Annotated in this window: 40 protein-coding genes and 3 tRNA genes (1 of these 43 running past the window's edge); 32 read left to right on the top strand and 11 right to left on the bottom strand. The window is 42.4% G+C overall.

The annotated features are described in order from the left end of the window. The 3 genes from BLR42_RS00215 to BLR42_RS00205 all read left to right on the top strand — a co-directional run. On the top strand, nucleotides 1-1,143 hold the 3' portion of the coding sequence (locus BLR42_RS00215; protein ID WP_091865508.1) for a hypothetical protein. Its footprint begins 21 nt before the window's first position; only the last 1,143 of its 1,164 coding nucleotides appear in the window; its start codon lies off the left edge, out of view; the stop codon is at nucleotides 1,141-1,143. A gap of 147 nt (nucleotides 1,144-1,290) precedes the next feature. After that, a complete protein-coding gene (locus tag BLR42_RS00210) occupies nucleotides 1,291-4,329 on the top strand; it encodes a hypothetical protein (RefSeq protein ID WP_091865505.1) in 3,039 nt (1,012 codons plus the stop codon). Between the two features lie 64 nt (nucleotides 4,330-4,393). Continuing rightward, on the top strand, nucleotides 4,394-5,665 hold the full coding sequence (locus tag BLR42_RS00205; RefSeq protein WP_091865501.1) for an NADase-type glycan-binding domain-containing protein: 1,272 nt from the start codon (nucleotides 4,394-4,396) through the stop codon (nucleotides 5,663-5,665). A 2-nt stretch (nucleotides 5,666-5,667) separates the two neighbouring features. On the opposite strand, the gene BLR42_RS00200 is transcribed toward BLR42_RS00205, so the two are convergent. After that, nucleotides 5,668-5,738 (bottom strand) — tRNA-Gly (locus tag BLR42_RS00200). 80 nt (nucleotides 5,739-5,818) lie between these two features. On the opposite strand from BLR42_RS00200, the gene mscL reads away from it, so the two are divergent. Next, on the top strand, nucleotides 5,819-6,301 hold the full coding sequence (mscL, locus tag BLR42_RS00195; RefSeq protein WP_091865498.1) for a large conductance mechanosensitive channel protein MscL: 483 nt from the start codon (nucleotides 5,819-5,821) through the stop codon (nucleotides 6,299-6,301). A 74-nt stretch (nucleotides 6,302-6,375) separates the two neighbouring features. Here the strand turns inward: mscL and BLR42_RS00190 are convergent, their stop codons facing one another. After that, on the bottom strand, nucleotides 6,376-7,404 hold the full coding sequence (locus tag BLR42_RS00190) for a 3-deoxy-7-phosphoheptulonate synthase (protein ID WP_091821446.1): 1,029 nt from the start codon (nucleotides 7,402-7,404) through the stop codon (nucleotides 6,376-6,378). A gap of 300 nt (nucleotides 7,405-7,704) precedes the next feature. On the opposite strand from BLR42_RS00190, the gene BLR42_RS00185 reads away from it, so the two are divergent. The 5 genes from BLR42_RS00185 (at nucleotide 7,705) to BLR42_RS00165 (ending at nucleotide 14,093) form a co-directional block, all read left to right on the top strand. After that, nucleotides 7,705-9,771, top strand: coding sequence for a methyl-accepting chemotaxis protein (locus BLR42_RS00185; protein WP_170832576.1), 2,067 nt, complete (start codon nucleotides 7,705-7,707; stop codon nucleotides 9,769-9,771). Between the two features lie 101 nt (nucleotides 9,772-9,872). After that, the gene (locus BLR42_RS00180; RefSeq protein ID WP_091865492.1) at nucleotides 9,873-10,958 is read left to right on the top strand and encodes an acyltransferase; all 1,086 of its coding nucleotides are present in this window, start codon (nucleotides 9,873-9,875) and stop codon (nucleotides 10,956-10,958) included. Between the two features lie 57 nt (nucleotides 10,959-11,015). Beyond that, nucleotides 11,016-11,561: an NUDIX domain-containing protein gene (locus tag BLR42_RS00175; protein WP_091865489.1), complete on the top strand. Its 546-nt coding sequence runs from the start codon at nucleotides 11,016-11,018 to the stop codon at nucleotides 11,559-11,561. Beyond that, the gene (locus BLR42_RS00170) at nucleotides 11,558-13,423 is read left to right on the top strand and encodes a C1 family peptidase (protein WP_091865486.1); all 1,866 of its coding nucleotides are present in this window, start codon (nucleotides 11,558-11,560) and stop codon (nucleotides 13,421-13,423) included. Before BLR42_RS00175 ends, BLR42_RS00170 begins: the two co-directional genes overlap by 4 nt. A 370-nt stretch (nucleotides 13,424-13,793) precedes the next feature. Beyond that, nucleotides 13,794-14,093, top strand: a complete 300-nt coding sequence (locus BLR42_RS00165) for a hypothetical protein (RefSeq protein ID WP_026497721.1) — start codon at nucleotides 13,794-13,796, stop codon at nucleotides 14,091-14,093. Between the two features lie 59 nt (nucleotides 14,094-14,152). On the opposite strand, the gene BLR42_RS00160 is transcribed toward BLR42_RS00165, so the two are convergent. Next, nucleotides 14,153-14,845, bottom strand: a complete 693-nt coding sequence (locus BLR42_RS00160; RefSeq protein ID WP_091865483.1) for a PilZ domain-containing protein — start codon at nucleotides 14,843-14,845, stop codon at nucleotides 14,153-14,155. Between the two features lie 127 nt (nucleotides 14,846-14,972). Here BLR42_RS00160 and BLR42_RS00155 point away from each other — a divergent pair, with 127 nt between their 5' ends. The 4 genes from BLR42_RS00155 (at nucleotide 14,973) to BLR42_RS00140 (ending at nucleotide 23,070) form a co-directional block, all read left to right on the top strand. Further along, on the top strand, nucleotides 14,973-17,534 hold the full coding sequence (locus tag BLR42_RS00155; RefSeq protein WP_242879144.1) for an ABC transporter ATP-binding protein: 2,562 nt from the start codon (nucleotides 14,973-14,975) through the stop codon (nucleotides 17,532-17,534). Next, a complete protein-coding gene (locus BLR42_RS00150; protein ID WP_242879143.1) occupies nucleotides 17,527-19,353 on the top strand; it encodes an ABC transporter ATP-binding protein in 1,827 nt (608 codons plus the stop codon). Before BLR42_RS00155 ends, BLR42_RS00150 begins: the two co-directional genes overlap by 8 nt. Nucleotides 19,354-19,452: 99 nt before the next feature. After that, nucleotides 19,453-22,425 carry a glycosyl hydrolase 115 family protein gene (locus tag BLR42_RS00145; RefSeq protein ID WP_091865479.1) on the top strand — a complete coding sequence of 991 codons (2,973 nt, stop codon included), beginning with the start codon at nucleotides 19,453-19,455 and terminating at the stop codon, nucleotides 22,423-22,425. Nucleotides 22,426-22,500: 75 nt separating this feature from the next. Continuing rightward, nucleotides 22,501-23,070, top strand: coding sequence for a hypothetical protein (locus BLR42_RS00140; protein WP_091865476.1), 570 nt, complete (start codon nucleotides 22,501-22,503; stop codon nucleotides 23,068-23,070). Between the two features lie 100 nt (nucleotides 23,071-23,170). Here BLR42_RS00140 and BLR42_RS00135 read toward each other — a convergent pair. From BLR42_RS00135 to BLR42_RS00125, 3 genes are all read right to left on the bottom strand, one after another. Then, nucleotides 23,171-23,242, bottom strand: a tRNA-Trp gene (locus tag BLR42_RS00135). A 123-nt stretch (nucleotides 23,243-23,365) separates the two neighbouring features. Next, the gene (locus BLR42_RS00130; protein WP_091865473.1) at nucleotides 23,366-24,985 is read right to left on the bottom strand and encodes an alpha-amylase family glycosyl hydrolase; all 1,620 of its coding nucleotides are present in this window, start codon (nucleotides 24,983-24,985) and stop codon (nucleotides 23,366-23,368) included. 23 nt (nucleotides 24,986-25,008) lie between these two features. Continuing rightward, a complete protein-coding gene (locus BLR42_RS00125; RefSeq protein WP_022760585.1) occupies nucleotides 25,009-25,551 on the bottom strand; it encodes a VanZ family protein in 543 nt (180 codons plus the stop codon). A gap of 157 nt (nucleotides 25,552-25,708) precedes the next feature. Between BLR42_RS00125 and BLR42_RS00120 the strand changes: the two genes are divergently transcribed. The 6 genes from BLR42_RS00120 (at nucleotide 25,709) to BLR42_RS00095 (ending at nucleotide 36,455) form a co-directional block, all read left to right on the top strand. Next, nucleotides 25,709-26,176 (top strand): hypothetical protein, encoded by a 468-nt coding sequence (locus BLR42_RS00120; protein WP_026497717.1) that lies wholly within the window; start codon nucleotides 25,709-25,711, stop codon nucleotides 26,174-26,176. Between the two features lie 40 nt (nucleotides 26,177-26,216). Further along, complete coding sequence (locus BLR42_RS00115) at nucleotides 26,217-26,807, top strand: TetR/AcrR family transcriptional regulator (protein WP_022760587.1); 591 nt, start codon at nucleotides 26,217-26,219, stop codon at nucleotides 26,805-26,807. A gap of 130 nt (nucleotides 26,808-26,937) precedes the next feature. After that, entirely contained in the window at nucleotides 26,938-30,813 is a 3,876-nt protein-coding gene (locus BLR42_RS00110) for a phosphoribosylformylglycinamidine synthase (protein WP_091865469.1), read from the top strand. Between the two features lie 20 nt (nucleotides 30,814-30,833). After that, the gene (locus BLR42_RS00105) at nucleotides 30,834-32,036 is read left to right on the top strand and encodes a carbamoyl phosphate synthase small subunit (RefSeq protein WP_091865467.1); all 1,203 of its coding nucleotides are present in this window, start codon (nucleotides 30,834-30,836) and stop codon (nucleotides 32,034-32,036) included. Between the two features lie 70 nt (nucleotides 32,037-32,106). Continuing rightward, on the top strand, nucleotides 32,107-35,391 hold the full coding sequence (gene carB / locus BLR42_RS00100) for a carbamoyl-phosphate synthase large subunit (protein ID WP_091865464.1): 3,285 nt from the start codon (nucleotides 32,107-32,109) through the stop codon (nucleotides 35,389-35,391). Between the two features lie 107 nt (nucleotides 35,392-35,498). Beyond that, a complete protein-coding gene (locus BLR42_RS00095) occupies nucleotides 35,499-36,455 on the top strand; it encodes an alpha/beta hydrolase (RefSeq protein WP_091865460.1) in 957 nt (318 codons plus the stop codon). An 85-nt stretch (nucleotides 36,456-36,540) separates the two neighbouring features. On the opposite strand, the gene BLR42_RS00090 is transcribed toward BLR42_RS00095, so the two are convergent. Next, entirely contained in the window at nucleotides 36,541-37,503 is a 963-nt protein-coding gene (locus tag BLR42_RS00090) for a GTP-binding protein (protein WP_091865457.1), read from the bottom strand. Nucleotides 37,504-37,684: 181 nt separating this feature from the next. Here BLR42_RS00090 and BLR42_RS00085 point away from each other — a divergent pair, with 181 nt between their 5' ends. From BLR42_RS00085 to BLR42_RS00060, 6 genes are all read left to right on the top strand, one after another. Further along, nucleotides 37,685-38,653 carry a hypothetical protein gene (locus BLR42_RS00085; protein WP_139165073.1) on the top strand — a complete coding sequence of 323 codons (969 nt, stop codon included), beginning with the start codon at nucleotides 37,685-37,687 and terminating at the stop codon, nucleotides 38,651-38,653. A 192-nt stretch (nucleotides 38,654-38,845) separates the two neighbouring features. Beyond that, a complete protein-coding gene (locus BLR42_RS00080) occupies nucleotides 38,846-40,942 on the top strand; it encodes a leucine-rich repeat domain-containing protein (protein WP_091865451.1) in 2,097 nt (698 codons plus the stop codon). 14 nt (nucleotides 40,943-40,956) lie between these two features. Further along, entirely contained in the window at nucleotides 40,957-42,390 is a 1,434-nt protein-coding gene (locus BLR42_RS00075) for an Ig-like domain-containing protein (protein ID WP_091865448.1), read from the top strand. 205 nt (nucleotides 42,391-42,595) lie between these two features. Further along, nucleotides 42,596-44,338 carry a vWA domain-containing protein gene (locus BLR42_RS00070; protein ID WP_091865444.1) on the top strand — a complete coding sequence of 581 codons (1,743 nt, stop codon included), beginning with the start codon at nucleotides 42,596-42,598 and terminating at the stop codon, nucleotides 44,336-44,338. A gap of 223 nt (nucleotides 44,339-44,561) precedes the next feature. After that, the gene (locus BLR42_RS00065; protein ID WP_242879142.1) at nucleotides 44,562-45,257 is read left to right on the top strand and encodes an RNA polymerase sigma factor; all 696 of its coding nucleotides are present in this window, start codon (nucleotides 44,562-44,564) and stop codon (nucleotides 45,255-45,257) included. Continuing rightward, nucleotides 45,250-46,155 (top strand): hypothetical protein, encoded by a 906-nt coding sequence (locus BLR42_RS00060; RefSeq protein ID WP_091865441.1) that lies wholly within the window; start codon nucleotides 45,250-45,252, stop codon nucleotides 46,153-46,155. The genes BLR42_RS00065 and BLR42_RS00060 overlap by 8 nt, the downstream gene beginning before the upstream one ends. 57 nt (nucleotides 46,156-46,212) lie before the next feature. Here BLR42_RS00060 and BLR42_RS00055 read toward each other — a convergent pair whose 3' ends face one another. Then, nucleotides 46,213-46,776 carry a TIGR01440 family protein gene (locus BLR42_RS00055; protein WP_091865438.1) on the bottom strand — a complete coding sequence of 188 codons (564 nt, stop codon included), beginning with the start codon at nucleotides 46,774-46,776 and terminating at the stop codon, nucleotides 46,213-46,215. 177 nt (nucleotides 46,777-46,953) lie between these two features. Between BLR42_RS00055 and BLR42_RS00050 the strand changes: the two genes are divergently transcribed. Both BLR42_RS00050 and BLR42_RS00045 read left to right on the top strand, forming a co-directional pair. Beyond that, on the top strand, nucleotides 46,954-48,078 hold the full coding sequence (locus BLR42_RS00050; protein WP_091865435.1) for an SLC13 family permease: 1,125 nt from the start codon (nucleotides 46,954-46,956) through the stop codon (nucleotides 48,076-48,078). A gap of 108 nt (nucleotides 48,079-48,186) precedes the next feature. Next, on the top strand, nucleotides 48,187-48,711 hold the full coding sequence (locus tag BLR42_RS00045) for an NUDIX hydrolase (protein WP_091865432.1): 525 nt from the start codon (nucleotides 48,187-48,189) through the stop codon (nucleotides 48,709-48,711). 59 nt (nucleotides 48,712-48,770) lie between these two features. On the opposite strand, the gene BLR42_RS00040 is transcribed toward BLR42_RS00045, so the two are convergent. Next, on the bottom strand, nucleotides 48,771-49,238 hold the full coding sequence (locus BLR42_RS00040; protein ID WP_091865429.1) for a GNAT family N-acetyltransferase: 468 nt from the start codon (nucleotides 49,236-49,238) through the stop codon (nucleotides 48,771-48,773). A gap of 102 nt (nucleotides 49,239-49,340) precedes the next feature. Between BLR42_RS00040 and BLR42_RS00035 the strand changes: the two genes are divergently transcribed. The 5 genes from BLR42_RS00035 to BLR42_RS00015 all read left to right on the top strand — a co-directional run bounded on the left by BLR42_RS00035 (nucleotide 49,341) and on the right by BLR42_RS00015 (nucleotide 56,058). Next, on the top strand, nucleotides 49,341-50,054 hold the full coding sequence (locus tag BLR42_RS00035) for an epoxyqueuosine reductase QueH (protein ID WP_242879150.1): 714 nt from the start codon (nucleotides 49,341-49,343) through the stop codon (nucleotides 50,052-50,054). Further along, nucleotides 50,035-50,361, top strand: coding sequence for an MGMT family protein (locus BLR42_RS00030; protein WP_091865421.1), 327 nt, complete (start codon nucleotides 50,035-50,037; stop codon nucleotides 50,359-50,361). Before BLR42_RS00035 ends, BLR42_RS00030 begins: the two co-directional genes overlap by 20 nt. Nucleotides 50,362-50,425: 64 nt before the next feature. Continuing rightward, nucleotides 50,426-52,195, top strand: coding sequence for an arginine--tRNA ligase (gene argS / locus BLR42_RS00025; protein WP_091865418.1), 1,770 nt, complete (start codon nucleotides 50,426-50,428; stop codon nucleotides 52,193-52,195). Between the two features lie 8 nt (nucleotides 52,196-52,203). Then, nucleotides 52,204-53,337 carry a Coenzyme F420 hydrogenase/dehydrogenase, beta subunit C-terminal domain gene (locus BLR42_RS00020; RefSeq protein ID WP_091865415.1) on the top strand — a complete coding sequence of 378 codons (1,134 nt, stop codon included), beginning with the start codon at nucleotides 52,204-52,206 and terminating at the stop codon, nucleotides 53,335-53,337. A gap of 258 nt (nucleotides 53,338-53,595) precedes the next feature. Continuing rightward, nucleotides 53,596-56,058, top strand: coding sequence for a leucine-rich repeat protein (locus BLR42_RS00015; RefSeq protein ID WP_091865412.1), 2,463 nt, complete (start codon nucleotides 53,596-53,598; stop codon nucleotides 56,056-56,058). 132 nt (nucleotides 56,059-56,190) lie between these two features. On the opposite strand, the gene BLR42_RS00010 is transcribed toward BLR42_RS00015, so the two are convergent. Both BLR42_RS00010 and BLR42_RS00005 read right to left on the bottom strand, forming a co-directional pair. After that, nucleotides 56,191-57,228, bottom strand: a complete 1,038-nt coding sequence (locus tag BLR42_RS00010; RefSeq protein WP_170832574.1) for a M42 family metallopeptidase — start codon at nucleotides 57,226-57,228, stop codon at nucleotides 56,191-56,193. 103 nt (nucleotides 57,229-57,331) lie between these two features. After that, nucleotides 57,332-57,405, bottom strand: a tRNA-Met gene (locus BLR42_RS00005). Between the last annotated feature and the right edge of the window lie 266 nt (nucleotides 57,406-57,671).

Genomic DNA, 57,671 nt, shown 5'->3' with positions numbered 1-57,671 from the left:
AAAGAGCAAAACGGAATATATACCTATAGTTATAATGTTACGCTGGATAAAGTATCATCAAACTCTAATTCTGCACAGATAGAAACCAATAAAATACAGCAATCAAAGCAAACATCACAGATAAATACGGCCAATACCCAAAGCTTTGCAGACTGCTACAATAATGCGGCAGATACAATTCAGAAAACCTCAAAGTCAGATTACTCAAAGGCAGAGTGGGATGCGCAGAGAACAAAGAATACTACAATAGGAAAGCTTCAAAAGCTGGATGCGGATGTTGCTGCGCTTGAGAGAGTTGCGCCTAATGCACCGCAGGAAGTCAAAAGTGCGTGGATTGATGCTTCCAGGGAGACAGGTTTTAATGGCATGGGATACGGGGAAAGCGGTGCAACAAAGCTTTTTGCGGAAGTATCTGCCAGTGCAAGAATGACAGACAACAGTATCGCAGGAGTCCAGGATCTTTTTGGCGGGACTGTGGATTCAGCAATAGATGCTGTGTCAGCGGCCAGATATGACACCATAAACAACAGTGCAAACGGAAATAGTAAGGAACTTGAATTTTACGACAATCTCTTGGGGAAACTGAACGGCCTCAAGGATGGAAGTTATACGCCGTCAGATGTCAGTACTTTTGAGAAAATGAATAAGAATAATCTTGATGTATATCCCGGAGAAGAATCAAAAGTAGTAGAAAAACTGGAACTTCCGGATAACTACAGTCAGGGTTATTTCTTCCATAGGACGGCAGCGTCTGATGCGGAAGGAAATAGCTTTGAACTTAGTGCTAAGTATCCCGCAGACTATGATAAAACAAATCCGTCGGTTGAAGTCTATGTGAAACAAGGTAATCAGGAAGGCCTATACAAAGTTGAGGTGAATAAGGTAAATATCGAAACTGCCGGTCAGGTCGAACTGTACGGCCTCTTTGCTTATGTTGAAGACGATAAAAACATTCCAAGGAATATAGATCCGGACTCATCAGATCTTTACTATTCAGAACTTGATAAAAAACTGGAGAAGCTTAAGAGCGATAATTTCACGCAGATAGACACGCAGGAGATGGTAAACACCTTCAAGAGTATGGATACACTTTCCTATTGGGATAAGATAGACCTTAGAAAAAGTCTGATGGAGATAATGTAAATATGATGTTAAAAGGCGGTGTGCGATTGCATACCGCCTTTTGAAATATTGTAAATAATATAGCTTTGATTTAAACTTAAACGAGGAAACTCAACTAATTCAATAAATAATGATTTTTATCCATTTAGGTCAATAGGGGGAAACCAAATGAGAAGTAAACCATTATCTCTATTACTTATGTCTACGATAGTATGCTGTCTGTTTTCCGGATGTGGCAAAAATGGAAATGATGCTGCAACAGCTCCTGAAAATAATGGTTCGACTGAAGCAGCCCAGAACAGCTCGTCCGATTCTGCCGGGGATAAATCTGCAGAAAACTCTGAAGCTGTTTCTCTTTATGATGGAGTGCCGACGCTTGTTCTCCATAAGGCAAGTAAATATGAATGGAATGAGGATAATAAGCCATATATCAAACATTACTACAGTTATCTTTCTCTTGACAAAGAATATGCTGCTTCTCACACTGAGCTTGCGAAGAACATAAATGATGTCAGAGATGATATTGAAGCACACGAGTATGACTATTATACGTTATCCATGGAAGAAGCGAAGGAATATGATGATCTTACCTTCGAGTGCAGCTGGTATACGTATCTTAGGAGGGCTGACAGCAAGTACATCAGCTTTGTCAATGAATGTGAAAATGCGGGGACTTTTGACTTTAATGTCCTGTCATATATAGCACACTCATATTATGTGGATAGCGGAAAAGAGATTATGCTCACAGACATCGTCGCTGATGAGGAGGCTTTTTATGACCTTCTGGCAGAAAAAGTAAAGAAAAACGTTGACGAAACACTGTCTGATTATATTGGAGAACTGTCGAACCTTGACAAGGAAGGTATTAAAAAAAGTATAAAGACCTGTATGCAAGGCACCGGGTGCGCATGGACGCTGGATCCTCAGGGTGTAACCTTCTGGTTTGATTCAAATGTATTTTCACCATTTTCGACAGCAAATACTGTGTTCTTCTCAGAGGATAAAGATGGGAAGATTTTTAAGGAGGAGTTTGCAAAAGATATCCCGGATGAATGGATCATGATGATGCCGGGAGGAGATAAGACGTACTTTGATGAGGACGATGACGGAGAAGAGAATACTGTAAATTCATCAGAAATAACTGAGTATAATCCGGATTTTGAAGACTACTACGTTTCCGGATTTATGATCAGCTATGAAGATGACTACAAAAAGTATAAGGGGGAAGAGGCTAGTTCCTACTTTATTTTCCTTATGCATAAAGATCATAAAAATCTAATACTTGAATCACACTATGAGTATGATTATGCACTTATCAGTGCATATCCGCTTGTTAATGGCAAAATAAAACAGGGTGACACAATGCTTGCAGGACTCGAATATGCCTGGGATGAGGCAGACGAAGATGAAGACGCTGCTCCTTTTTATATGCCGACAGGAACGAATGATATCCGGGTACTTATTGATGAGGGCGGTGAGGAGCATGATGTAAAGGCGGACACCATAAGCGTCTCTATGGATGGAGAACTTTATAAAAGGGGCGAGGAAAGTGCGTTTGATGGCCCTAAATCAGAAGAAGACCTTTTTGCCTTCATGGAGGGTGAGTGGAGTCTGGTAAATCCCGTGACACTAAAAGACTATGGTCATATGGAGATCAAAAGCGATGGCACTTTTACCTATGGATACACAGGCTCTGATGAGACCTGTACAGGTGAGTTTACACCGGATCACCAGTATCCCGGAGAGAAAAATGTACCCTTATCGTTTTCTGTAAATGTGTCAGGGATAGATAAGATGACCTTTGCGGACAACGGATATTATGAGCCTGATGACGGTAAGGATACATCGAATGTGAAATTGTATTATGGCAGCTGCGACAAAGAAGACTTCATTTATATGGAGGAGACAGGCAACGGTGACTCCTTCATGGGAAGTGTCTTGTTCCAGGATCAAAGCAGTGTGGACGGATCATTTTCACTTTCATCAAATTCTTATCTTATGCATAGAAAGAGCAGCGATACGATAGAGGCACCCGCAAATACAGGCAGCTTTTATGCATGGGTATGGAAAGCTGATGATAAAGGGCTCTGGGCACAGGAAATGAAGCCTCTTACCTGGGATGGGGAAAATGAGTATACATTAAACTGCTTTACGGCAGCAGCTTTTGAGCCGAAGCAGATGAGTGCTGCATATTATAAATATTCAGATGGAATTAATAAGAAACTCCTTTTGAATGGGCAGCGACTGGAAATGGAATATCCCAGATACATGTGCAGACTGAGCATCGGATTAGATGGGAGCATAAATGATATCGAAGAGGTTGACAGTGCTTTTTACGGAATATATGACCTTGGTGACTTGGATCCGGAGATTTCTTATGATGGTCTGAAATTCAATTATAATGGTACGACCTTTGATCTGGAAGGAAAGGGTGCGGGCAACGCAATTCTTGATGTTTATCATGCATATGGAAAAGAGATTGTGGAGTGTCATGTAAACCCGCATACAAGTTTATATTACATTTTTGATAAGTTTCGCGGAGAATTCTGCGAGGAACCAATAGATGGGACTAATCTGACCTGGCTTGATGATGATTTTACAACTGCAATTTACGCTCAGAAGAATGAAGTGAGAGACCTGTGCGGTGATTTTATGTTTGCTGTAGATGGTGAAGAAATTTCAGATCTTGAATTTACCGATGGCGGCAAAAAAGTAAAATGCTCTTACTATGTAAATGGATATAGCGATGTAGAGGAAGAGACATTTGAAATGCCTGAGCGCCGTGACGCTGCAATGAATGCATATTGTAATTATGTAGATTCCGGGAGAGCCGGTGACTACAGAAAGTTTATGGAATATGTACCTGAAGATGCCGCATTTCTTGCTGTTACAGATCCGCAGATTTGGACAAGAGATCTCTTTTTCTTATCAGATATGCTTGAACCGACTGCTGTAAACTATGTTATGGTTGTTGCTCTTCATGATAACTCTGTGGTTGATGTATACAAGGGTGGCGAAACATGTACTGCTACAGAGTATCTGGATAAAGGAAAGAGCAGTATGTACAAGATGACGGTTTCTGAGACTATGCCTTTATATACTGTTAAGGTAACAACAGACGAAGATGGAAAAGAGACCACTACAGAGTGGCCGGTAACGGAATTTAGTGGTGAAACCTACCAGCACTGCAGTTTTATTTCAAGGTGATGACACTGCTGATTCTTTTTGACGAAGAAGCGAGAAAACTGAGGACTATCTAAGGGAGAATGCTATGAGAAGGAAGACTTTAAGAACACTTATATCGGTATCTGTAATGACCGTTATGGCGTTGAACATGATAGCGTGCGGAGGAAGTAAAGAAGGTGGGAGTGGCAATACGGCTACAGCTACAGAAAGCACAGCTGCTGAAGAGACTGCTACAGAAAGTGCTGGGGAAGAGGCTGGAGCAAAAGAAGAAGCTGGATCACAGAACGCATCAGAAGATAATAAGAATACAGAATCGGCTAAAGTAGCTCATTTATCAGAAAGTGAATGCTCAGAGAAAATTGAACAGCTTTTGGCAACTGAGCCGGTAACTCCTGCTAACATCGAGGTACTTAAAGAAATGGCGGATAGTGTGACCTTTGCCAGAGTTCTGGATGCCGATGGTGTTACTTTCTCGCAAATGGATAATGCAAGCAAGGCATCACTTCGCTTCCAGATTATAAACAATGTTCTTTGGCTACAGACATCTGTTCGTGAGGATATAACAACGACAGTAAATGATGAGACAGCGATAGCATTAGAGGATGCAGAGGGTATATTCAAGGATTTTTACGGCGAAGAAGATTTTACCCCATACGAATACGAAAGAGTAGAAGACGGATATGTATATCCTTTGATGGCTGATGGAGAAGCCTGGCAGCTGGTTGAGCATATGCAATTTTTTGAGGATGATGACTACATTCTCTTTACGGGACCGGGCTTCTATGAAAGTAATGGCGGAGATGAGGAATTCTTGGGATATGCTGATATTCTCTTTATTAAGAACCCTGACAGCAGATATGGCGCAACACTTCTCTATGGAAGATACCGTGACGAGAAAATAAACATAGCTTCCGTAGAAACTTCATCTGAGCTTTCGGCATCCGGTGGGAAGACCTATTCAGGAGACAATCTGATCGATGGGGATTATACCACTGTATGGGCTGAAGGCGTCTCGGGAACAGGTGTAGGCGAGACTATCACGCTTCATTTGGACAAAAAGCAGCTTGTGTATGGAGTAGTGATATGTAATGGCTATACCGCAAGCTATGAGCAGTTTAAAAAAAATGGAGTGGTAACAGAGGCAAGTGCTGATTTTGGAGATGGTAATACCGTTAAAGGTGAAGTAATAAGTTGTAACTATGAAGGATACACAGCGGAAAATCTGGCAGAGTTTAACCGGACAAAGCTTGAATTGGAAGAGCCTGTGATGACGGATACAATCGTTATTACGATAACCGGGGCAACTTCCGGAGCCCAATATGATGATACCTGCGTAAGCGAGGTGATGGCATACTAAAAAGCAGAACACGGGAGTCGAACCCGCCTCTTCAGCTTGGGAAGCTGACATACTACCGATGTACTAGTCCTGCAAACAACTATTTAATAATAAACAATTTGTGCTATAATTTCAAGTGGTTGAAAATAGTTTCGTTTCAGATTGGAGGAGAATATGGTAGTAGATAAGAGTAAGGCTCTCGAGAAGAGCAAGGGGTTTGCTAACGAGTTTCGTGAGTTCATTATGCGCGGCAATGTCATGGATCTGGCTGTCGGTGTTATCATCGGTGGAGCTTTCCAGAGCATTATCAATTCACTTGTAAATGACATCATAATGCCTGTTATCAGTGTTCTCACAGGTGGCATCGATTTTTCAAACTGGTTCATTTCACTTGACGGCTCCAAGTACAGCAATCTTGCTGCAGCACAGGAAGCAGGAGCAGCAACACTTAACTACGGTGTGTTTATCACAGCGGTTATCAATTTCCTGCTTATGGCACTTGTTATTTTCTGCATAGTAAAATCACTTAATAAGGTTAGTGAAAAAGTGAAGAAGGAACAAGAGGAGGAAGCTCCTACAACAAAGATTTGTCCTCACTGCAAGAGCGAGATCAACATCGAGGCTACAAAGTGCCCTTGCTGTACATCTGATTTATAATTTCTGATAAAAAAACGGATCGCCGATGACTGATTGACGATCCGTTTTTATATGCTCCTTATGTGATACACGCTTTATGCGAGCTCTGCAATATCAAGAAGAAGTCTTTCTGTATCATCCCATCCAAGACAGGGATCTGTGATGGATTTTCCGTAGATTCCTTCGCCTATCTTCTGGCAGCCTTCCTCAATATAACTTTCAATCATTACGCCCTTTACAAGCTCACTGATGTTTTTGTTCTGATTTCTGGAATGTAAAACTTCTTTTACAATGCGTACCTGCTCCTGATATTTCTTGCCTGAATTGTTGTGGTTTGCATCGATGATGGCAGCAGGATTTTTAATATCTCTCTCAGAATACAGATAAGCAAGAAGACTGAGGTCCTCATAGTGGTAGTTGGGCTGGGACTGTCCGTGCTTATTCTGCGAGCCGCGAAGAACGCAGTGAGAGAGCGGATTTCCGCTGGTTTTTACCTCATAGCCTCTGTATACAAAGGAGTGGGGAAGCTGAGCAGCATAAACGGAATTGAGCATTACGCTTAAGGTACCGCTTGTAGGATTCTTCATTCCTGCGGGAACTCCAAAACCGCTGGCAACCATTCTATGCTCCTGATCCTCTACAGAGCGTGCTCCGATGGCAACGTAGGAAAGAATATCCTCAACATATCCCCAGTTCTCGGGATAAAGCATCTCATCGGCAGCGGTGAGACCAGACTCCTCGATGGCACGAATCTGCATGTGGCGCATAGCTACAAGGCCGGCTCTGAAATCTGTCTTACCCTCGGGATCCGGCTGAGAAGTAATTCCCTTATAACCTTCACCTGTTGTACGTGGCTTGTTTGTATATACTCTGGGAACGATTATCAGCTTATCCTTAACCTTATCATTTACTTTTGCAAGTCTTGAAACGTAATCGCAAACTGCATCCTCATTATCAGCAGAGCAGGGGCCTACAATGACAAGAAATTTATCACTGTTTCCTGTGAGAACATCAGCAATTTCCTTATCTCTTTTCTTTTTTAATTCAATCAAGTCCTTTGAAAGCGGGAACTCATCCCTGATTTCCTCAGGAGACGGAAGCTGCTGTATATATTGAAATGACATTTGAAAATACCTCCGATAAAATTCTCTAACGTGTTCCACTATAACACGTTAAAGTAAGAAAGTAAACGCCAATAATTTTAAATATAAAAAAAGTGTAAAGAATATCGGAAAAATCCGCAACTTTGTTTCCAAAACTTTAATAATTAATAATCGTTTATTTGATAATTTTCCACTTGATTTATGATACACTTTTTATATGAAAAAATGAAATTAAGTTTTATAAAATGGAAGTTGTTATTGACACCGGTTCAGGTGGCAGTATAGTGCCTGACCACAAAAATAATTTATGAGGGTATGACTATGTGGAAAAAGATGTCTATTATGGCAAAGATGCTGATTGGTATTATTCCTATCGTTGCTATAGCAATGATTCTGATGACCTATATCAGTGTCTCAACCAGCCGCAGTCTGATCCAGGAGCAGACGACTGAAAGAACTGAGGCAATAACCGAAGGTAATATCAATAAGGTCGACAGCTATTTGGATGCGATAAGAACCACGGCTATAGGACTCGCGGAAACTGTTGGCGGAACCTACAGAAGTGCGACAATGGAAGATTATAAAGATGTTTTCACCAATGTCCAGCTGAACGATGAAATCATATCCGGATGCGGAATCTGGTTTGAGCCCTTTGCTTATCAAGGCGATCAGGAGTACATGGGACCTTATTGGTATAAGGATGGTTCTTCTGTAGTAGAGACCTGGGATTACAGTAATGCTGAGTATGATTATCCCAATCAGGAATATTATCTTAATGCAAAGGCTTTAACAAAGGGAACAGCGAAGATAACAGATCCTTACTATGATCCTACATCGGGAACGGTTATGTCGACCTGTTCGGCACCTATTTACAATAACAAAGGCGAGTATATCGGCTGTGTTACTGTAGATGTTGTGCTTGATACGATTACTAATATTGCCGGTGCAATCACTGTAGGCAAAACCGGATCAGCTATGATGGTAACCTCTGATGGAACTTATCTCTATACCGCAGATAATCAGAAGGTTCAGGATGGCGCAAAGATAACAGATGAAGATAACGCTTCGCTTGTAGTTGTCGCATCTCAGGTACTTGCCAATGAGACAGGTATGGCAAGATTTGAGGAGAACGGAAAATATATTATTGTTAATTACGGAACGGTTCCGGAGGTTAACTGGAAGCTTATGATCCGCATGAATCAGGATGAGCTTGAAGAAGATGTAAATCAGATGACTTATATGATGGTGGGAATTTTGATAGCTGCCCTTGTTATAAGTTCACTGGTAGTAATACTCCTTGTAAGTTCTATTGCAAGAAATATCGCAAGCGTTAAAAAGTTTGCAGGATCCCTTGCAAGCGGCGACTTTACCGTATCAAAGCTTCATGCTAAGAACCAGGATGAGCTTGGACTTATGAGTGATTCCTTAAATAACATGTATGAGTCCAACAGAAGCGTAATCAGCCAGATATCCGATGAATCGGAACAGATAAGCTCGGCAAGTGCTTCACTGTCATCGATGGCAAACGAACTTACCAGCCAGTTCGAGAAGATTCAGAGCAACATGTCAGGTGTAAATGATGCGATGATGTCATCCGGAGCAGCTACAGAGGAAGTAAGTGCATCCGTAGAGGAAGTTAATACTTCGGTTCAGAGCCTTGCAGATGTGAGTGAAGAGAGCCTTGCTGCTACAAAGGATATCATGATCCGTGCACATGAGATTGAGCAGAACAGCCAGAAGGCATACGACAATGCAATAAATATCGCACAGGAGAGAAGTCAGGAGCTTTCGGATGCATCCGAGAAGGCAAAGGTTGTTGAAGAGATCAGTAACATGGCACAGTCTATTGCTGAGATTGCCGATCAGATCAATCTCCTTTCGCTGAATGCTTCAATTGAGGCTGCAAGAGCAGGAGAGCATGGTAAGGGCTTCGCAGTTGTTGCTTCCGAGATCAATAAGCTTGCAACGGATACCGCCGAGGCAGTTCAGCAGATCCAGACCACTATCGACGGCGTTCAGGATGCTTTCCAGACACTTACCGAGAGTTCACAGGCACTGCTTGATTTTGTAAATAATACTGCTGCACCTGACTATGAGAACTTCGTACATGTAGCCCGTCAGTATGGTGATGATGCTCAGCAGTTCGGCTCACAGTCCGATCAGATAGCACAGATGGTAGAGAACATCAGAAATGCAATGAATGAGGTAAATAATGCGATTCAGAATATCGCAGAGTCTACTCAGGAAACAGCATCCCATAGCTCTGATATTACAGATTCCATCAATACTGCTGCTGATGTAGTTGAAAACGTCGGTGATATGTCCAGCAAACAGGAAGACATTGCTGTTACTCTTGACGGAATTGTAAAGAACTTCAAACTCAAGTAAGGGCATATATCTCATAATTGCAAATTGTGATACAATTAAAGCTGTTCAGGATGAAAATTTTGACATTTTCTCCTGAATAGCTTTAATAATTTGGGGGATATATGAGTCAGAGACCACTTCGTGAATCAAATATAGAGCTTCTGAGAATAATGTCAGCCTGTGGGGTAATAATGCTGCATTATAACAGCGTGAAAAACGGAGGCTTTGCAGGAGCTGCTGATGGCAGCATAAACCAGTTTATTCTTGTGTTGCTTGAAGCCTTCAGTATTTGCGCAGTAAATGTATTTGTTCTGATCACCGGTTATTTCATGTGTAAAGTTAATAAGCGTGATGGTCTTAAGCCACTTAGCCTTGTAATGCAGGTGCTTGTTTTTGCTCTGATTACTGTTTTGGCAAAGCGGATCTTTTTACATCAAAGCTCTTCAATTGACGACTTGTTTGAGTATGTTTTTTCGGGCAACTGGTTTGTGTATGTGTTTGTGGCGCTCTATTTTATTTCGCCGTTTATAAATATCGTATGGGAGCATCTCGATGTTTCCGGAAGAAAGCTCCTTATCGGAATATCATTTGTTTTATTTTCGGTTTATCCAACAGTGATTGATATTTTAAAATATTGGTCAGGCAGACAGCTTGCCGGAAGCAGTACTATTGGAATTGATGGAGCTCAGGCAGGATATACAATTGTAAACTTTGTGCTTGTCTATCTGATTGGAGCGGGAATTCGGGATATGGATGAAAAGCATGTTCCGACGGTTGGACATCTGCTGTTCTGGTATATTCTGAGTATCCTGGTGACGGTAGCCTGGAGCTATGCTGACGGAATAAGGGCAGGAAAGAATATCTATGATACGATTGCCTGGAACTATAACAATCCGCTTATTATTTCCCAGGCAGCTCTTCTGTTCATGATGTTCAGAAAAATAAAGATAACGAACAATCGTATAATAAATGCCATAGCCGGAGGAACCTTTACTGTCTATATTTTAAATCTCAGACTTGTAGGCTTTTTGGATGCTAAGAGATTTGCGGGAGGTGACACCCCACTGCTCATACTTCATATTATAGGCAGTATCATAGGTATATATGTATTTAGTTATATATGTTATGTCCTTTATTTGCTTATAAAGCGTCCGATATATAAGATGATATCTGAAAAATGGTATCGAAACAGACGCTTTACAGTATAGCAAATGAATTTAAAATAATGAAAATATGGCTTAAATCAGCTATTTGGGGAGGATGCTATGAGCGATTTACTTAAAGATAAAAACGGATTAACAGAAGAGGAATATTTAAAGAATTACAATCCGGACAAGTGGAAAAAACCATCTGTTACGTCTGATATTTGTATAATAACAAATGATTCTAATAATAGAAAACTGCTTCTTGTAAAGAGGGGAAACCATCCATGCATAGGCATGTGGGCACTTCCGGGAGGATTTACCCAGGCCGGGGAGAGTATAGAAGAAACGGCTTCGAGAGAACTTGAGGAAGAAACTGCAGTAAAAATGGCTCCAAGCGACCTTGAGCTTGTCGGAGTCTACAGTAAGCCCGGGAGAGACCCCAGGGATTGGACAATTTCTATTGCGTTTCTTGCAGAGGTTGATGAAAATAAGGTAAAGCCTATAGCGGGTGACGATGCTGATGCCACCGGATGGTATAAGATTGAGGATACTGCGGAAGGAGTAAAGCTTTCCTGCGGTGATAATGTTTTTTATTCAAAGGACCTTGCATTCGATCACGAAGAGATTCTTCGTGATGCTTTAAAACTTATCAGGGGTAGAGGATGACGAAAAACAAAATGGCCGTCACTGTGATAAGGCTTACAGTGACGGTATTGTTTACATATGCAATCTGTGCATGCGCAAATAGTGAGGAAAACGAAGATCCTCCGGAACTCTTTGAGAAGATACCGGAGGGTGAGCATCCTTCTGAGCTTGCAAGAGCAATAACTCAAGTGGATGAGGATACCAAGTCTGCGCTTTCTGAAAGTAAAACAGATGATATTTCTGCAAGTGATGAAGCTCAGGAAGAAGCCAGTGAAGAAAACGGCGAAGAAATCGATATAGAAGAATTACAACCGATTGATATCAAAGAACTTGAGGTGAGCGAAGCAATTGTTATTGATGATGCTGATGAGGACCTTATAACCGCTGCAGATGGGACAGAAACAGACTATGAATCGATATCGGACGATACGGAATTGCCGAGTTTTTATACTTCCGATAAAACTGATAACAGGGATTATATAACAGCTGTAAGGAATCAGGGTGATACTGCACTTTGTTGGAATTTTGCGGCGCTCGGGGCTGTGGAAAGCGATCTTCTAAAGAAGCATGAGGATCTTGAGACGGATTCGCTTAACCTATCGGAGAAGCACGGAGCATACTATAACATGCATAAAGCCGAAGGCTCTGCAGGCGGTGGTATCGACGAAGACTATCGCGAATTTGTCTATGAAGAGGGTGATGGGTTTTTAAGCAAGTATGACACCGGCTATTTATCCGTTGGAGGTGTTACTGACTATTGCCTTAGTATTCTGACAGCCTGGAAAGGTCCTGTTGTGGATGAAAATACGAATTCAATACATGTTCTCAGAGGTCAGAACGATTTTTATACGCAAAATGCTGATGTACCTACTGATGCGTATGGGAATGCCGTTTGCCATGTCCAGAATGTCATGGAAGTTCCGGCTACAGAAAAGAACAGGGAACTTATAAAAAGGCTGATAGTAAAGCACGGAAGCGTGACGGCCAGTATTTGCGCTGATGATGACTATTGGACAGGCAAAAAGGTTGCGCTGTACGATTATAAAAAGTACGGAAACGGAAATTATGCCGATCATGAAGTACTAATAGTAGGTTGGAATGACGACTACCCTGCTGCAAACTTCATTACAAAACCTTCAGAGAATGGTGCTTTTATCTGCAGGAACAGCTGGGGTACCAGATACGGGGCATCGGGTTACTTTTATCTGTCCTACGAGGACAGTATCTTGTGTAATAACAATGTTGCTGCGTATGATTGTGCAATGCCGGAAGATGATAACTGGTATGATACGAATTATCAGTATGCAGGTTTTTTGACACATATCAAGGATCCGATAATCGACCAGGAAAATGTAGTTTACATGTTTGATAAAAATAACGCGGAGTATGGAATTGTCTTTTCACCGGAAAGTGATGAGGAACTTTCAGCCTTCGGATACTTTACGATGAGTACTCTTTCAAATGATACTGTAAGCATCTACGAGATTCCGGGAGAAACAGATGGTTCAAATGCAGATTATTACAGTATTAGTGTGTTCGGAAGCCCAATCATAACAATGGATTGCAAATCGATTACCGGAGGATATCACACGTTTTCTTTAACTGAAAAGATAGAGGTAAAAAAAGACAAAAAGTATATTCTGGTTATAAAACCCGGTAAGGAGCAGTACCTCGTCTATGAAAAGGCCATGGATTACACAACTGAGCAGCATAAGGATGAGTGGCATAACAATCTGGGATCAATACATACAGTGAGCACGGCAAGCGGTCACAGCTATCTGGTCGACAGCACCGGCAATTGCATGCTCAGGCAAGATGAAAGAGACTTCTTTGTGAAGATCTACACAAAGGAAATAAGAAATACAGATTTGATTACAAAATAAAATCCCCATTAATGGGAGGTGGCCATGCGATGGGGAGTCGCATGGCCATGTTGTATGAAAAAAGTTTTTTGGGGTTCAGAAGATGTTCTTCATCTCTGATGTGTTTATATTAAGATAAATATGTTGCCAAAATATGGACGGTTCATAAAGTAAAAATATTATGTTTATAAACTATATCTGTAATGTGTGAAGCAGAAATAAAAATTAACGGATTACCGTAGTCAAATTCAGAAAATCCCAGAATTTATGGGATTTTTAGTTTGTTAAAGAAATACCGATTCTTGCAATGTTATTTCGAATGTGCTATATTTTGTGGTAGGAAATGATTTAAACACAAATTCTGCTAATTGTGATTCATAGGAGGTTTGTAGTGGGGAGAGAAGATAAGACACCTGCAGAGATTCGTACCACAGATAAATTGAAGATTCAGAGAATCCTTTCTGAAGCCGGCTATATGGTTGAGATGGGAAACGGAAGTGTTCCGACAGTCGTTTGTAAGAGACGCGAGGACATGAGCAAGGATCTTCAGGCTATCCGTAAGATACTGAAGGAACAGCGATACGAAGGAAGCTTCGGAGTCCGCGCTCCACGTAAGACGGATGAGCTTATATCAAATGAGAATATAGATAATTCAGAAGTTATGGACGAGATGGTACCTGCAGCAGGTTGAGACTGATGATAAAAATAAGGAGTTGACTTATAATTAAGGCAACTCCTTTTTTATACCTATTACTGAACCACAGCATTCGCTTCATCCTGAGCAGACTCATCATGAACGGTAACCATTGAAAGGGACTGAGCTCTTTTGATCTCATCTTTCTGCTTTTTAACAGAGAGGATGTAGGTCATAAGCTGACTGTCGATACCACGCATCTTACAGCCTACTGCGTCGTAGGTTCCGATTTTGAAATTTCGTACAACTGTAAGGTTCATCTCAAAAGCTTTTGTATAACCGGCTGGCTTAAAGGTAAGCCTTATTGTGTCACCGGCTTTTGCTGTGGCGGATTTTCCGAGAAGAAGTGATAAACCGCGAATAGAAATATCATAGATAATAGCGCTTGTTGTAGTCACATGATTTATAACTGCTTTGCTGAGGGCATTTATTACATATCTTTCAGCCTTTCTCTGATTATCTGCATCGGATATCGCTTCGGTTCCCTTTAGAAGATAATATGTATCATTCCAGTTTTCATACGGAATAACTGACTCAAGATGGAAATTTATAGAAATACCGGAAGGCATCTTAGATATTGCTGTAGCCTGAGTAGCAGCGGGTATGGGTTGTCCGTGATATTTAAGCGGACCGACAAGAAGTGAGTCTTCCATAACCGAGATAGCTTTCGTCTTAATGTTTACCGGCATATTATCGATTAGTGTGCTCACGGTGAGTTCTGTTCCTTGAGCTAAAGCAGTGATATTCATAGCGCCCTCATACGTTTGAATAAAATGTTTATTTGTACATGAATAATTGCAACCTTATATATTAAATAATGGAAAACCACAAATGTAAAGTGAGTTTTCGTATAAAATTAAGCCGTGGTGAAAGTAAATGCCAAAAACTAATAAACTATATGAAAAAATAATTCCTAGATTTGTGCCCAATTCAGTAGTTCTGGCTCTTTTTTCCATTATTGCATTCTTTTCGGGACCTGTAAAGAAACGGATAAGAGAACTGCATTTCCGGGAAAACAGCAGGCTGTTTTCAGAGCATGCAGAACGTTTTCTTAAGAATACCGGGCACATAGAGAACCAGTCGGAGTGGACAGGTGTCTTATTTGGTACTCATAAAAAATCAGATATGTCTTACTCGGGCTGTGAAATAATAGCAACCTACAACGCACTTAGGAGTCTCGGCGATAAGAGCGATACTATACCTTATCTTATAAGATATTTCGAACAAAAAGGGATTGCACTTAAGGGTGGCTTTGGAATTACTCCGTCAGCGCCGTGCAAATTTTTTAGGAGCAGGGGCTTTGAAGTAAAAAAGCTTACCACAAGAAAAAAGGAGGATATCAATTCCTTTGGCGAGAGATATCGTACTTTTATCGTGACATTTTACTGGAATGTAAATAATATCAAAGATCAGCTTCATACAGTAAATATCTCGAAAGAGGCTGACGGCTTCTATATACACAACAATTATTTCAGGGCAAAGGGAGGCGGCTACTCACGTCAGGGGGCCTATTCAAGCCTTGCGGAGGCGATAGATAATCTTGGGGCCAATGCCGTGCCATTGGCTATTGTCTGTATTCGCCCTTCCACAGCCCATATAGATCGGAGGACTATGAAAAATACCGACGAAAGATTTACTACTAAAACATCACTGGTCCTGTATTTTTTAGAAGGGTGTAAAGCATTATTCCTTTCAGAAGTCATCTTTTCGATAATGGTGGCTTTTCTTGATATGGTTAATCCCAAAATCATACAGTATACGGTCGATTATCTAATCGGGGATTCAAATTCCCGCATGCCGTTTTATATGCAGATGATAGTCGATTTCACAGGTGGAAAAGAGTATCTAAGGGCGCATATAGCTATGATGGCTCTTATTGTAGTTATCATAGCATTTCTATGTGCTGTTTTCAGGTATCTCAATAAGCTGCTCAACTCGATGGCTGCTGAAAAGCTTATATGTAGGATGAGAGATATTCTCTTTGAGCATATCAGCCATCTGCCCTTTTCATGGCACAGTGAGAACCATACGGGTGACATTATTCAGAGATGTACATCAGATGTGGAGACAATCAAGAACTTTCTCTCTGAGCAGTTGACCGCACTTTTCAGAATTGTGATCATGATAGGGCTCGGATTAACATTCATGTTTCAGATAGATGTGAAGCTTTCACTGATTTCAGCAGCATTCATTCCGGTAATCGTACTGTATTCGCTTTTCTTTCATAACAGGATCGGAAGTGCCTTTGAAAATGCGGATATCGAGGAGGGAAAGCTCTCAGCTATAGCGCAGGAGAACCTGACCGGAGTCAGAGTGGTAAGAGCGTTTGGACGTGAGAAGTTCGAGCGTGAGCGCTTTGAGAAAAAGAACACAGAATATACTAATATGTGGGTTCACCTAATGAAGTTGCTGGCAGCCTTCTGGACATCAAATGATCTGATATCAGGCTTTCAGGGTATGACGGTACTTGTGATGGGTTCTGTATTCTGCGTACAGGGGCGAATTACAGTGGGTGAGCTCATAGCATTCGTTGCATACAATGCTATGATTTCTTGGCCTGTGCGACTTCTGGGGCGTGTTATATCCGAGATGAGTAAGGCCGGCGTTTCCATTGACAGGCTTCGTTATATCATGAACTCCGAGGTGGAGAAGGATGACGAGGATGCCGGAGAACCACCGCTTAACAAGGATATAGAGTTTAATCATGTGAGCTTTACTTATGAAAACGGGACAGCAGAGATTCTTAAGGACGTCAGCTTTAAGGTTGAAGCAGGGAAGACTGTGGGTGTGCTTGGAGGAACGGGTTCCGGAAAATCGACACTTATGTACCTTCTTGACAAACTCTACAACCTTCCGGAGAGTGGTGGAAGCATTACTATAGGCGGAGTCGATATTCGCAAAATCAAGATGCATTACTTAAGGGAAAACATCGGTTTCGTGCTTCAGGAGCCATTCCTGTTTTCGAGAACGCTTTTTGAAAACATCGGAATTACCAGTAAGTCAGCTAAGATGGAGGATGTCAGAAAAGCTGCTAAGATGGCGTCGCTTGATGACACCATTAAAAATTTCGATGAGGGCTACGATACCTTCGTAGGAGAGCGTGGAGTAACCCTTTCAGGCGGACAGAAGCAGAGGACTGCGATAGCGCAGATGCTCATTACTAACCCGCCGATTATGATCTTTGATGATTCGCTTTCAGCTGTTGATACGGAGACGGATGCCAAGATAAGGGCAGCACTTGATAAGTATGCGGGAATGGCTACAACTATCATTATTTCTCACAGAATAACGACGTTGATGCATGCGGATCAAATTATAGTACTTAGTCACGGAAAAGTGGTAGAGGAAGGAACTCATGACGAGCTCCTTGCTGAAAACGGCCTTTACCGCAGAATTTATGACATACAGATTCAGGGAGGAGGTGAAGGTATTGCCTGAAAATGATACCAATAAAACCGTCACCAAGCTTCCGTGGTTTGGAATACCAAGACTTATGCCGTTTTTGAAACCGTATCTGCCCAAGATGGCAGTTATGGTCTTTCTGGGGAGTATGGTAAGTCTGGTGGATTCGGTTGTACCGCTTTTTAACAGATATGCACTAAATAATTTCGTTGCCAGGGGAACGATTAAAGGAATAGGCATCTTTGCTTTTGTTTACGCTGTTATTCTTATACTTAAGCTGATTATGGACTTTACCAGTGCGTATATGTGCGGCGAAATAGAGATGTCTGTGGACAGGGATCTTAGAAATGCAGCATTTAACCATCTGCAGGAGCTGTCCTTTTCATACTTCAACCAGAACAATGTCGGTTATATTCATGCCAGAGTTATGAGCGATACAGGCAAAATCGGTATGATGTGTGCCTGGAGAATGATGGATATAGTCTGGAACGGCAGTTACATATTATTTGTATTTATAGTTATGCTCACGGTTAATGTAAGGCTTGCGCTATACGTTCTTGCACTTGTTCCGATTGCAATAGTGCTTGTTATTTATTTCCAGAAGCATCTTATCGTGCTTAACAGGAAAATACGAGAGCTGAATTCAACGATAACAGGTAATTTCAATGAGGGCATTACAGGTGCCAAGGCAATAAAAACACTTGTTGTTGAAAAGAAGATTCAGGAAGATTTCATGGAGGATACAGAGAAGTATAGAAAAACCGCAGTTCATGCGACGCACTTTTCTGCAATGTTTACGGCCTCGGTAACAATGCTTTCGTCCTGTGCGCTGGCTCTTGTGCTTTGGAGAGGTGGTATGATTACGATGGAGGGTGTTATGGAGATAGGAACGCTTTCGGTTTTCTTATCCTATGCGCTCGGAATACTTGAACCCATACAGAATATAATTGTTACGATTTCCGAACTTATTGCTGTTCAGGTAAATGTGGAGAGACTTACGAGACTACTTAACACAGAGTCTGATGTTGCTGATTCACCGGAGGTTGTCAGGAAGTACGGAGATACCTTTAATCCTAAGAAGGAAAACTGGGAAGAACTGGTGGGAGATGTAGAGTTCAAGGATGTATCCTTCCACTATCCCGACGGAACCGAGTATGTGCTGGAACATTTTAATCTGAAGGTTCCGCAGGGAAGTAACGTAGCTATTGTCGGCGAGACCGGAGCAGGCAAGTCCACACTTGTAAACCTCGTTTGCAGATTTTTTGAGCCTACCTCAGGACAGGTGCTTATAGACGGAAGGGATGCAAGAGAGAGATCGCAGCTGTGGCTTCACAGTAACATCGGCTATGTTTTGCAGACACCGCATCTTTTCTCGGGAAGTGTCAGAGAAAATCTGAAATATGGCAATCCGAATGCGACTGATGAGGAGATATGGGAAGCACTCAGGCTGGTATCTGCTGATAAAATTGTAAACAGGATGGAGAAAGGCCTTGACAGTGATGTCGGAGAGGGCGGAGATATGCTATCGACTGGTGAAAAGCAGCTCCTGTCCTTTGCAAGAGCTATTCTTGCAGATCCCAGAATACTGGTACTCGATGAAGCTACTTCTTCCATTGACACCGTGACAGAGAAAGCCATACAGGATGCCATATCAGTTGTTATCAAAGGTCGAACATCCTTTATGATTGCCCACAGATTATCAACTGTGGTTGATGCCGATTTCATACTTGTTGTAAGAGACGGAAAGATAATAGAACGCGGAACCCACAAGGAACTCATGAAGAATATCGGCGGTTATTATCATCAGCTCTTCTCCAGGCAATATGAGGAGATGGAAGTTAAAGCAGCACTCTAAAATCATGCCTTCCCCTTGGGAAGGATGTGAAGTTAATTAAAGCCTTCCCCTAGGGGGAAGGTGTCAGCGTAGCAGACGGATGAGGGGATAATTATAAATATGGATAAATTCACTATATTCAGTAACAATATACCTGCCACTTTTCTTATCGAAGAGGAGAGCTTTGAAGGGATTAAACTAATAGGAAAAACTGTCGCAGAGGACATACAGAGTGTGACCGGTATAATGCCTGAGATTATCCGGGGCATATTGGACATGCAGGCAGAAAACGTTTCTGAAAGTTCATGTGAAAATATCATTCTCATGGCTACCTGTGGACACAGCCCGGTTCTTGACAGTCTTGAGTCCCTTGGAAAGATAACGACAAAGGACATAGAAGGTAAACGTGAAGTCTATAAGATATCACTTGTTGATGAACCTTTCCCTGAGAATGGTCATGTAAAGCAGATGCTTGTGATTGCAGGAAGTGATAAACGCGGAACAATCTACGGAATGTTCAGACTTTCTGAGATGTGCGGAGTATCTCCGCTGATTTATTTTGGAGATGTGACACCACTTAAAAAGAACGAGATAATCCTAAAGCTTGATAAAGACATTGTATCCAAGGAGCCTTCTGTTAGATATCGAGGATTTTTTATTAATGATGAGTGGCCTGCCTTTGGAAACTGGGCTACAGAGAAATTCGGCGATGTGAATGCAAAGTGCTACAGGAAGATATTTGAACTCCTTCTAAGGCTGAAGGGCAATTACATGTGGCCTGCCATGTGGAATTCCAATTTCTCGGAGGATGGTCCGGGGCTTCTTAGCGCTGAACTTGCAGATAAGCTTGGCGTAGTGATGGGGCTGTCTCATCATGAGCCTATGTGCAGAACAGGTAACGAGTGGCAGCAGCAGTATAAAAAATACAGTGACGATAACACCTGGAGCTTTTTATCAAATGAAGAGGGCATTACAAAGTTCTGGGAGGACGGAATAAACAGGAATAAGGCATTCGAAAATGTGATTACCATAGGTATGCGCGGTGAGGCGGACTCAAAGCTCATGCCTGAGGATGCTACACTTTCAGATAATATCAGGGTTATAAAGAAGGCTATTAAGACTCAGGATGACCTTATCAGAAGAAATGTGAATGAGGATATTTCAATGGTGCCAAGGATGCTCGCTATCTACAAAGAGGTAGAGGACTACTATTTTGGTGATGAGTACACCGAGGGACTAAAGGACTGGGATGAGCTTAAGGATGTCATCTTTTTACTTAGTGATGATAATCACGGTCATGTTCGAGCACTTCCTACCGATGATACAAGAAATCATCCGGGCGGATTTGGAATGTATTATCATTTTGATTATCATGGCGCTCCTGTCAGCTATGAATGGGTCAATTGTACGAGACTGACTAAGACCTGGGAACAGATGAGCCTTGCTTACGAATCAGGAGTGAGGCAGATGTGGATTGTGAATGTGGGCGACCTTAAGCTCAATGAGTATCCGCTTTCATTTTTCATGGATATGGCATATGACTATGAAAAATATGGTGAAAAGTCTGTTAATAAGATAGAGGAGTATGTCTATGGTTGGATTAACAGGCAATTTCCCGGTGTTAGCGATGAGCAGAAAAAAGATATCGCTAAGGTGCTCGAGGGTTATACGAGATTCAATGCGCAGAGAACGCCGGAGACTATGAATCCGGATGTATATCATCCCGTGAACTTCATGGAGGGAGACAGAGTCTGGAGAGATGCAAGGGATATACTTGATACTGCTGACAGATTAAATAGAGAGCTTAGAGATGAAGCACTTACTGCATACAGGAGTATGATTTATTATCAGGCTGCAGCAAGCCTTAACAATGTGCTTATGAATGTTGAAGCAGGTATGAATAGAGAGCTTGCTCTTAGAGGCTGCGTCTATGCAAATCATTATGCTGAGTCTGTCAGGAAAAGGATCGAGGAGGATATCCGATATGTTAATGAGTTCCATGAGTTTAATGACTGCAAGTGGAAACATATGATGAGCTCTGATCACACTAATTTCAGAAGCTGGGATGCATATAACTGGACATACCCTACGGTATCGGTTGTTTCGCCAATTCACGGGCCTAAGGCAGCAGTGTCATTCAGGGGTGAAAAGATAGTAAACTATGGTGCTCATTGGCAGTGCCCGCCTGCACCTGTAAGCTACGGATTTACAAGACCTGAAACTACGGAAGTCTTTCTTGATATTGACAGTAGAGGTGATGTGAGTTACGTTTATGAAATTGAGAATGATATTGATTGGCTTATTTGCAAGAATGCTAAGGGAAGAGTAGAAGTTTCGCGAAGCAGAGTGGCAAATCTCATAGCAGAAGACGATAACGGCACTTCAAGTGACGGAAGGAAAACTGTATGTTTTGCAAAAAGGGGAGAGCTGATAACCGGAAAAATCGAGGCAAAAGCCAAGGTGAAGATTAGCTTTGATGATGGCACTTTTACTGATGTGGACATCATTTTTAAAGCTGACAAGGAGAACTACCCTGATGGTTATAGTAGAGAAAACCTCTATATGGAAAAATGTGGAATCATCACAGTAAATGCTGAGTGTTTTCATGAGAAAAAAGATGTGCGCGGAGCTGGCTTTAAGGTAGTGGATTATCTTGGAAAGAGCGGCAAGCCTGCAATCAAGGTATTCCCTTCGACTTCAAATTTTGATAAAAAGGAAATCCTTGATGGAAAGGCTCCTTTGGTGAAATACAATGTACTTGTCGAAGATGATGGTGTTTATACATTGGATTTCCATCTTGCCATGACTAATCCCATAGTAAAAGGGGGACTCCTTAAGTTTGGCTACGCAGTAAATGAATCTGAAATTATAATCGAAAACGCCTTGAAAGATGGCTATTTTACAGATTTTCCATGCAGGCAGTGGTGCGACGACGTCCTTTCACACGAGCATACAAAAAGTGTTAAGGTAAGCCTTCATAAGGGGATAAATACTATCACGCTCTATGCAGGAGATGCCGGCGCAGTATTCGACAAGCTGGTACTTTACAGAGAGGATGTTATACTTCCGAAAACATATTTATATCGACAATAAGTTCTACTCAGTAAGCCTTGTAAAAGCAAAAGCTAAGAAATAATCATTTAAATATTATATCCGGAGGGAAAAAGTATGAAAAATCAGTTTTTAAAAGTTAGTGCTGTCGCAAAAAGATTTTTGGCACTCGCACTTATTGCGGCACTTGTTTTAGCCAATCCTTTAAGTGTTGAAGCTAAAACAAAGGTAAAGACATTAAAGTCAATCAAGAATAATGTCGGTAACCTCACAGTAAGCGTTGCAAATTCATGTGCAACTGAGATTAAAGCAGGCAAGAGCTACAAATTCAAGCTCAAGCAAAAGAATCATAGAGGTTTATCATATGTAAAATTCACAGCTCCTGCTACAAAGGATTATACATTCACATTATCTAAGTTAAGTACACCCAATGGCAGCTATGCAAATGGATTCTACACTTTATACAAGCAGCAGGCTGATGGTGTTGATGGACTTACTTCTTACGATAATATCAAGACCAACGCTCCCGGTGAAGGTTATTTTGCAAGCAGATCAGGCAACAAGCGGTTCCCTAAGACAAGAAAGCAGACAGTAAGTCTTAATGCCGGTGATACAGTATATATCTTCTTCGACACTTTGGCAATTCTTGCGAAGCACGTTACATTTAATTTCAAGGTAAGTAAATAATTACTATGATATAGGTGTCAAAAGATACTTTTGACACCTATATCATTTTTATAAACAATAAAACCGCTTAACCATTATGATTAAGCGGTTTTGTTTTGAGCAGGGGAAGCAGGATTCGAACCCGCATGAACGGTTTTGGAGACCGCAATACTAGCCATTGTATGATTCCCCTATCCTTGACGCTTTATGTCGCCAACGAATGAAATTATATCACAGTAATATGGTGATGTAAACATGTTTTTTGAACTTTTTACATCTAAAAATAGTGTGCTGTTACTACGCGCTTTTTAGGGCTTTACTTTGTCAAAACCGCGAATGAAAAGGCAGGAAGAGTAAGGGTGTTCCCATCCAGTACTGCGTCTTCGCCACCGGTTGAAAGAGATGCTCCAAAAGTCTTGAAGCCATCAGCATCATCACTTTTGGCTAAATCGATCTGAATCGGCTCTTTACCGTTATTCAAAGCAATAAGAATAACAGAGTCTGTATCTGATATTTCTTTTGTCCATACAGCACAGCGATCGCCGCAAAGCTGATCAAGGATAGCGCACTTCCCACGTGCTATTGCAGGATAAGCATTCCTTATTCTGATTGCTTTTTTATAGTAATTGTAAATAGAAGACTCATCATTTTTCTGATCTTCAAGGGTACCATAGGTCATCTCGATTTTATCCATACCGGAAGGACCTTTGGTTATGCCTTCAGAACCCGATTCGCCCCACTGCATGGGAGCGCGCTTGTTCTCATCTTTTCCGGAACCCTTCATTCCAAGCTCTTCACCATAGTATATGAAGGCGTTACCGCTCATAAGGAGATTCAGCGCTCCGGCTAGCTTAGTGCTGTCTGTCGCATTTTTTCCAATATAATAACCTGCACTTCTTGCCATATCGTGATTGGTGTAGAAGGGGGCGTTCACATAATCCTCTGAAAAAGATGAAAAGAGTTTATCCTCGTCAATCTGTTGTTGTACGTATTTTATAGGTTTGAGCTTGCTCTTTGCGCATTTAGCGATGGCACCTTCACTTCCGGAAAAATCGAAATCAAAGAGCGAATCGATACCACTTGCATAATATTTGGAATAGGTCGAAGAGTTGGTCCAGGCCTCACCTACGATGTAAGCATCCGGATTTAAGGTCTTCACAGCACTTACAAATTTCTTAAGCTCAGCTGTGCTTGCATCGGTATCATCAGTTGTAAATGACGTGACAGCATCCATTCTGAAACCGTCGCATCCAAGATCAAGCCAGAACTTTGCGATGTCTGAGAATTCATTTATAACCTTTTCATTATCAAGGTTGAGATCAGGCATCTCGGACCAGAATCTGCACTCGTAGTACCAGTCGGTACCTGCAAGCTTCTCAAAGCCTGTCGCAGACTCTTTTGAGAAATTATAGTAGTCAAAGTAGGGACATTCCGCAGAATCGGGCTCTGCACCTTCAGGCAGATTCTTCAGATAATCGCAAGCTTCTTTAAACCATGGGTGCTGAGAAGAGGTATGATTCATAACCATGTCATTGATAACACGGATTCCGCGCTTGTGAGATTCTTCAATGAGCTGTTTGTAATCATCAATGGTTCCGTACTCGGGATCGATGTCACAGTAATCGGTCACATCATATTTATGATATGTAGGAGATGGACAAACCGGCATAAGCCATATCTGATTACAACCAAGATCTTCAGCTGTAGAATCATCTCCGTCATTTATGTAATCAAGCTTGTTGATCACGCCCTGCAGATCCCCGATTCCATCACCATCGCTGTCACAAAAGGAGTACACGAAGATCTCGTAAGTGGTGCGATAGTTATCATCGATGGTGGTACTTTCTTTTTTATTTCCACATGCAGAAGTGCTTGCCATTAAGCAAAGTGTAGAGACAAGACTTATATATTTGAGTCTTTTGGAATACTTTTTCATACTGTTTTCTCCCCCTGTTGTTTTTACTCCCTGACTTCCTTGTGGTTCGACAGTGGCCTGAAAATGGTCATACGCCCTGTCCAGCCGACAATTCTTGTAATTATGACTCCGGCAAGCACGCCGCAACTGTCGATAATGATGTCCTTCTTCTGAGGGGAGCGGCCGGCGATGAATGACTGGTGGTATTCATCGAGGCAGGCATAGCCTACGCATATTGCACCGGCAATAATAACAAGTGGAAATCCCCTAAGCCCATAGACATAGAGCGGAAAAGCAACCGTAATAGCAAGAAGCATATATTCCGAAAAATGAGCAAGCTTCCTTATATAATACTGATATGTGGTACTTAGCTCTGAAATATGGGCATCAGTCCATCCCTTATCTAGAACATCATTGGTTACGTTCAAAACCTCAACCCCGACTTTGTAGCTAAGAGCTGAGCTTGCATCGGCATTTTGGTCAGAAAAATTAAAAATCAGGCACATCATTACAATTGCAGGCAGAAACGAAAGGGGCTTTAAAACAAAGCGCAGCGTCTGCTTTATATATAGAAGAAAATATTTCATATTTTATATTCCTTTTTCTATCTGTGAAAATTGGTTAGGAACAAGTATACAGCAAAACTATTCTTTGAACAAATTTCCATATATATTTTTTTCTTTCTTATGTTATAATTCATTGAGATAAATTTTCTTAATATATTGAATCCGAGGGGGCAGAGATATGTTTGAAGGAAAAGACGGCGAGAACAGCGTAGAAGATATCATTTCAAGATATAAGGATGATGTTGCGAGCCTTGCACCTTACATAACATGGCTTAAGGAGCATACCAAGCAGCAGGTTGCAGAGAGTTACTCCAACAGCGAATTATCCAAATCAATGCCGTTTCCTGTCTATGATTCAAATCTTCTGAGCTTTGTAAAACAGGCACAGCAGACGAAGATGATGAATCGCAACTATACATATGTCTATACAAGAAATCATCTCCATACATATAAGGATGAACTTCTATTTATAGAAGATGCTGAGATCACAGACATGGATGACCTTGCAGGAATTCTCTCAAGATACATTCTTGAGGGTCAGACCAAGGGAACCGTGTGGGCCGAGGGTGTTTATACCGGAGTCCTCTATGCTGTTGTTTACAAGATGGATGATCTCATACACTTCTGGGGTACAATGTCGTATTAAGAAGATTATGAACTAACTTTTGATTTCAGGAGTTTTACTAATGGGTGAGAAATCTGCTCAGAAAAGAAAATACATTCTGGAAAAAGCCCGCGAAGTATTCGCGGAAAAGGGATTTAAAAATGTCACCATGAAGGATGTCGTAGAAGCTTGTGACATCAGTCGTGGAGGGCTTTATCTCTATTTCTCGTCCACTGAAGAAATCTTCCTTGCCGTATTGTCTGAAGAGACAGCGGATGAGGATGAGGAAGCTATTTCAAAAGCGTTGAATAATGACGCTACTGCCGGCGATATGCTGGCTCTTTTCTTGAAAGAGCAGAAAAAGGAAATTCTTCGAAAGAAGAACAGCCTTGTTATTGCCACTTATGAATATTTTGCAAACAGGGATATTCCCGCCTCTGACAATCCGCTTCGTAAACAGTTCGATACCGGAGTTCAGATTGTTCAGGCTTTAATTGAAAACGGAATACGTTCAGGCGAGTTTTTCTGTGCTGATCCGTATGGATGTGCCCGCAACCTTATGTATGTGGTTGAGGGTCTTAAAGTATCCGCTAAAACTATTGGTGTTAGCGAGTCCGCGGTTGACCGCGAATTGTTATATATATTGGAGGGCTTAGTGCCCGCAGATAATTAATCAGTGTTTTTCGACACTGATTTTTTGATATAAAAATAGTCTTCTTGTTCGGGCCTTCCCCCTGGGGGGAAGGTGTCAGCGAAGCTGACGGATGAGGGGATGACATTTATAAACTATCAGGAGGAGATTTATGAGCCAAGTCAGAAGAGTCTATGTGGAAAAGAAAGCACCCTATGCCGGAAAAGCTAAGGAACTCCGTAAGGAGATCAAGAGCTATCTCGGTATTAAGAGTGTATCCAAGGTAAGGGAGTTCATCCGTTACGATGTGGAGAACATTTCGGATGAGGTATTTGAAAAAGCCTGTACTACAGTTTTTTCAGAGCCCCCGGTTGATATCCTTTATCATGAAAAGATCGAGATCCCGGAAGGAGCAAAAGTGTTCAGCGTTGAGGCGCTTCCCGGACAGTTTGATCAGAGAGCTGACTCAGCAGTTCAGTGTGTACGTTTTATTAAGGGTGACGAGGAGCCTGTTATCCGTACAGCTGTGACCTATATGCTGATGGGAGACATTACTGATGAGGAACTTTCCAAAATAGAAGAGTATGTAATGAACCCCGTTGATTCAAGAATTGCTGATGAAGAAAAGCCCGAGACTCTTGTGGATAATTTTGAAGAGCCTGAGGACGTTAAGATCCTTGATGGATTTAAGGATATGGCAGAGGATGAGCTTAAAAAGCTCTACGAGTCCTTCGGTCTTGCTATGACTTTCAATGATTTCAAGTGGATTCAGCAGTACTTCCACGATGATGAGAAGCGCGATCCCTCAATGACAGAGATCCGCGTTCTTGATACATACTGGTCAGATCATTGCCGTCATACAACCTTCGGCACAGAGCTCAAAAACGTAAGCTTTGGTGATGGCTTCTATGCTGCGCCTATCAAAGCTTCATATGATAAATATCTTAGCGCGAGAGAAGACGTTTACGCTGATCCTAAAAAGCGCGAGGAGAAATTCATCTCCCTTATGGACATCGCCCTTATGGGAATGAAGAAACTTAAGAAAGACGGAAAGCTAACAGACATGGAAGAGTCTGAAGAGAATAACGCATGTACAGTTGTTGTTCCTGTAGATGTTGACTACGGTAACGGCCCTGTAAAAGAAAACTGGCTCGTATTTTTCAAAAATGAGACGCACAACCATCCTACAGAGATTGAGCCCTTCGGTGGTGCTGCCACATGTCTTGGCGGCGCTATCAGAGATCCGCTCTCAGGAAGAGGTTATGTATATCAGGCAATGCGTGTAACCGGTGCGGCTGATCCTACGGTTCCGGTTGCTGACACACTTAAAGGAAAGCTTTCACAGAAGAAGCTTGTTCGCGGTGCTGCTTCAGGGTATTCAAGCTATGGTAACCAGATTGGACTCGCAACAGGCTATGTAAAGGAAGTTTACCATCCTGACTACGCTGCAAAGAGAATGGAAATCGGTGCTGTTATGGGCGCTGCTCCCCAGGAGCACGTTATCCGTGAGTCATCCGATCCCGGAGACATCATCGTGCTTCTTGGCGGTAGAACAGGACGCGACGGCTGCGGCGGTGCAACAGGTTCATCCAAAGCTCACACAGCTGATTCAATCCTTACCTGCGGCGCTGAGGTTCAGAAGGGTAACGCACCTACAGAGCGTAAACTTCAGAGACTTTTCAGAAGACCCGAGGTTTCAGAGCTTATTAAAAAATGTAACGACTTTGGTGCCGGCGGTGTATCCGTTGCAATCGGCGAGCTTGCAGACGGTCTTGACGTAGATCTCGACAAGGTTCCGAAGAAGTATGCAGGTCTTGACGGAACAGAACTTGCGATCTCCGAGTCACAGGAGAGAATGGCAGTAGTTGTGGATCCTTCTCAGGTAGATAAGTTCCTTGAGTATGCTGCAGAGGAAAACCTCGAGGCAGTTAAGGTTGCGGTTGTTACTGAGGAGCCCAGACTTGTCCTTAAGTGGAGAGGCAAGAAGATTGTAGACATCAAGCGTTCATTCCTTGATACCAACGGCGCTCATCAGGAGACTGAGGTTGAGGTTCAGATTCCTGTAGCTGAAGATAACTATTTTGATAAGTATGCGTGCAAAGCTGCAGGCGAAGCACTTAAGAATAACGATGTAAAAACAGCATGGCTTTCAGAGATGGAAGACCTCAATGTCTGCTCGCAGAAGGGCCTCGTTGAGATGTTCGACTCTTCAATCGGCGCAGGCACAGTGACCATGCCTTACGGAGGAAAATACCAGCTGACAGAGACTCAGTCCATGGTAGCTAAGCTCCCTGTTCTCGGGGGAAAAACGGATACCGTAACAATGATGGCTTACGGCTTCGATCCTTACCTCTCTTCATGGAGTCCGTACCACGGTGCAGCTTATGCAGTAACAGAGTCTGTTGCCAGAATCGTAGCAACAGGCGGTGATTATAAAAAGCTTCATCTCACCTTCCAGGAGTACTTCCAGAGAATGACAGCTGACAAGACCAGATGGAGTCAGCCGCTCACAGCCCTTCTCGGATCCTTTGAGGCACAGCTCAGATTCGGTATCGCATCAATCGGCGGTAAGGATTCAATGTCAGGATCCTTCTTCTATGAGGGTGATGAAAAGAGAGCATCCGGTGAGATCAACGTTCCTCCGACTCTTGTATCTTTCGCAGTGGACGTTGCAAAGCAGAGTGATGTCATTACTCCCGAGCTTAAGAAAGCCGGAGATATGCTCATCGAGCTTCCGATAGACAGGGATGAGTACGGCCTTCCTGATTATGAAAAGGTTATGGCCAGATACGATGAGATACACGACCTTATGCAGAAGGGGTATGTTTCCGCAGCTTATGCAATTGATTCCTACGGCGTAGCAGCAGCTATAAGCCGCATGGCGTTCGGTAACGGATTCGGTGTGAAGATCGCGGGCTGTGTGAAAAATGAGGATCTTTTCACAAACAGAATCGGAAACATCCTGGTGGAAGTTCCAGCAGACAAGGCCGGAGAAGTACTCGCGCTCAGAGAAGCAAGAGAAATCGGTGTTGTTACCGATGATAAGAAGTTCACTATCGGAAACGTTGAGATTTCCGAAGAAGAGGCTCTTGAAAACTGGAAGAACAAGCTTGAAAAGGTATTCCCTTCAGTAGCACCCATTTCCGAGGAGGATACCGAAAGCGCAGATAAGAAGAGCATCTTCGATGATGGCGCGCTTACAAAAGAATATAAGACTTCTGATATATATGTTTGCAAAAACAAGACAGCAAAGCCCACAGTTTTCATCCCGGTATTCCCCGGAAGTAACTGTGAGTACGACTCTGCTCAGGCCTTCGAGAGAGCAGGTGCTGACACCATAGTAAAAATCTTCAGAAACAGAAATGCGGAGGATATCGTAGAGTCTGTTGCTGAATTTAAGAAGGCAATCGAACAGGCACAGATCATCATGTTCCCCGGCGGATTCTCAGCAGGTGATGAGCCTGACGGAAGTGCCAAGTTCTTTGCAACAGCTTTCCAGAATGAGAGCATCAAAGAGGCAGTTAACGACCTCCTTCAGAAGAGAGACGGTCTTGCACTTGGTATCTGTAACGGATTCCAGGCTATGATCAAGCTTGGCCTTGTTCCCAACGGACAGATTACAGGACAGAACCCTGAGAGCCCGACACTTACCTTCAACACAATCGGACGTCATATCTCAACCATGGCGTACCTCAAGGTTGTCAGCAACAAGTCACCCTGGATGCAGGGCGCTGAACTCGGCGGAGTTTATGTAAATCCCGCATCCCACGGTGAAGGAAGATTTGTAGCACCCGCAGATGCCCTTAAGAAGCTCTTCGAGAACGGCCAGGTTGTTACACAGTACTGCGATCCCGAGGGTCAGGTACATCTCGACAATCTCTGGAACATCAACGGTTCCTACATGGCAGTTGAGGGTATCACATCACCCGATGGCAGATGCCTTGGAAAGATGTGCCACTCAGAGAGAAGAGGAGACGGCGTAGCTGTTAACATCTTCGGCGAGCAGGACATGAAGATATTTGAGAGTGGCGTGAAGTACTTCGGATAATAGATATATAGGAGGAGCGAATGAAAGCATTTTTGATCTTAGAGGATGGCACAGTTTTCAAGGGCCATGCCATAGGCGCGGTAAAGGAAGTAATAAGCGAAATCGTATTTAATACTTCCATGGCGGGCTATACAGAGGTCTTTACTGATCCGTCCTATGCGGGACAGGCGGTCTGCATGACCTATCCGCTTATCGGAAACTACGGCGTGTGCAAGGACGATATGGAATCCGAGCGCATCTGGCTGGACGGAGTTATAGTCAGAGAGCTCTCTGACGTGGCATCCAATTTCCGATGCGACATGACAATCCAGGAATTTCTTGAAGAATACGACATTCCGGGAATAGAGAGAATAGATACTCGCAAGCTCGTTCGCATCCTTCGTGAAAAGGGCACAATGAACGGAATGATAACCACTAACGAGAATTACAATCTTGATGAGATCATTCCCAGGCTCAAGGCATATACCACAGGAAAAGTTGTGGAGAAGGTTTCCTGCAAGGAAGAAAAGAACATTGCAGGAAGTAAGGAACTCTCTGACAACGGACCGCTTTCCGGAAGTGCGGTATTTAAGAAGGAAGACTATGAGGCATCCTTAAAGGGAGATCTTTCCAAGAGAGAAAAGCGTCCCAGCCTTGTTAAGGAGCTTAACGGCAAAGGCCTTAAGGTTGCACTTCTGGATGTCGGAGCGAAGGACAATATCGCCGCATCCCTGGCTGCAAGAGGCTGTGATGTGACTGTATATCCCTTTGATACATCGGCAGAGAAGATACTTGAAGGAAAACCGGACGGCATAATGCTTAGTAATGGCCCCGGCGATCCGAAGGAATGCACAGGCGTTATCGAGGAAATTAAAAAGCTCTATACATCGGATGTTCCGATTTTCGCAATCTGTCTTGGACACCAGCTCATGGCACTTGCAACAGGAGCGGATACCTATAAGATGAAGTACGGTCACCGAGGTGGTAACCACCCCGTCAAGGACCTGGAGACCGGAAGAGTTTATATATCATCCCAGAACCACGGCTACGTTGTAGATACCGACAAACTCGACAGCAACGTTGCGGTACCTGCTTTTGTGAATGTAAACGACGGAACAAATGAAGGACTTAAGTATGTAGGAAAGAACATCTTCACAGTCCAGTTCCACCCTGAGGCCTGCTGCGGACCCCAGGACAGCGGATACTTATTCGATAGGTTCATTAACATGATGAAGAATAAATAAAAGCCTTCCCCTTGAGGGGAAGGTGGCGCGAAGCGCCGGATGAGGTGTTGAACTAGAGAAAGGATATAAAATGCCAAAAAATTTAGATGTGAAAAAAGTTTTGGTTATAGGTTCGGGACCGATTGTAATCGGTCAGGCGGCGGAGTTCGACTATGCTGGAACTCAGGCCTGCCGCTCCCTTAAGGAGGAGGGCATCGAGGTTGTCCTTGTAAACTCCAATCCTGCAACCATCATGACAGATAAAGACATAGCGGATGAGGTTTATATTGAGCCTCTCACAGTCAAGGTTCTCGAGCAGATCATTGAAAAGGAAAAGCCCGACAGCGTTCTTCCTACTCTTGGAGGACAGGCAGGACTTAATCTTGGAATGGAACTTGCAGAGTCAGGCTTCCTTGAAAAGCACGGAGTAAAGCTTCTTGGAACAACAGCTGAGACTATCAAAAAAGCTGAGGACCGTCAGGAATTCAAGGATACCATGGAGAAAATCGGCGAGCCCTGCGCAGCTTCACTGGTTGTGCATAACGTCGACGACGGTGTGGCTTTTGCTGAGAAAATCGGATATCCGGTGGTTCTCAGACCTGCTTTCACACTTGGCGGATCAGGCGGCGGAATTGCACATAACAGAATCGAGTGTGAGGAGATTCTTGAAAACGGACTCAGACTTTCAAGAGCTAATGAGGTTCTTGTTGAGCGCTGTATTGCAGGCTGGAAAGAGATTGAGTACGAGGTTATGCGTGACGGCGCAGGTAACTGCATCACCGTCTGCAACATGGAAAACATTGATCCCGTAGGTGTTCACACAGGTGACAGCATAGTTGTTGCGCCTTCACAGACACTTACCGACAAAGAGTACCAGATGCTCAGAAGCGCAGCTCTCAATATCATAGATGAGCTTCAGATTACCGGTGGATGTAACGTGCAGTTTGCGCTTCATCCCACTAGCTTTGAATACTGCGTAATTGAGGTTAATCCCCGTGTAAGCCGTTCATCGGCTCTGGCTTCCAAGGCAACAGGTTATCCGATTGCCAAGGTTGCTGCTAAGATTGCCCTCGGTTATACACTTGATGAAATTAAGAACGCTATTACTGGAAAGACCTACGCCAGCTTCGAGCCTACACTCGACTACTGCGTAGTTAAATTCCCCAGACTTCCTTTCGATAAGTTTATTACGGCAAAACGTACACTCACAACCCAGATGAAGGCGACCGGTGAGGTTATGAGTATCTGCACCAACTTTGAGGGTGCGATGATGAAGGCTATTCGCTCACTTGAGCAGCACGTGGACTGCCTTACAAGCTATGACTTTTCAGAGCTTGACGATGACGAATTAAAGGACAGACTCACCATCGTGGATGACCAGAGAATCTGGGTTATCGCAGAGGCGCTTCGCCGTGGAATGAGCCATGAAGAGATTCATAAGATCACTATGATTGATCTCTGGTTCATTGATAAGATACACAAGCTTGTCAAGATGGAGCTTAAGCTCCTGAGGCTTGGTGAAAAGAGCACAATAGCACGTCATAAGCCCTCCGAGGAGAACGTCCCCGAATTTGAGGAGGCTAAGAAAATCATAAGCGCGGATACACTTCTTAAGGCTAAGAAACTTGAGTATCCCGATAAGGTAATAAGCAGACTTACAAGATTTTCAGTTGAAACAATTAAGGCTCTGAGGGACTTCTATGGAATCAAGGCAGCCTACAAGCTCGTTGATACCTGTGCTGCGGAGTTTGCAGCTGAGACACCTTATTACTACTCAGTTTACGGCGATGCAGATGAGGAAAATGAGGCAGAGGACGAAGGAAGCGGCAAAAAGAAAATCCTTGTTCTCGGTTCAGGTCCCATCAGAATCGGACAGGGTATCGAGTTCGACTATTGCTCTGTTCATGCAACCTGGGCTTTCGAAAAGGCAGGTTATGAGACCATTATCATCAACAATAACCCTGAGACGGTTTCAACCGATTTTGATATAGCGGATAAGCTCTACTTCGAGCCCCTCACTCCCGAGGATGTTGAGAACATAGTAAGACTTGAAAAGCCCGACGGAGCGGTAGTACAGTTCGGTGGACAGACCGCAATCAAGCTCACACAGGATCTTATGAAAATGGGTGTCAAGATTTACGGAACCAAGGCTGAGGATGTTGATGCAGCAGAGGACAGAGAAATCTTTGACAGAATCCTTGAGGAGACTGGAATTAAGCGCGCTGAAGGTGCGACAGTTTATACAGCAGAGGAGGCTAAGGAGGTAGCAAACAGACTTGGCTATCCCGTACTTGTTCGCCCTTCCTACGTACTTGGCGGACAGGGAATGCAGATTGCGCTCTCTGATAAAGAAATCGAAGAGTTTATTAACATAATCAACAGAATCGCTCAGGATCATCCGATACTTGTAGATAAGTATCTGCAGGGCGTTGAGACTGAGGTAGACGCAGTGTGCGACGGAGAGAATATTGTTATCCCCGGAATTATGGAACATATCGAGAGATCAGGTATCCATTCCGGAGACTCCATTTCGGTTTATCCCGCACAGTCACTTTCCGACAAGGTAAAGCAGACCATCGCCGATTACACAGAGAGACTTGCAAAAGCGCTCCATGTAATCGGACTCATAAACGTACAGTTCATCGCAGTGGGAGATGAGGTTTACATCATCGAGGCGAACCCCAGATCCTCAAGAACCGTTCCTTACATCAGTAAGGTTACGGGCATTCCGATTGTTGATCTTGCAGCTCAGGTAATGATGGGCAAAAAGCTCACAGAGCTTGGTTATACACCTGGACTTCAGCCCGAGGCAGAGCATATCGCTATCAAGATGCCGGTATTCTCCTTCGAGAAGATCAGAGGAGCTGAGATTAGCCTAGGACCTGAGATGAAGAGTACAGGTGAGTGCCTTGGTATAAGCAAGTCATACAGTGAGGCTCTTTACAAGGCCTTCATCGGAGCAGGAGTAAAACTTCCTAAGCATAAGCAGATGATAATCACCGTTAAGGATTCGGATAAGGGCGAGGTTATCGACATAGCAAGACGCTTTGAAAAGCTTGGCTATATCATCTATGCAACACGCTCAACGGCTGACACGCTTAACGAGAACGGCGTAAAGGCAAGGAAGGTTAACCGTATCAGCCAGGAATCACCTACGGTCATCGACCTTATTCTCGGTCACAGAATAGACCTTGTTATCGACACACCCACTCAGGGACGAGACAAGAGCAGAGACGGCTTCCTGATTCGCCGTACCGCTATCGAGACAGGCGTTAACGTAATCACCGCACTCGATACAGCTAAAGCGCTTGTTACAAGCCTTGAGGATACCTACAAAGAGGATACTCTTGAGCTTGTGGACATCGCAAAAATCTAATGAATTTGTAAGATTGGAGGCTGTAAAAGGCCTCCAATTTTTTCTGCCATTTTCATCCTTTTTATGGTAAGATATTAGCACTGTGTAAAAAAGGAGAATTTGGGGAAATGAGAAAACGAATCACAAAAATCTTAAGTATTATACTGATTGTTATCGTAATACTCTGTGTTGGCGGATCAGTAGCAATGGGCGGTTATATTGCAGACCGTATTTTACATCAGAACAAAGATAATGATACTGTAGGCAATAGTTTGAAGCAGCTTGAAAAGTGGGGCTACGACCTGGAGGGCTTCAGGAGTAAGTATACTGGCGTGGATATCAGCGCTATAGCAGAGGATGGGAATGAAGTTCCCGGAACTTATTATGATAACGGAAGTGATAAGCTGGTAGTTCTTGTTCACGGTGCAGGCGGAGACAGAACATTCGATGCACCCTTGGCTGAACCTTATCTGGAGAGTGGCTATGACGTAATTGCCTATGACCAGAGAGGACATGGAGCTAATCCTGATGAAAAGGTTACTTTCGGGATTCATGAACAGCTCGATGTGAGAGCACTCGTAAAATATGCAAGAGAGACTCTTGGAAAAGAAAAAGTTATTGTTCACGGACAGTCTATGGGTGGTCAGACCACCGCTCTCTATGCATCAAATGTAACACCCGGAACTCCAGAGGCAGCTGATGCGGTTATCTGTGACAGCCCTGTTCCCGGCATGGAATCCATGTTGCGACTTATGTTCGGAGACGGCCTCGAGGGAATGTATTCACCCATGACTAACTATCTTATCGCGGTAACTAAGGGATACATGAAGGTTGTAAACCACGTCGATTTCGATGACGGAGATACTGTGAATGAAGTGGCAAAGGATCAGCTGCCGACCATGATAATCGTATCCGATAAGGATGAGGTATGCCTCCCCGATATGGTTGAAGAGGTTTATGAAAATGTCGGAAGCTCTGTAAAAACCATTTATCATGCAAACAGTGCCCACATTGAGGGTGTCCTCGACGACAAGGAAGGTTATATGAACGCAGTAAGAGATTTCCTTGATCCTCTTGGATTATGATAATTATCTGATGAGCAAAATATAAAAAGGAATGTGCTGATGACAGTACATTCCTTTTTTGTCTGATTAGCCTGACGATATAGCTTTATAGCGATACTACTTTACAGTAATCCTTAAGAATCGAATTTATGTATTCCTTATTTAATGCTTCACCGATGATTATCAGTACATTCCTGCTTGAAACAACAGGTGCAATCTTCATCTCGTTTTCAGTAGCATTAAATTCAATCTGCGAGTTGTCACCGGTCTTTACAAAGCCTTTAATTCTGATAACTTTTCCGGCATTAGTATCTTTGAAAAGTGATTCTGCGATTTTCCTCAGATTATCCTCGGATATTTCAACATCAAAATAAAAGAGCGGAGTGAACTGCTTATCTTCAAGGGGAAGCTTTACATAAGAGGCATGTCTGTAGCCACAACCTGCAAGAGATTTAAAGTCAGTCTCTGTAAACTCATCATAATGCTTTGTAATAAAATCCTTGGAGGGATCAAACCAGGAGTTTTCTTTTCCAAGTCCGAATTCGGACATGATTGAATTAACGTTTGAAATAACTTCGGGAACATCCATACCATCCGAAATCTTACTTACAACTATTTTTCCTGCATGAGCAATTTCAGACATGAAGAGATATCGTGACATTCCTTCAAGTGAACTCACAGATGAAGCATCTACTATAGATATTACATTTCCTATCTCATACCAGCGATCAAGTGGTTCATCATAGAGTACATCAAAGAATTCATCTACGTCGTAAATTCCCGAGGGTTCGATGATAACTCTAGTATACCCGCTCATCCCCATGGATATCAGTTTTGTGCGAAATCTCCGTCTATGAGCTTCCTGACCGTCGCCTCCGACAATCATCTCAAGATTACAGTTTTCACCAAAAAGATCCTGAAGTAGTACCATGTCTATATTTACAGCGCCGTAATCATTTTCAATGATACATATGCGCTCACCCTGTGATACCAGATATTTAGCATATTCCCTAATGAAGGTAGTTTTACCGGAACCAAGAAAACCGGTTATCAAGTCTATTTTTACCATATTTCATCCTCTGATCATATCTTTTCTAACAATCAATTATAGTATAAAAAGAAATTTTGCGATGATAAAAAATCTCTACTAAGAAATAATTACCTCCATTTGGGGGTAGATGTGTGCGGGATTTTTTCCTAGAATAATAGGTGGCAACATAAATTTTCAATTCAGATATGAAGGGGGCAATATGAAGAGAAAAATTCTGGCCGTTGCAATAGTTCTTATTATGTCAATTTCTATAGTTGCATGTGGTTCCTCGAAGAAAGGCACGGATACTGGTAATACCGGAGAGACTACGAGCATTCCTGAGGGAAAACTGAAGGCAACTTCTGACAAGATACCGGAAACAACCGAGACTACAGACAATACTGATAATAAAGAAGCAGCTTCTTCGGAAAGCGAGCAGGATGAGAATACTCTTGCCGGCTACTACAAGGTAATATCCATGACCACGGACGGTGAGGATATAACTGCTGAGCTTGAGCAACTAGCTGCAATCGGATCCGGCATATTCGCTGTCATTAATCCCGATGGAACAGGCCAAATTAACATGATGGGTGAAATGACGGATTTCGACTGGGATGAGAAATATTTCCACATGCATGATGATACTGTGAGCGATACTGATGTGCCCTATACTTTTGCCGACGGTAAACTTACAATCGCTCAGGAGAGCGACGAGATGATATTTGTCCGCATGACTGACGAAGAAAAACAGGCCTACGATAATGGTGATTATGACAAAACCATAGATCAGCTCACGGATGAGATGCTGGATTCCTCCTATTTGCCGGATATGTCTTCAGCAAAACATAACGATACAGGGTATTATGAGATTATGGCTTTTCAGGAGGATAGCAAGACCTACACCGCTGACCAGCTTAAGAAAGCAGGAGTAGCTTTTGATATGATGCTTTGCCCTGACGGAAAAGGCTATGCGAACTTTATAGGTACCTACTACGATCTCTCCTGGGATGATGGTACCATCTATGTTGCGACTGACCAAGGACAGGAGAAGATGATCTACTTTAAATCGGATTATGACAGCAAAAGCATAATCACAATAAATGATTCCAATATGGCGATGGTCTTTGAATACGTTAAAGAAGCTGATCCGACCTACGAATGGACAGGCGTGTCGGGAGTACTTGAATAAGAAATAGAAAATCGGATATTTGATTATGGGAAACTGAGGTAATGCAGAAACGTATCAATCTGCGTTACCTCTTTTTTAATTTTTTGACAAAATTACCCCCAAATGGCGGTAGTGGAATTTTTAAAAAATATTTACAATAATCTCGCGGAAACGTGAAAACAAATTTCACAGCAACAAAGGGGGTTATAAAGAATGAAGAGAAAGAAACTAATGAAGCAAATGGGACGAAAAGTCCTGGGGGCAGTGCTGGCGTGTGCCCTGAGTGTAACAATGGTGCCGGCTGTAGGAGGAGAGGCCATTAAAGCTGAGGCTGCGGTGGTGAAAACAACGGCTAATACAAGCTTGGGGGCTAATTCGATTACTAATATCGAGCCTGGACATTTTAATGTTATTACGTATGGCATGGCAGATGGACGAGAGGAACTTTTATTCAACGTTCTCAGCAAAACGAAATGTCAGAGTGGGTTTACAGTGTCCACGCCTTGTCTGTTAATCGACTGTAAGATGCCGGTATGGGAGAACAGCCATAGGTCAACTTATGATGTAAATTATTATTTTAGGACTGCCAGCGTAGAACAAGCACATTTTTCTCCTTTGGAATCCAGAGTGATACAGGAGATTGATGATGGATATCACGGCTGGGATTATTGTTTGCTTAGTAAAAGTGATATTAATGAATTTTATGGTAATAATTCACAAGCTATGATAAAAAGCTATAACGGGATCAAGAGAGACTGGTGGTTAAGAGATACGTATGGCACTGATTATGGGTACTATGTTAATACAAATGGTAGTGTCTATAGTGATAAAAAAAATACCCAGGTAATTGGCTTTACTCCGTCAATGAACATACCTTTAAACAAAATACTGTTCTCTACAAAAGTTGGGCAGGCGGATTCAACACATGGTATGTATAAGCTTACTCTGTTAGATAAATATGATTCTGATAAACGTAAAATAACAACTAAGACTATTGGAAGATGCCAAGGTAAGATCAAGTTTTCATATGAAGTTGATGCAAACTACAAATACAACAACTATAGCAGAATGTCTCTTATTATCACTAACAAGCAGATACTAGGTGATAAATATCTTGCTGATATGTCCAATACAAAACTCTATGAATATGTGAATTTAGGGAAATATGAAAATGCTAAAGGAGAAATTACATACGAGCTTCCCTTCGATCTGAAGAATAAAACTTATGGAAAAGACTATTTTGTTTATTTCACAATCGAAGGTGAGCCGGATGGATCTGATAATGGTTCTTCATATTTTGCTGCATTTCCAAGTCAGGTAAATGTTCCTGATACAGATGCGCACGTTTTTGGTGAGCCGTATTGGAGAGTAAGCGCTCCTGCATCATGTGAAAGGGCAGGTAATAAACAGGAATACCATGATTGTCTTATATGCGGAGAACATGTAAGGACAGGGAATAGAGATTCTATTCCGAGACTTGGACATGATTATGAGGATCCTGTATATGAATGGAGTGCAGATGGAAAGACATGTACGGCGTCAAGAACCTGTAAAAGAGATAAATGCGGAAAAGTAGAAAAGGAAGAAGGACTGGTTTCATCAAAAGTTAAAACTCCGGCATCAATAGGTAAGAAGGGAACAACTACATATACAGCAGAGTTTACAAACAAAATTTTCAAGACTCAGACAATAGACATCGAAGATATCCCTGCTCTCGACAAGGATGGCAAGCCAATAATTGAACCCGGCGAAGAAACAAAGCCCGGTGAAGAAGGCAAGTCCGGCGAAGCAGGAAAGCTCACAGAGGAGGCTAAGAAGGTCGAGGATGCTGCACCTGTAACAGAGGCTGATGTTGAAGGCGCTCATTACAAGGTTGACGGAGAAAATGCATCACTTGAATCCACAAAGGATGTAAGCGGAGACTTCACGGTTCCCGGAACTGTAAAGATCGGAGATAAGGATTATCCCGTAAACAAGATCGGACCTTCGGCATTCAAGAATACTGAGATCACAAGTCTTGCAGTTGAAGGCGAGGTTACTGAAATCGGCGACAGTGCTTTTGAGGGCTGTAAGAAACTTAAGAAGGTTACAATCGGTGCAAATATAACCAAGATCGGTAAGAAGGCATTCTTCAAGTGCTCAAATCTTAAAAAGATCACCTTCAAGGGTGCCAAGGTAAAGAGCATCGGTGCTAAGGCCTTCAAGAAGATTAAGAAGGGCGCTACATTCAAGACACCCAAGAAGAAACTCAAGGCTTACACAAAGCTTCTTAAAAAGAAGACGGATGCCGGCGTAAAGATTAAGAAGTAAGGGGGAATTTTCAGATGAAAAAAAGAATTTCAGTAGTTATATTCTCGATATTATTGTCATTTATTCTGGCGGCAAGCCCGGCAGCAAGCGTTTTCGGACCTCAGGCAACAATTACCGCAGAGGCTAAGAAGAAAGCTAAGAAATCTAAAAAGAAGACTAAAAAAGCAAAGAAGGTTAAGAGTAAGAAAGCTAAGGGAATAACCCTTGTAGCGGGAGCAACTAAGAAAATCTCTGTAAAGGGCGGAAAGAATTTCAAAAGCTCAAATAAGAACGTTGTATCTGTAACAAAGAAAGGCGTGCTTACAGCTAATAAGCCCGGCACCGCAACAATTACAGGAAAATGCAGCTCCGGAAATTACTCTGTAAAGGTAACGGTACCTGATATGAATATAAATGAGACAATGGCTCAGGTTTTCCTTGGAGAGTCATTACAGTTAAATGCAGGTAATGCAGCAAATGTAAAGTGGAGCAGCAGTAACGATCAGGTTGCATCAGTAAATAACGGCCTTGTAACAGCTGTAGGCGTAGGAAGCGCAGTTATCACAGCTTCGGCAGGAAAAACTTCAGTATCATGTACAGTATCTGTTCCTCAGTTCACAATCAGCCAGACTGCTGCAACGATTAACTATGGCCAGACACTTACACTTACTGTCAGCGGTGCATCAAATGTAACCTGGAGTAGTAGTAATGAAGCGATAGCAACAGTTTCAGGCGGCGTTGTAAAGAGCGTTGATGACGGAAGCGCAGTTATCACAGCAACAGCAGCCGGGTATTCTGTTTCCTGCAATCTTACAATCGTTGATCCTGTTGTGATCAGACAGCCCGCTATTTCATATAAGACTGTTACAAGAGAAGCTACAAGAAACGGAAAGCCTGTATATGAGGAGATTAACCAGACTACAATCACCTTCAACGGCCTTCCTCAGAGAGCAAAGCACATGAAGAAGATCGACCGCAGTAACGGTAAGGGAAGTGAAGCTGATGGAAAACAGGATGGTAAGTATCTCACAGTTGCATGTGCACTTGCAGCTATGACAGCTTATTCAGAGGGCAGAGACGCTGAAGGTCAGGCAATGATGAATGAACTTCTGGTTTCACCTCACATTTCCAGAGCATCTGTTGGTGGTGCCGGAAACCTTACATATTATTTCGGTTATGATAATAAGAAGGAAAAGCTTCCGTGGGCATTCTTTGAGGGCTCAAAGCCTTACAACTACAACCACAAACAGCCAATTACCGTTGTTATGGAAGAATCTCCTTATGCACCTCAGAAGAGCACAATTTACGGCGTAGAGCTTTCGATTGAACAGATTTTGTTCCACACAGATAACCATCCTTGCCTTAAGAACAACCTGACAGTTCAGGTTTACCGCGATCCTTCCGATGGACAGTGGTATCTGTGGCCCAGCGGATTTAATTCACTGTTAAGTACCGCTAGTATCTACTGAGTTTCTTCATTCTTTTTATAAACCTCAATAGTTTCAGGGAAAAGTCGCTGCAGAAATGTGGCGGCTTTTTCTGTGGAAAAAAATAAAAAATTTTTTTTGAAATATCTGCAACATTTTTAGAATCCCATCTGTATATAGAGTAGAACAGCAAAAACAAGTTATTTTTTAAAAATCTGACACATTTTTAAAAACGGAGGGAAAAATTATGAGAAGAAAAATGAATGTTGCATCAGTTGTTCTCAGCATCATTATCGCAGCAAGCTCTGTATGCGGATGCGGTGGAAGCACACATGAAACGGCGACCACAGCACAAGAAACCTATACTACAGAGTCGACATCAGACCAGACGTATTATGAAGAGCCGGCAGCTGCTACTGAGTATTACGAGGAAGAGGCCTGCGAAGCACCTGCAGCTACAGCAGATAAGAGTGCAGCAGGGGCTGAAAATTCATATGAAACAGCGATGTGTGAAACAGAGGATTGCACCGACATTTACGATCCTTATGTACAGGAGTACAACACAGAATCCTATGAAAAACCTGCAGAGAACGGATATGACCTTGTTACCGCAAAACCGCTTTCAACCTTTGCGGCAGACGTTGATACAGCATCCTACTCCAATGTAAGAAGAATGATCGAGGATGGATATTCTCTGACAGATATAAATCCCAGCGCGGTTAGACCGGAAGAGTTCATAAACTATTTTTCCTATGACCTCAATAATCCTGTGGGAGATGAGAAGTTCGGCATCACAACAGAAATCGCTAAGTGCCCTTGGAACGAGGATCATGAGCTCATGTTTGTTGGTATGAAGACAAGAGACATCGACCTTTCTGAGGCACCCGACAGTAACCTGGTATTCCTGGTAGACGTATCCGGCTCAATGGATGAACCCGATAAGCTTCCGCTTTTGCAGAAGTCACTCACAGAGCTCGTGGATACACTTCCCGACAAGGGCTGCGTCTCAATAGTTACCTACTCAGGACAGGAGGCAGTACTTCTTTCCGGAACAAGCATGAAGAATAAATCAAAGATCAAAGATGCCATCGACAGCATGCAGGCAAGCGGTTGCACAAACGGTGAAGCCGGCATTCAGAAAGCTTACAAGATTGCTGAAAATAACTTTATTAAAGGCGGCATCAACAGAATCATCATGTGCACCGACGGCGACCTAAACGTAGGAGTTTCAAATCCCGACGATCTTGAGAAGCTCATTGAGCAGAAGAGAGACAAGGGCATCTTTTTATCAGTACTCGGCTTTGGCAGCGGCAACTTAAAGGACGACAACCTTGAGAGACTTGCAGACTGCGGTAACGGAAACTATTCATACATCGATTCACTTTTCGAGGGCAAGAAGGTGCTCATCGATGAGATGGGATCAACACTTGTAACAGTAGCCAAGGACGTTAAGCTCCAGGTTGAGTTCAACCCCGAGAGAGTTAATTCCTACAGACTTATCGGCTATGAAAACAGACTCATGAACGACGAAGATTTCAACGATGACACCAAGGACGGCGGCGAGATCGGCGCAGGACACAGCGTAGTAGCACTTTACGAGATCATTCCTGCAGGCGCAAAGAGCGAGATTAAGCTTAAGTACCAGGATAATGATTCAGATAATAAGAAAGAAGATAATCGTAAGAAGGATTCAGACAGTGCTTACAGCGATGAGTACGCAACAGTAAGCGTTCGCTACAAAGAGCCCGAGGCAGACAAATCACAGCTCTTCTCAGTGGTTGTGGGCGACAAGGACTTCTATGAAAACGGAAGTGAAAACTTAAAGTTCGCAGGCATTGTAGCTGAGTTCGCAATGATCCTTTCAGACAGCGAATACAAGGGAACAGCAACACTTACAGGCATCATGGACGATTACAAAACAATCGAGACCAAGGATGAATACAGAGATGAGTTCGGCCAGCTTGTAAGAATGATGGCGAAGAGAAGTTAATAGCCAATACCTGGTGCAAAATCTGGAAAAACGCACCGTTATCGTGATATACTATGCATTGGAAATTTAAACAGTTGTCTTTTTGAAAACAAAGGAATAAAAATCATTTGGGGAATCCGAGGGACAAAAGACAACTCATAAAGAGGGAATCGATGTCGCATGGGAGGAAATCATACGGTATGAAAAATGACATCGGGTTAGGGAAACAATGAGAACAATTTCAATGCATAGGAATATCGCGAAATATTATGTAGAAACAATTTTTGAAACGATATTCCTTTTAAAGGAAAAAAACGATTACAGAGATTTTAGTGAAAGGGCTATCCGTGCGATTTTAGCAGATGTAAAAAAGCAAACTAACGGTAGCCGGTATCATGCTTTTGGCGGCGAGACTCAAAGTATGTCTTATGAAGAGAAGACTGCAAGTGCAGAGGCTCAGAATGCTGCAGCAGCAAGAGCAGGAGAAATTCTGGAAAAATACGGTAACAATATTTTGCGAGTAGCTTATTCTTACCTTCACAATATGAGTGATGCGGAGGACATCGTCCAGGATACGCTCATTCAGTACATCAGGAAGGCACCTTATTTTGAAAATGAAAAGCACGAGAAAGCATGGCTTCTTACGGTAGCAGCAAACTTAAGTAAGAACAAGATTGATTATATCAACGTGAGAAAAGCCGATGAGCTTTCAGAGGAACTCGTTGCAGAGAATAAGGAGGAGCTGGCATTTGTCTGGGAGGCAGTAAAACAGCTTCCCGAAAAGTACAGAGAGGTGGTACATCTTTTCTATCAGGAAGGATATTCAACCAAAGATATAGCGGGGATCTTGAATCGAAAGGAGTCGACTGTCCGCTCTGATTTAAATCGCGCAAGAGGACAGCTAAAAAATATTCTAAAGGAGGCGTATGACTTTGAGTAAATATAATGAAGTTATGGAATCAGTAAAAATTACCAATGAAATGCGCGATAGAATCCTTTCGAATGTAGATGAGAAACTACGTGTGGGGGATGCTAATATTACCGAATTTGATAGCACAAGAAAAAAGAAATCCGGTAATAATGTAATAAAATTTGTAAAGAGATATGGTTCTATGGCAGCGGTTTTTGCTCTGCTGATTCTTGGAACCTACGGTGTTATCAGAACAGTTGGACTTGGTGGTTCAAAGTCAGAGACGGCTACTACAGCGCCTGCCGAATATGAAACTGATTCTGCAGCGGAAACAATGGAAGAAGCAACTTCAGAAGCTATGGACTATGCAGAGGTTACCGAAGAAGCAACCGAAGATGCTGCTTTACCTGAATCAGCAGATTCTGTTATGACGCCATCCATAAGTGCAGCAGAGGGTGCAAAGGGTTCGGAATCTGAGAATGCTATAGATTTTACAGGAAGTGCTAAAGAGGATTCAGCTTCCGAGGAGGCTGAGAGCCAGGCAATAACAAAAGATGAGTTTTCATCTGCATCAGAGCTTTCACAGGCTTTAGGATTTGATATTACAGACATTGAATCACTGAAAAATGAAGCAACAGAGGTTCAATATTTTAAATATGACGAAGGCGGAGAGATCCTTTATAAAACAGATAATAACAGCATAAGCTATTTTGCATCTGAAATTGGACTGTTCACCGGTTCCGAGGAATTAGATGTTAGTTCTTTTGAAAACAAAAAGCTTATGGAATTTGACAGTTACAGAGTTATCGCCTGCGGCGACGACACAACCTATAAATTTGCTTATTGGGAAAAAGATGGAATCATGTACTCACTTGTTTCTGATAAAGGCATGACAGAAGAGGAGATTCAGACTTACATAAGTAAATAAAAAAGCCTTCCCCCTCCGGGGGAAGGTGTCTGCGAAGCAGACGGATGAGGGGACTTTTTACATCAGCTCCTCATCATATATAGCTCTTTGTCCGCCAACATACTTAGGTCTGTGCCTTGCACAGATTATTGGAGCGGCGCCGATTTTTCGTAGTGATATACGCATAGGAACAACAACGCTGTGCATATGCATACCAATCATGGTGCCGCCGATATCTATTCCGGCGTCAGCCTTGCAGCGAAGGCTCTCAACAAGAACAGGATCATCGAATCTCTCGTAACACACAGTTCCAAGTGCACCTCCTGCATGATTGGGCTGAGGAATAGCGTTAACCTGCTCGAAGCCATATTTTTCCATGGTTTCTCTTTCAACTACTAACGCTCTGTTAAGATGCTCGCAACACTGAGCGGCTGCCAGGATTCCGTTTTCCTTAAGAACCGGGATAATGCCGTCATAGACAGCGTTTGCAACATCCACATTTGTGGCTGTTCCAATCTGGTCGCCCAGAACTTCACTGGATGAGCATCCGATTACAAAAATGGAACCGGGACGAAGCTTTGCTCCTTCAAGTATTTCTGTTACTGCTTGTCTGCTCTGCGCAGTTATTTCTTCAAAATTCATAATGAACCTGCCTTTTTTATTTTATATCACCAATATCCATTATAGCAGTACCAAATAAAGTAGCAACCTGGGTTTGGAAAAATAGTGCTCCATCCAAATTTTCCTTGCAATAATTCTCCCACTGTATAAAATCTTATGTGGAAATAAAACAGATCCATATATTTTTTGAGGAGTATTATGAAAAACAAACTTAAGAAGCTATTGTCAGATCCTGTGCTTGTAATAGCGTGGATTCTGGCTTTTTTATCGTCATTTATCGTGCTCCCGGATGCTGAGTATGCCGGTTACATTGATTTCAGGTCACTTGGGATACTTTGGGGACTTATGATCATCATTCAAGGTCTTCGAGAGAATTCAATATTTGAGAAAATCGGAGACATACTTCTTTCAAAGGTAAAAAAAAGCTGGCATCTTGCATTAGTTCTTGTATTTTTGTGCTTTGTAAGCAGCATGTTTATAACAAATGATGTGGCGCTGATCACCTTTGTGCCCTTCGCACTTATGACGCTTAGCAGCTGTAAGAGAGAAGACCTGATGATTCCGGTTATCGTGCTTCAGACTATTGCTGCGAATCTCGGAAGTATGCTGACTCCTATCGGTAATCCGCAGAACCTTTATCTGTACGGCCTTACAGGAATGGGGATCGGTGAGTTTGTGCTCTGCATGTTGCCGTATTCGGTTTTGGCGGCAGTTCTTTTACTTGCAGCAATGCTCGTTCTTCCGGGCAAAGCCAAGACGCTTGAAGGGAGAAAGAAGGACTATAATATAGTAAGGCATTTTGGAAGCACCAAACAGATCGTAGTTTACTGCCTCCTTTTTGCGATTGCACTTTTATCAGTGCTTCGCATAGTTCCGTGGTTTATAATGGTGGTAGCTGTTCTTGTTGTAGTTGCAGTTATGGATGGAAAAATCCTGCTGCGAGCTGATTATATCCTGCTTTTGACTTTCATTGGATTTTTCATTTTTACCGGAAATATGGGACGCATGGACCTCGTCAAAGAGAATCTGACAAAGCTTATGGAAGGACGCGAGTTTATCACTTCAGTGGTGGCCAGCCAGTTTATCAGTAATGTTCCTGCGACGCTTATGCTTTCAGGTTTTACAGAAAACTACAAGGAGCTTCTTGCGGGCGTAAATGTTGGCGGTCTCGGAACACTTATCGCCTCTATGGCAAGCCTTATCTCGTTCAAGGCTTTCTCCAATGACTATAAGGAGAGCAGAGGGAAATATCTGCTTGTGTTTACGGCGGTTAATGTATTGTTCCTTTTGATATTTGTTGGAATGCACTTTGTGATTGCCTGATATTTCTGTGCTGCGGGATGATTATTATTTTTTAATTTAGGATTGATAAAAAAGAAGAATATCTTGGTAATAGATTGAATTACTCGCACAAATATAAAGGATAGCAATATGGAAATTACAACCCTATGCTATATGGAGAGGGATGGGAAATATCTCATGCTCCACCGTATAAAGAAAAAGAATGACATAAACGAAGGAAAATGGATTGCACCGGGTGGACACTGCGAGAACGGCGAGAGTCCTGATGATTGTGTGAAAAGAGAAGTGCTTGAGGAGACCGGAATCAAGCTGAATTCTTTGAAGTTTAGGGGAATTGTGACGTTCTACTCACGTGCTGTAGCAGGGAATAGGGATGGATTATACGAGCTTTCGGAAGCTGTAAACGGCGACGTTACGGATTACATGTGCCTTTTCACCTCCGATGATTTTGAAGGCGACGCAGGAGACGGCAACGAAGGCGTCCTTGAATGGATATCCAAGGACGAACTTGTAAAGCTTGATCTCTGGAAGGGTGATCTGATTTTCCTTGATCTGATCAAAGACCCTGCGCAGCCATTCTTTTCACTAAAGCTCACTTATGAAGGTGATGAGCTTGTTGAGGCTGTTTTGGATGGGAAGCTGCTGAATATATGAAAAAACAGCCTTATTCAATGTGCATACAACTGCGCAATAATATAGGAGCTTAATACAAATTACAGAATCTGCTCCATGCCAACCTTGTAGGGCTGCATGCCGATGGACTCGTAAAACTTCATGGCACTTTCATTGCAGTTCCAGACATTGAGGGTGATATTGTAGTAGCCGGCATCCTTGGCCCAGCCAAGAACATAGTCGTATAAACTTCTTCCGACATGCTGACCGCGGCAGTTTTCATCAACGCACAGATCATCGATATAAAGAGTCTTGATGTCTGTAAGAAGATTGTCATTCGGGTGCTCCTGGTGCACACAGAAGGCGTAGCCCAGCATCACATCATTGTCATCTACCGCAGCGAATATAGGCCTTGAATCATCCTTCAAGATTATTTTAAGTTCATCATCGGTATATTTATTATTTTTCTTAAAAAGATCGGGACGTCCCAGATGATGGACAAGATTAACCTGTCTTAAAAGCTCGTGAATCTGCGGAATATCCTTATCAAGTGCTCGTCTGAAATTCATTTTTCATTCCTCCCAAGGTACTGTCGATTTTGAAGCATCGAATACCTTTTGTGATATAGTTATAGAAGTCTAAACATTAACAGTATAATTGAAATGGGTAATATAGTGAACATAAATTACGCAAAAGAACTTGAAAAGAAAATACAGCAGTTCCGGAAGGAAGGACGTTTCCCAAGACTTCTTCTTCATGCCTGCTGCGCTCCGTGTTCATCCTACTGTCTTGAGTATCTTAGACAGTACTTCGATATCACCGTGTTTTTCTACAATCCGAATATCATGAATGAACCGGAGTACAGAAAGCGAGTAGAGGAGGAAAAGCGCCTCATAGCCGAATATAACAGACAGGTTGAAACCGGCGATTTCGAAGGGATGAATTCCGATGAAGGGGCCAGAAAAATTGAAATCATCGAAGGTGACTACATTGTAAGCGACTATCTTGAGGCTGTAAAAGGACTTGAGCAATGCCCTGAAGGTGGTGATAGGTGTACAAAATGTTTTGAACTTCGACTGGAGGAATCTGCGCGGATAGCAAAAGAGCGGAGCTTTGAGTTTTTCACAACAACGCTCACAATCTCGCCTTTAAAGGATGCAGCGAGACTAAATCGAATTGGAAATGAGATGGGGGAGAAATATGGTGTCTCGTTTTTGCCTTCTGATTTTAAGAAAAAAGACGGCTATAAACGCTCTATAGAACTGTCACATAAATTCGACCTCTACAGACAGGACTTTTGCGGCTGCGAGTTTTCAAGGTTGGAGCGGGAAAGTCAGGAGCGTGAGAGACAGGAGCAGGGTGAAAATGGAAGAAAACACCTTTGATATAATCTATGATATTGTGAGGCAAATTCCCAAGGGAAAGGTTGCGACCTACGGACAGATAGCGATGCTTGCAGGAAACAGGCGCTGGAGCAGAGTCGTGGGCTATGCACTTCACGTTAATCCCGATCCCGAGCATATCCCGTGCTACCGCGTCGTGAACCGTGAGGGAAGGGTGTCATCGGCATTTGCATTCGGAGGAGAGAACATTCAGATAAAAATGCTTGAGGCAGACGGAATCGAATTTGTGGATGAGACTCACGTCGATGTTGACAGATTCATATGGAAGCCCGGCACACCTGACATTTGAAATTTCAGATATTTGTGTTAGAATTCATTATTATTCATATTAGTTATAAGGAAGGAAGATTATCTTGGAAAAAATCTTAGAGTTAATTTCAAAAGAAGTTTCCGCTGCGTTTGAGGCAGCCGGTTTTGATGCAGAGCTTGGAAAGGTTACTCTTTCCAACAGACCTGACCTCTGTGAATATCAGTGCAACGGAGCTATGGCAGGCGCCAAGAAATATGGCAAAGCACCTTTCATGATTGCGGATGCGGTTGCTGAAAAGCTTCAGGGAAGCGAAATCTTCTCATCTGTAGAATCGGTTAAGCCGGGATTCCTTAATCTCAAGGTTAGTGAGGATTTCGTAAGAGGATATATTGTGAAAATGCTCCATGAGCATCACTTTGGAATCAAGACTCCTCTTCATGCGCCTAATTTCATGATCGACTACGGCGGACCGAACGTTGCAAAGCCGCTCCATGTAGGACACCTTCGCTCAGCAGTTATCGGAGAGAGCATTAAGAGAATTCTCAAGTACGCAGGCTACAAGGTAACAGGCGATATTCACCTCGGTGACTGGGGACTTCAGATGGGTCTCATAATCACAGAGCTTAAGCATCGTCAGCCCGATCTTCCTTATTTTGATAAAAACCACACCGGACAGTATCCGAAGGAAGCGCCTTTCACTATCGGTGAGCTCGAGGAGATTTATCCTGCAGCCAGCGCTAAGTCCAAGGAGGACGAGGCTTTCAAGGCTGAGGCAATGGAGGCAACAAAGCTTCTTCAGGACGGCGATAAGGGTTATCGTGCGCTTTGGCACCACATCATGAATGTGTCTGTAAATGATCTTAAGAAAAACTATAAGAATCTCAACGTGGATTTTGATCTCTGGAGAGGTGAATCAGACGTTCATGAAGTAATCCCGGGAATGGTTGATTACATGAAGCAGCACGGCTATGCTCATGAGAGCCAGGGTGCACTTGTTGTTGATGTTGCTGAAGAGACAGACACCAAGGAGATTCCGCCCTGCATGATCCTTAAGTCAGACGGAGCTTCACTTTACAATACAACAGACCTTGCTACTATTCAGCAGCGCATGGAGGAGTTCAAACCCGAAGGCCTCATCTACGTGGTAGATAAGCGCCAGGAACTCTACTTTACTCAGGTTTTCCGCTGTGCTAGAAAGACTAAGCTTGTTCTTCCCGAGACAGAGCTTCATTTTGTAGGCTTTGGTACCATGAACGGCAAGGACGGTAAACCCTTCAAGACAAGAGAGGGCGGAGTTATGCGTCTTGAGAAGCTTATCGCAGAGATAGACGAGCAGATGTATAACCGCATCAAGGAAGGTAACCAGGATATCGATGACACCGAGGCAAAAGATACAGCTCACAAGGTAGCTCTTGCAGCCATCAAATATGGAGATCTTTCAAACCAGCCTTCAAAGGATTACATTTTCGATATCGACAAGTTCACATCCTTCGAGGGAGACACCGGTCCGTACATCCTTTACACAATGGTACGTATCAAGTCCATCCTTTCAAAGTATGAGAACGAGGGCGGTAATGTTAAGGAAGCACTCCTTAGAAATGCAGAGTCCGCTGATGAAAAGAACTTGATGCTTCTTCTTACAAGATTTACGGATGCAGTGGAGAGCGCAGCAAGAGATCTCATGCCCAACAGAGTTTGTGCATATATCTACGAGCTGTCAAATGCGCTTAACAGCTTCTATCACTCAACCAAGATCCTCACTGAGCCTGATGAGGAGAAGAAGAGCGGATACATCGCACTTCTTAATGTAACACTTAAAGTGCTCGAGACAGGAATAGATTTACTTGGATTCAGCGCACCGGATAGGATGTAACTCTGATTATGATTAATCTCAATAAAGAAGAATGTTGTGGCTGCGGGGTATGCTATGTTGCCTGTCCGCGTCAATGTATAACAATGAAAGAAGACAATGAAGGCTTTGTATATCCGTACATAGATAAGAACTTATGTGTAAATTGTCATATTTGTGAAAAATGCTGTCCTTCATTAAATGTAATTTCTAATACTTCTAATAAGAAATGTTATGTTGCTGTTAATAATTCTGATGAGCGAATGTCTAGTTCTTCAGGAGGCATTTTTGTACTACTTGCAAAAAAGATAATCGAAAGTGGCGGTGTAGTTGTCGGTGCGGCTTTTGATGAAAATTGGTTGGTTCATCATATTTTATGCGATAATAATGATAATCTGATCAAATTGATGGGCAGTAAGTATCTTCAGAGTCGAAATTTTGAAGCTTATGCAGCAACAAGAAGACTTCTGGAAGAAAACAGAAAGGTTCTCTATACAGGAACGGCCTGTCAAATAGCAGGATTGAAAGGATATCTGAAGAAAGAGTACGATAATCTTCTTACCGTAGATGTTTTATGTCATGGAGTTCCTTCTCCTGGAGTTTGGAAGAGATACTTAAGTGAATTGAAGCATTTGTATGGTGATGAAATTACAAGTATATCCTTTAGGGATAAGAGTACGGGATGGAATCAGTATTCGATGACAGTTGTTTTTGAGAATGGAGAGACTTATACAAAAAAACATAGTAATGATACATTTATGAATTTGTTTTTAAGTAATTCTATCCTAAGACCTTCATGCCATGTATGTAAATACAAGTCTCTTGACAGACCATCTGACATGACGATTGGAGATGCATGGGGAGTTGAGGACATATTTACGGAATTTAATGATAATAAAGGTTCATCCGTTATTATTGTTCATTCAGAACCTGGGCAAGAATTATATAATTCGATTTCATCATTTGTTTATCAGAAAAGTACAGAGATTGATAGGATACTTCCTGAGACAGCAGATTCACGTAAATCTGTTGGTATGCCAAGGGGAAGAGCATTAGGGTTTTTATATTATAGACTTGGCCGAAAGACGGATACAATTATTAAGGCAACTTATTCCAGGAAAATAACGCATAGAATACTGAGGAAAATAATAAAGAACAAATATTAAACAGACAGTAATTGATTTGCTTGGATTCTTTGCTCCTGATATGATGCTCTTATAAAAAATGAATATTGGTCATTTTTAAGTGGAAACTTAATAGCACAGTACGAGTTTTAAAGGCTTATATCGTTATGGTTTCATGGAACCTTAAAGTCGTCAAGTACGAATTATGAACTGTTTGTTTCATAATCCGTAGGCTTGGCGGCTTTTTTCTGTTATATACTATGGAACGTGAATTTCATCAAAAGGGAGGCAGTTTTTCTGATGAAGTATATAGCGAATAAAAGAACTTTTTCACTTACATTGGCAATGATCATTTCGATTTCGATTCTTCCGGTTTTCAATAAGTCGCTTACAGTATATGCAAAGACTTCGAACAAAACCATAACAGGTCTTGGAACAGGAGCAATTGAGAATCCTGTAAAAGGCGGCGGAGAGTGGAATTATGTCTACTACGGCCAATATGAAAATAAGAGTGTAAAATACAGGGTGCTTGATACAGATTGCACTGATTTCAGCGACTATGGAAAAATCAGCAAAAACACGATGTTGCTTGACTGTGACAGTGTTCTATATCATTTGATGCCGGGTACTTCCGCAGGGCTGATCGAGGATCTTAATGATCAGGGATTCCTTGATGCGGATGTTTTTACCGATGCTGAGAAGGATGCAATAGCTTTTAGCAGAAAAGAAAGAAGATCATCTTCAGATGGAGAAGGAGTTGACGGCGGTTTTGCGCAGCTAAAGGAGACAAAGATATTTGTACTTGATCCCAAAGAGGTAACGAATACAAGCTATGGATATAAGGACCAGACAGAGGACTTAAACAGAATAAAGAAAAATATTTCTACGGGTAGAAAGGATGACTGGTGGCTTCGACTTGGGAAAGAAGGAACAAAATTATTAAATAAAAGACTTTACAGAGTTGATAGTCTTGGAATAATTGGCTCCAGATCGGCGAACGAATCTGAAGGTGTAAGCCCCGCGTTTAACCTTAAAAAAGAATCCATACTCTTTTCATCATTAGTTGCGGGAACAGACAACGAGTATAAACTTACGGTTATCGATCGTGCGATGCAAACTCCGTCTGACATAAGAGGACATGTCGATGGTGATACTGAGGAAATAAGTTTTAAATTCCCTCATACAGAGGATGATGATGAGGTTTCATTTTCGGTGATCCTTTTAAAGAAGAGATACGAAGAAGGGCTGACAATAAGTAATGCTTCCGATTTTGCATATATACCGGTTGACGTTGCAAGCTCAATGCAGTCCGGAAACGGTAAGGACATAAACAACTATGTGACCGGAACGTTTAATCTCCCTGAGAATTACAATGATTTCAAGTTTGCATATCTGGTATATGAGAAAATCGGTGGCGATACAGAGACCGACTATGCAAGCACTCCGAAGTATTTTGAGTTTAAAGCTGATGAGCATACTCACTCCTGGGAAGCTGAGTACCTTGGCGCAGGTGATGACAACGCTACAATAAAGTGTCTTGACTGCTCTGAAAGTTACACAATATCTATAACTTCAGTAAACAGAGACTATGGCGAGGCACTTAAAGTTGATATTCAAAAGCCCGAGAACCTTCCTGAAGAGATAGAAGTAAGTGATGTCATATACAGAGACAGAGAGGGGAATGAACTAAACGAAACCGATATCCATGAAATTGGCGAGTACACTGCCGCAGCAGTTATAAAATACAAGGATGAGGACGGCAAAGAGCAACAGAAGGAGATTGCAAATAATTTCAAAATAACGAAGAAAGAACTGCTTCCTACAATGGTGACTTTGAGCGAGGATTCCTATATCTATGATGGAGAAGAGAAGACTCCCGAGGTTACTGTAAAGAACGGCGATATTGTGCTTGATAAGGATGACTATACCGTTGAATATAAGGATAACGTTGACCCGGGGATTGCCGATGTTATTGTCACTGCAGTGAATCCCAATTATTTTGGGAAAACAGTTAAAACCTTCAGAATAAAGAAGAGCTCCGTATCTGATAAAGAGAAGGAAATATCAGATAAGATTGATGACAAGCTTCATAATGATGATGACAAATCTTCGGATGATAAAAAGAATGATAAGGATGACGCTGAAAAGAAGGCTGAGGATATAGCTGAAAAGACAGGTGTTTCTGATATCCTTGACAGAATCGAGGAGAAATACAAAAAGGAAGATAATACTTCCGTTGAGGTATCATCTGGAAACAGTACTGTAACAGAAAACGCAGGTCAGCCTGTGGTTGTTGTGAATACAGCTTATCGCCACAACATTGGAGATAAGGTCATCTGCCAGGGTAACACCTATGAGGTGACTTCAAATGATGACGCAGACCTTACGGTAAAATTCATAAAGGCCAGATCAGAGGCTGCCGGCAACATTACAATTCCTCTGTCCATAGTAATCGACGGTAACGAATACAGAGTAACCGAGATAACGGATAATGCATTTTATGGCAATAAGAGCCTAAAGACGGCTATTATCGGCGAGAATGTAGAGAAGATTGGTCAGAACGCTTTCTATGGCTGTAAGAAGCTTAAAAACGTAAAAATTAAGACACCGTTCCTTTCAAAGAAAACAGTAGGTATGAATGCCTTCAAGAAGATCAACAAAAAGGCTAAGGTTCAGGTTCCAAAGAGCAAGCTCAAAGCTTACAAGAAAATTCTTAAAGCAAGTGGTGTTTCAGGAAAATCACAGAAGGTTACAAATAAATAAATTAAAGGCTTCCCTAATTACTGCCTTCCCCCTTTGGGGGCGCACGACATCCGGGGGATGTCGGCTTTGCGCCGACCGGAGCGGAGCGGAGACAGGTGTCCCGAAGGGGCGGATGAGGGGAAGCCTTATTTTTTATATCGTTACATATTCAGCAAGCAGCCTATATGTATTCTTAATTCCATCAATATGAGTTCTCTCATAGCCATGACTTGCTCTGGTACCGGGACCAATCGCAGCGTGCCTTATATCGAAGCCTGCCACAAGTGCCGGATCAGCGTCAGTTCCGTAGTGAGGAGTGAAAATATCAGGAACATAGTCAGCACCTGATTTTCTGCCGGCCTCCTCAAGTTCCTTTATCATGTCAAGATTATAGGGGAATCTACTATCCATGCAGAATACTGAAACCTTACGCTCAGAACTTGTCTGCTCAGGTCCGATGCAGGCGATATCCAAAGCAAGGAAGTCCTTAACATCAGAAGGAATACAGGATCCACCGTGTCCTATTTCTTCATAGAAGGGAATGAAAGCATAAATCTTACGATTCAATGTTATTTTACCATCCTTAACATCGTGGAGCAGTTCCATGATGAGTGCGACAAGTGCTTTATCATCAATGAAGTGTGATTTGATATAGCCATTGGCATATGTGAATCTGGGTTCAACTGCTACATAATCACCAATTTCTATACCAAGCTTTCTGACATCATCGGCGCTCTTTACATCCTCATCAAGAACGACAAAAGAATTGGTATCAAAGCTGGCAACTTCTTTGTTTAATTCATCTTCTGTAACATGAACTGAAGCATTCTTTCTCTGGACGCAGCCTGTTATAACCTTACCGCTTCTCGTATGAATACGCACATTCTCACGCTCGGTATGATATGCGTAGAGACCGCCAACCTTATATACCTTAATGGTGCCGTCATCATTGATGTGGCGAACCATCATGCCGATTGTATCGCCATGAGCGGTGATAAGAAGAGGATTGCCTTTGCCGCCTATTTCAGCTAAAATGCCGCCCTTGTGAAGGGTAGTAGTTTTGAAACCGAGCGCCTCGATTTCCTTTATAAGATAATCCTGAAGCTCATGATACTGACCTGTGACGGAATCAATAGCCAGCTCCTTTTCAAGCTCTTCAAGATATCGTTTTTCATTTAATTCGTAGCTCATAAGATAAACCTTCCTTGTTTTGATAAAATTGTGACTAGTGGTCACTAAGATATAATAGCATAAAAAATAAGACATAAGTCACCGACTTATGTCTTATTTTGCATAGCGAGAGGGGGATTCGAACCCTCGACACCGCGGGTATGAACCGCGTGCTCTAGCCAACTGAGCTATCTCGCCATATTCATTTTTGTCAGCGGCTTTCGTCGACCGACTAGGATAGTATATCGCTCTAAAATAATAATGTCAACAAGTTTTTCGAGTTTTTTTATATTTTATTAATTGAAGTAACTTGTAAAACTAAATTCCACCCCTTTAACACACGACATGGAACTTACTAATTCCAAACTCGGGTATGGAATTTACTAATTCTTATTGATATCATCCATAGGTTCATCCACATATGCTCTCCGGCATTAAGGAGGAACTTATGGAATCCACTAATA

The organism is Butyrivibrio sp. INlla16 (genome assembly GCF_900104155.1).
Lineage (GTDB): Bacteria > Bacillota > Clostridia > Lachnospirales > Lachnospiraceae > Butyrivibrio.
This window is presented reverse-complemented; position numbering and strand designations above follow the sequence as displayed.

Excerpts from the sequence above, each read along its gene's own strand:
- BLR42_RS00110 (WP_091865469.1), top strand. The coding sequence starts at position 26,938 with ATGAGCCAAGTCAGAAGAGTCTATGTGGAAAAGAAAGCACCCTATGCC.
- BLR42_RS00160 (WP_091865483.1), bottom strand. The coding sequence starts at position 14,845 with ATGAATATCACTGCTTTAGCTCAAGGAACAGAACTCACCGTGAGCACA.
- BLR42_RS00095 (WP_091865460.1), top strand. The coding sequence starts at position 35,499 with ATGAGAAAACGAATCACAAAAATCTTAAGTATTATACTGATTGTTATC.
- BLR42_RS00210 (WP_091865505.1), top strand. The coding sequence starts at position 1,291 with ATGAGAAGTAAACCATTATCTCTATTACTTATGTCTACGATAGTATGC.
- BLR42_RS00050 (WP_091865435.1), top strand. The coding sequence starts at position 46,954 with ATGAAAAACAAACTTAAGAAGCTATTGTCAGATCCTGTGCTTGTAATA.
- carB (WP_091865464.1), top strand. The coding sequence starts at position 32,107 with ATGCCAAAAAATTTAGATGTGAAAAAAGTTTTGGTTATAGGTTCGGGA.
- BLR42_RS00155 (WP_242879144.1), top strand. The coding sequence starts at position 14,973 with ATGCCAAAAACTAATAAACTATATGAAAAAATAATTCCTAGATTTGTG.
- BLR42_RS00205 (WP_091865501.1), top strand. The coding sequence starts at position 4,394 with ATGAGAAGGAAGACTTTAAGAACACTTATATCGGTATCTGTAATGACC.
- BLR42_RS00070 (WP_091865444.1), top strand. The coding sequence starts at position 42,596 with ATGAGAAGAAAAATGAATGTTGCATCAGTTGTTCTCAGCATCATTATC.
- BLR42_RS00130 (WP_091865473.1), bottom strand. The coding sequence starts at position 24,985 with ATGAAAAAGTATTCCAAAAGACTCAAATATATAAGTCTTGTCTCTACA.
- BLR42_RS00045 (WP_091865432.1), top strand. The coding sequence starts at position 48,187 with ATGGAAATTACAACCCTATGCTATATGGAGAGGGATGGGAAATATCTC.
- BLR42_RS00015 (WP_091865412.1), top strand. The coding sequence starts at position 53,596 with ATGAAGTATATAGCGAATAAAAGAACTTTTTCACTTACATTGGCAATG.
- BLR42_RS00170 (WP_091865486.1), top strand. The coding sequence starts at position 11,558 with ATGACGAAAAACAAAATGGCCGTCACTGTGATAAGGCTTACAGTGACG.
- BLR42_RS00055 (WP_091865438.1), bottom strand. The coding sequence starts at position 46,776 with ATGAATTTTGAAGAAATAACTGCGCAGAGCAGACAAGCAGTAACAGAA.
- BLR42_RS00090 (WP_091865457.1), bottom strand. The coding sequence starts at position 37,503 with ATGGTAAAAATAGACTTGATAACCGGTTTTCTTGGTTCCGGTAAAACT.
- BLR42_RS00115 (WP_022760587.1), top strand. The coding sequence starts at position 26,217 with ATGGGTGAGAAATCTGCTCAGAAAAGAAAATACATTCTGGAAAAAGCC.
- BLR42_RS00145 (WP_091865479.1), top strand. The coding sequence starts at position 19,453 with ATGGATAAATTCACTATATTCAGTAACAATATACCTGCCACTTTTCTT.
- BLR42_RS00040 (WP_091865429.1), bottom strand. The coding sequence starts at position 49,238 with ATGAATTTCAGACGAGCACTTGATAAGGATATTCCGCAGATTCACGAG.
- BLR42_RS00020 (WP_091865415.1), top strand. The coding sequence starts at position 52,204 with ATGATTAATCTCAATAAAGAAGAATGTTGTGGCTGCGGGGTATGCTAT.
- BLR42_RS00140 (WP_091865476.1), top strand. The coding sequence starts at position 22,501 with ATGAAAAATCAGTTTTTAAAAGTTAGTGCTGTCGCAAAAAGATTTTTG.
- BLR42_RS00120 (WP_026497717.1), top strand. The coding sequence starts at position 25,709 with ATGTTTGAAGGAAAAGACGGCGAGAACAGCGTAGAAGATATCATTTCA.
- mscL (WP_091865498.1), top strand. The coding sequence starts at position 5,819 with ATGGTAGTAGATAAGAGTAAGGCTCTCGAGAAGAGCAAGGGGTTTGCT.
- BLR42_RS00075 (WP_091865448.1), top strand. The coding sequence starts at position 40,957 with ATGAAAAAAAGAATTTCAGTAGTTATATTCTCGATATTATTGTCATTT.
- BLR42_RS00030 (WP_091865421.1), top strand. The coding sequence starts at position 50,035 with ATGGAAGAAAACACCTTTGATATAATCTATGATATTGTGAGGCAAATT.
- BLR42_RS00190 (WP_091821446.1), bottom strand. The coding sequence starts at position 7,404 with ATGTCATTTCAATATATACAGCAGCTTCCGTCTCCTGAGGAAATCAGG.
- BLR42_RS00080 (WP_091865451.1), top strand. The coding sequence starts at position 38,846 with ATGAAGAGAAAGAAACTAATGAAGCAAATGGGACGAAAAGTCCTGGGG.
- BLR42_RS00065 (WP_242879142.1), top strand. The coding sequence starts at position 44,562 with ATGCATAGGAATATCGCGAAATATTATGTAGAAACAATTTTTGAAACG.
- BLR42_RS00085 (WP_139165073.1), top strand. The coding sequence starts at position 37,685 with ATGAAGAGAAAAATTCTGGCCGTTGCAATAGTTCTTATTATGTCAATT.
- BLR42_RS00010 (WP_170832574.1), bottom strand. The coding sequence starts at position 57,228 with ATGAGCTACGAATTAAATGAAAAACGATATCTTGAAGAGCTTGAAAAG.
- BLR42_RS00175 (WP_091865489.1), top strand. The coding sequence starts at position 11,016 with ATGAGCGATTTACTTAAAGATAAAAACGGATTAACAGAAGAGGAATAT.
- BLR42_RS00185 (WP_170832576.1), top strand. The coding sequence starts at position 7,705 with ATGTGGAAAAAGATGTCTATTATGGCAAAGATGCTGATTGGTATTATT.
- BLR42_RS00125 (WP_022760585.1), bottom strand. The coding sequence starts at position 25,551 with ATGAAATATTTTCTTCTATATATAAAGCAGACGCTGCGCTTTGTTTTA.
- BLR42_RS00180 (WP_091865492.1), top strand. The coding sequence starts at position 9,873 with ATGAGTCAGAGACCACTTCGTGAATCAAATATAGAGCTTCTGAGAATA.
- BLR42_RS00105 (WP_091865467.1), top strand. The coding sequence starts at position 30,834 with ATGAAAGCATTTTTGATCTTAGAGGATGGCACAGTTTTCAAGGGCCAT.